Source organism: Nesterenkonia sp. CL21 (assembly GCF_031705515.1).
In the GTDB taxonomy this organism is placed as follows: Bacteria; Actinomycetota; Actinomycetes; order Actinomycetales; family Micrococcaceae; genus Nesterenkonia; species Nesterenkonia aethiopica.
Map to the genome: position 1 here is coordinate 225,841 of NZ_JAUTWR010000003.1, position 57,671 is coordinate 283,511.

48 protein-coding genes (2 of these 48 only partly in view) are annotated in these 57,671 nt (G+C 68.5%); 15 read left to right on the forward strand and 33 right to left on the reverse strand.

Going from position 1 to position 57,671, the window contains the following annotated elements; translation table 11 throughout:
* Positions 1-2,345 carry the 5' portion of a hypothetical protein gene (locus tag Q7C18_RS07665; protein WP_311024856.1) on the reverse strand. 61 nt of this gene lie to the left of the window's left edge, so 2,345 of the gene's 2,406 nt are visible here — the first part of the coding sequence; it begins with the start codon at positions 2,343-2,345; its stop codon lies beyond the left edge, outside the window.
* A gap of 256 nt (positions 2,346-2,601) precedes the next feature.
* Between Q7C18_RS07665 and Q7C18_RS07670 the strand changes: the two genes are divergently transcribed.
* Positions 2,602-4,056, forward strand: a complete 1,455-nt coding sequence (locus Q7C18_RS07670; RefSeq protein WP_311024857.1) for an AI-2E family transporter — start codon at positions 2,602-2,604, stop codon at positions 4,054-4,056.
* 28 nt (positions 4,057-4,084) lie between these two features.
* Here Q7C18_RS07670 and Q7C18_RS07675 read toward each other — a convergent pair whose 3' ends face one another.
* A complete protein-coding gene (locus Q7C18_RS07675; RefSeq protein ID WP_070162106.1) occupies positions 4,085-4,408 on the reverse strand; it encodes a hypothetical protein in 324 nt (107 codons plus the stop codon).
* 155 nt (positions 4,409-4,563) lie between these two features.
* On the opposite strand from Q7C18_RS07675, the gene nucS reads away from it, so the two are divergent.
* Positions 4,564-5,256: an endonuclease NucS gene (nucS, locus tag Q7C18_RS07680; protein ID WP_070162158.1), complete on the forward strand. Its 693-nt coding sequence runs from the start codon at positions 4,564-4,566 to the stop codon at positions 5,254-5,256.
* A 124-nt stretch (positions 5,257-5,380) separates the two neighbouring features.
* On the opposite strand, the gene Q7C18_RS07685 is transcribed toward nucS, so the two are convergent.
* From Q7C18_RS07685 to argS, 19 genes are all read right to left on the reverse strand, one after another.
* Entirely contained in the window at positions 5,381-5,647 is a 267-nt protein-coding gene (locus tag Q7C18_RS07685; protein ID WP_070162108.1) for a F0F1 ATP synthase subunit epsilon, read from the reverse strand.
* A gap of 32 nt (positions 5,648-5,679) precedes the next feature.
* Positions 5,680-7,137, reverse strand: coding sequence for a F0F1 ATP synthase subunit beta (gene atpD, locus Q7C18_RS07690; RefSeq protein WP_070162110.1), 1,458 nt, complete (start codon positions 7,135-7,137; stop codon positions 5,680-5,682).
* Positions 7,138-7,212: 75 nt separating this feature from the next.
* Positions 7,213-8,106: a F0F1 ATP synthase subunit gamma gene (locus Q7C18_RS07695; RefSeq protein WP_311024858.1), complete on the reverse strand. Its 894-nt coding sequence runs from the start codon at positions 8,104-8,106 to the stop codon at positions 7,213-7,215.
* Between the two features lie 112 nt (positions 8,107-8,218).
* Entirely contained in the window at positions 8,219-9,850 is a 1,632-nt protein-coding gene (gene atpA / locus Q7C18_RS07700; protein WP_070162112.1) for a F0F1 ATP synthase subunit alpha, read from the reverse strand.
* A 134-nt stretch (positions 9,851-9,984) separates the two neighbouring features.
* Complete coding sequence (locus Q7C18_RS07705) at positions 9,985-10,794, reverse strand: F0F1 ATP synthase subunit delta (RefSeq protein WP_070162115.1); 810 nt, start codon at positions 10,792-10,794, stop codon at positions 9,985-9,987.
* On the reverse strand, positions 10,794-11,354 hold the full coding sequence (locus tag Q7C18_RS07710) for a F0F1 ATP synthase subunit B (protein WP_085437205.1): 561 nt from the start codon (positions 11,352-11,354) through the stop codon (positions 10,794-10,796). Before Q7C18_RS07710 ends, Q7C18_RS07705 begins: the two co-directional genes overlap by 1 nt.
* Before the next feature lie 84 nt (positions 11,355-11,438).
* Entirely contained in the window at positions 11,439-11,642 is a 204-nt protein-coding gene (locus Q7C18_RS07715; RefSeq protein ID WP_070162116.1) for an ATP synthase F0 subunit C, read from the reverse strand.
* A gap of 191 nt (positions 11,643-11,833) precedes the next feature.
* Positions 11,834-12,643 (reverse strand): F0F1 ATP synthase subunit A, encoded by an 810-nt coding sequence (atpB, locus tag Q7C18_RS07720; protein ID WP_170922575.1) that lies wholly within the window; start codon positions 12,641-12,643, stop codon positions 11,834-11,836.
* A gap of 314 nt (positions 12,644-12,957) precedes the next feature.
* Positions 12,958-13,392 carry a hypothetical protein gene (locus Q7C18_RS07725; RefSeq protein ID WP_311024859.1) on the reverse strand — a complete coding sequence of 145 codons (435 nt, stop codon included), beginning with the start codon at positions 13,390-13,392 and terminating at the stop codon, positions 12,958-12,960.
* Positions 13,389-14,543, reverse strand: coding sequence for an MraY family glycosyltransferase (locus tag Q7C18_RS07730; protein ID WP_311024860.1), 1,155 nt, complete (start codon positions 14,541-14,543; stop codon positions 13,389-13,391). Before Q7C18_RS07730 ends, Q7C18_RS07725 begins: the two co-directional genes overlap by 4 nt.
* 19 nt (positions 14,544-14,562) lie before the next feature.
* Complete coding sequence (locus Q7C18_RS07735) at positions 14,563-15,255, reverse strand: L-threonylcarbamoyladenylate synthase (RefSeq protein WP_311024861.1); 693 nt, start codon at positions 15,253-15,255, stop codon at positions 14,563-14,565.
* Entirely contained in the window at positions 15,252-16,181 is a 930-nt protein-coding gene (gene prmC, locus Q7C18_RS07740; RefSeq protein WP_311024862.1) for a peptide chain release factor N(5)-glutamine methyltransferase, read from the reverse strand. Before prmC ends, Q7C18_RS07735 begins: the two co-directional genes overlap by 4 nt.
* Positions 16,178-17,263: a peptide chain release factor 1 gene (prfA, locus tag Q7C18_RS07745; RefSeq protein WP_070162123.1), complete on the reverse strand. Its 1,086-nt coding sequence runs from the start codon at positions 17,261-17,263 to the stop codon at positions 16,178-16,180. Before prfA ends, prmC begins: the two co-directional genes overlap by 4 nt.
* 144 nt (positions 17,264-17,407) lie before the next feature.
* Complete coding sequence (rho, locus tag Q7C18_RS07750) at positions 17,408-19,309, reverse strand: transcription termination factor Rho (RefSeq protein WP_237089957.1); 1,902 nt, start codon at positions 19,307-19,309, stop codon at positions 17,408-17,410.
* Between the two features lie 627 nt (positions 19,310-19,936).
* Positions 19,937-20,980: a homoserine kinase gene (thrB, locus tag Q7C18_RS07755; protein ID WP_311024863.1), complete on the reverse strand. Its 1,044-nt coding sequence runs from the start codon at positions 20,978-20,980 to the stop codon at positions 19,937-19,939.
* Positions 20,981-21,066: 86 nt separating this feature from the next.
* Complete coding sequence (gene thrC / locus Q7C18_RS07760; protein ID WP_070162125.1) at positions 21,067-22,176, reverse strand: threonine synthase; 1,110 nt, start codon at positions 22,174-22,176, stop codon at positions 21,067-21,069.
* A 68-nt stretch (positions 22,177-22,244) separates the two neighbouring features.
* On the reverse strand, positions 22,245-23,573 hold the full coding sequence (locus tag Q7C18_RS07765) for a homoserine dehydrogenase (RefSeq protein WP_085437193.1): 1,329 nt from the start codon (positions 23,571-23,573) through the stop codon (positions 22,245-22,247).
* 93 nt (positions 23,574-23,666) lie between these two features.
* On the reverse strand, positions 23,667-25,139 hold the full coding sequence (gene lysA / locus Q7C18_RS07770; protein WP_311024864.1) for a diaminopimelate decarboxylase: 1,473 nt from the start codon (positions 25,137-25,139) through the stop codon (positions 23,667-23,669).
* A 5-nt stretch (positions 25,140-25,144) separates the two neighbouring features.
* Complete coding sequence (gene argS, locus Q7C18_RS07775; protein WP_311024865.1) at positions 25,145-26,785, reverse strand: arginine--tRNA ligase; 1,641 nt, start codon at positions 26,783-26,785, stop codon at positions 25,145-25,147.
* A gap of 136 nt (positions 26,786-26,921) precedes the next feature.
* On the opposite strand from argS, the gene Q7C18_RS07780 reads away from it, so the two are divergent.
* The 7 genes from Q7C18_RS07780 to Q7C18_RS07810 all read left to right on the forward strand — a co-directional run bounded on the left by Q7C18_RS07780 (position 26,922) and on the right by Q7C18_RS07810 (position 35,836).
* A complete protein-coding gene (locus Q7C18_RS07780) occupies positions 26,922-27,281 on the forward strand; it encodes a helix-turn-helix transcriptional regulator (protein WP_070162130.1) in 360 nt (119 codons plus the stop codon).
* Between the two features lie 21 nt (positions 27,282-27,302).
* Positions 27,303-28,280 carry an SRPBCC family protein gene (locus Q7C18_RS07785; RefSeq protein WP_311024867.1) on the forward strand — a complete coding sequence of 326 codons (978 nt, stop codon included), beginning with the start codon at positions 27,303-27,305 and terminating at the stop codon, positions 28,278-28,280.
* A 245-nt stretch (positions 28,281-28,525) separates the two neighbouring features.
* Entirely contained in the window at positions 28,526-30,940 is a 2,415-nt protein-coding gene (locus Q7C18_RS07790) for a LamG-like jellyroll fold domain-containing protein (RefSeq protein ID WP_311024868.1), read from the forward strand.
* A gap of 334 nt (positions 30,941-31,274) precedes the next feature.
* Complete coding sequence (locus Q7C18_RS07795) at positions 31,275-32,519, forward strand: Gfo/Idh/MocA family oxidoreductase (RefSeq protein ID WP_311024869.1); 1,245 nt, start codon at positions 31,275-31,277, stop codon at positions 32,517-32,519.
* Positions 32,520-32,550: 31 nt separating this feature from the next.
* A complete protein-coding gene (locus tag Q7C18_RS07800; RefSeq protein ID WP_070162136.1) occupies positions 32,551-33,495 on the forward strand; it encodes a carbohydrate ABC transporter permease in 945 nt (314 codons plus the stop codon).
* Between the two features lie 14 nt (positions 33,496-33,509).
* Entirely contained in the window at positions 33,510-34,466 is a 957-nt protein-coding gene (locus tag Q7C18_RS07805) for a carbohydrate ABC transporter permease (protein WP_311024870.1), read from the forward strand.
* A gap of 11 nt (positions 34,467-34,477) precedes the next feature.
* Positions 34,478-35,836, forward strand: coding sequence for a sugar ABC transporter substrate-binding protein (locus tag Q7C18_RS07810; protein WP_311024871.1), 1,359 nt, complete (start codon positions 34,478-34,480; stop codon positions 35,834-35,836).
* Positions 35,837-35,955: 119 nt separating this feature from the next.
* On the opposite strand, the gene purU is transcribed toward Q7C18_RS07810, so the two are convergent.
* The 10 genes from purU to Q7C18_RS07860 form a co-directional block, all read right to left on the reverse strand.
* Positions 35,956-36,825 (reverse strand): formyltetrahydrofolate deformylase, encoded by an 870-nt coding sequence (purU, locus tag Q7C18_RS07815; RefSeq protein WP_070162140.1) that lies wholly within the window; start codon positions 36,823-36,825, stop codon positions 35,956-35,958.
* Positions 36,804-37,526, reverse strand: a complete 723-nt coding sequence (locus tag Q7C18_RS07820) for a sarcosine oxidase subunit gamma family protein (protein WP_311024872.1) — start codon at positions 37,524-37,526, stop codon at positions 36,804-36,806. Before Q7C18_RS07820 ends, purU begins: the two co-directional genes overlap by 22 nt.
* A complete protein-coding gene (locus Q7C18_RS07825; RefSeq protein ID WP_311024873.1) occupies positions 37,519-40,434 on the reverse strand; it encodes a sarcosine oxidase subunit alpha family protein in 2,916 nt (971 codons plus the stop codon). Before Q7C18_RS07825 ends, Q7C18_RS07820 begins: the two co-directional genes overlap by 8 nt.
* Positions 40,431-40,733, reverse strand: coding sequence for a sarcosine oxidase subunit delta (locus tag Q7C18_RS07830; protein ID WP_070162146.1), 303 nt, complete (start codon positions 40,731-40,733; stop codon positions 40,431-40,433). The genes Q7C18_RS07825 and Q7C18_RS07830 overlap by 4 nt, the downstream gene beginning before the upstream one ends.
* A 30-nt stretch (positions 40,734-40,763) precedes the next feature.
* Positions 40,764-41,981: a sarcosine oxidase subunit beta family protein gene (locus Q7C18_RS07835; protein WP_311024874.1), complete on the reverse strand. Its 1,218-nt coding sequence runs from the start codon at positions 41,979-41,981 to the stop codon at positions 40,764-40,766.
* Entirely contained in the window at positions 41,981-43,273 is a 1,293-nt protein-coding gene (gene glyA, locus Q7C18_RS07840; protein WP_085437197.1) for a serine hydroxymethyltransferase, read from the reverse strand. Before glyA ends, Q7C18_RS07835 begins: the two co-directional genes overlap by 1 nt.
* Positions 43,274-43,406: 133 nt before the next feature.
* Positions 43,407-44,825: an L-serine ammonia-lyase gene (locus tag Q7C18_RS07845; RefSeq protein WP_311024875.1), complete on the reverse strand. Its 1,419-nt coding sequence runs from the start codon at positions 44,823-44,825 to the stop codon at positions 43,407-43,409.
* Between the two features lie 2 nt (positions 44,826-44,827).
* On the reverse strand, positions 44,828-46,027 hold the full coding sequence (locus Q7C18_RS07850; RefSeq protein WP_311024876.1) for an aromatic ring-hydroxylating dioxygenase subunit alpha: 1,200 nt from the start codon (positions 46,025-46,027) through the stop codon (positions 44,828-44,830).
* Between the two features lie 45 nt (positions 46,028-46,072).
* The gene (locus tag Q7C18_RS07855) at positions 46,073-47,290 is read right to left on the reverse strand and encodes an FAD/NAD(P)-binding oxidoreductase (RefSeq protein WP_311024877.1); all 1,218 of its coding nucleotides are present in this window, start codon (positions 47,288-47,290) and stop codon (positions 46,073-46,075) included.
* Positions 47,290-47,634, reverse strand: coding sequence for a bifunctional 3-phenylpropionate/cinnamic acid dioxygenase ferredoxin subunit (locus Q7C18_RS07860; protein WP_311024878.1), 345 nt, complete (start codon positions 47,632-47,634; stop codon positions 47,290-47,292). The genes Q7C18_RS07855 and Q7C18_RS07860 overlap by 1 nt, the downstream gene beginning before the upstream one ends.
* A 137-nt stretch (positions 47,635-47,771) precedes the next feature.
* Here Q7C18_RS07860 and Q7C18_RS07865 point away from each other — a divergent pair, with 137 nt between their 5' ends.
* The 4 genes from Q7C18_RS07865 to Q7C18_RS07880 all read left to right on the forward strand — a co-directional run bounded on the left by Q7C18_RS07865 (position 47,772) and on the right by Q7C18_RS07880 (position 53,064).
* Positions 47,772-48,545 (forward strand): IclR family transcriptional regulator, encoded by a 774-nt coding sequence (locus tag Q7C18_RS07865; protein ID WP_311024879.1) that lies wholly within the window; start codon positions 47,772-47,774, stop codon positions 48,543-48,545.
* Positions 48,546-48,662: 117 nt separating this feature from the next.
* Entirely contained in the window at positions 48,663-51,203 is a 2,541-nt protein-coding gene (locus tag Q7C18_RS07870; protein ID WP_311024880.1) for an FAD-dependent oxidoreductase, read from the forward strand.
* Between the two features lie 89 nt (positions 51,204-51,292).
* Entirely contained in the window at positions 51,293-52,387 is a 1,095-nt protein-coding gene (locus Q7C18_RS07875; protein ID WP_070160580.1) for an S-(hydroxymethyl)mycothiol dehydrogenase, read from the forward strand.
* A 14-nt stretch (positions 52,388-52,401) separates the two neighbouring features.
* Positions 52,402-53,064, forward strand: a complete 663-nt coding sequence (locus Q7C18_RS07880; protein WP_070160578.1) for an MBL fold metallo-hydrolase — start codon at positions 52,402-52,404, stop codon at positions 53,062-53,064.
* 83 nt (positions 53,065-53,147) lie between these two features.
* Here Q7C18_RS07880 and Q7C18_RS07885 read toward each other — a convergent pair whose 3' ends face one another.
* Both Q7C18_RS07885 and Q7C18_RS07890 read right to left on the reverse strand, forming a co-directional pair.
* Entirely contained in the window at positions 53,148-54,524 is a 1,377-nt protein-coding gene (locus tag Q7C18_RS07885; RefSeq protein WP_070160576.1) for an APC family permease, read from the reverse strand.
* Entirely contained in the window at positions 54,521-56,152 is a 1,632-nt protein-coding gene (locus Q7C18_RS07890) for an amidohydrolase (RefSeq protein ID WP_311024881.1), read from the reverse strand. The genes Q7C18_RS07885 and Q7C18_RS07890 overlap by 4 nt, the downstream gene beginning before the upstream one ends.
* 112 nt (positions 56,153-56,264) lie before the next feature.
* On the opposite strand from Q7C18_RS07890, the gene Q7C18_RS07895 reads away from it, so the two are divergent.
* A complete protein-coding gene (locus tag Q7C18_RS07895) occupies positions 56,265-57,104 on the forward strand; it encodes a GntR family transcriptional regulator (RefSeq protein WP_311024882.1) in 840 nt (279 codons plus the stop codon).
* A gap of 63 nt (positions 57,105-57,167) precedes the next feature.
* Positions 57,168-57,671 carry the 5' end (the start) of an N-methyl-L-tryptophan oxidase gene (solA, locus tag Q7C18_RS07900; protein ID WP_311024938.1) on the forward strand. It continues 597 nt past the right edge of the window, so the window shows 504 of its 1,101 coding nt (coding positions 1-504); its start codon is at positions 57,168-57,170; the stop codon falls past the right edge of the window.

A 57,671-nucleotide genomic window follows, 5' to 3' on the forward strand; every position in this document is an offset into this window, starting at 1 on the left:
TCGTCCTCGGCGGGGATGTGGAGGATCATCGATTCCCGGCTGACGACGTCGGCGTCGGCGGTGGTGGAGCTCGTGCCAGCGAGCTCGGCGAGCGTCTCGTCCTCGAAGATGATCTGGTCCCCCGGCTCGTGCGGGCGCAGCTGCATCGTCGAGTCGAAGGACCCGACGGCCAGCACGGAACCGTCCGGGAGCCGGAGAGCCGTGGTGCCCTCCTCGGCCAGGGGCCGGGTGTAGGAGATGTCGATGTCTGCCGCGGACTCCTGCACCTCTTCCTGGTAGGACTGCAGGTCTTCGATGTAGGGGTTGTCCTCGACGTGCATGCCGAAGTAGTAGTCCCGGTTGTTCAGGAACACCGCCGTGCGCACCATGGCGAAGTCGGGGGCGAACCGCGCCACCTCCGCATCGGGGTCCACCGGCACCACACCGCCCTCCTCAGCGGAGATCGCCGGGAACTCCGTGCCGGGCATCATCATCACCGCCTGGGTCAGGCGGTAGTTGTCCCGCGCGGACTCCTGTTCGATGACCAGCACCTGCGGGATCTCCGAATCCTCGTGCCGGGTGATCACGACTGCCTGACGCGGGAACTCACCGGAGGAGGTCACGGCGGCGGCCAGCACCTCGGAGCCGACGGGCTCCGGCGCTGAGCCGTCAGCGATCTCCTGGTTCCGGTAGGTCAGCTCACGGACTTCGAAGGCATTGCCCGCCACGCGCTCCTGCAGGACGTCGACGTCCTGCTCCTCGTCGCCGGCCTCGACCACCTCCGCGATGTCGTCGACGATGCGCTGCAGCTGGCTCTCGAGCAGCACGGAGTGCTCCCGGGCCTCCGGCAGGTCGCCGGCCTCTCCGGTGCCGGAGGTGCCGCCCTCCTCGGCGCCCTCCTCGGCGTCCTCCTCGGCAGCCTCGCCGTCGTCAGCGCCGTCAGCGCCGTCAGCGTCCTCAGCGTCCTCAGCGTCCTCAGCGTCAGCGTCCTCAGCGTCAGCGGCCGCATCCTCTGCGGCCTCGTCCTCCGCCTGCTCCTCCTCCGGCGCGGCCTGCAGATCAGCGGCGATGTCGACCCCCGGCACCGCCGGGACGGCGACGGCGGCCAGCAGGGCGACCGACGAGCTGCGCCACCAGAAGGATCGCCGGCGGGGCTCCGGGGACTCAGCGGTGGGCTCGGTCACCTGGACCTCCTCGTCGTCCTCATCGCCCTCAGGGTGCGCGTCGGCTGGTTCGTCGGTCTCGGTCTCCGAAGGCTCGTCGGCAGACGTGGCGCCTTCAGCGTCGGCACCCTCGTCCGCTTCCCGGGGCGAAGGATCGACCTCGGCGTCCGCCAGGGCGGGATCGGTCTCTGCGGCGGTGTCTGCGGCGGTGTCTGCAGCCTCGTCGTCGGCGACGTCGGTGGAGGGCGTCTCCACGGCCGGCACCACGGTGGTGGGCTCCTCGACCCCGGGTTCACCAACGCCGGGTTCATCAACGCCGGGCTCATCGACCTCGGGTTCATCGACCTCGGTGGCTTCGCCCTCGGACGCGTTGCCCTCGGGTGCAGTGTCCTCGGGTGCAGTGTCCTCGGGTGCAGTGTCCTCGGGTGCGGTGTCCTCGAGCGCCGTGCCCTCGGGCGCCTCGTCATCGAGCGCCTCCGCAGAGGCCGTCGTCTCGGTCTCGGCGGCGGAGTCGGTGCCCCCTGCGAGAGGCACGTCGTCGTCGGCCACGACTTCCCCGTCATAGGCGGCGGCGAGCACATCCCGCTCCTTCCGCCGAGCCGACAACGCCCGGTAGAACAGCACCAGCGCCAGAAGGATCAGCAGTCCGCCGACGATGATCAGGGCGATCCCCCACGTGCTGTCCACGGGCTGCTCGACCTCCACGGCGACGGCCGACGGGGCGGGCTCCTCGCCGTCACGGAAGATCATCAGTGCCCAGTCGCCGCTGTCATCCGGGGCCACCCAGCGGTAGACCAGCGGCCCCTCAGCGGTCTCGGTGGCCACCCACAGGTCCGAATCGGAGGGGTCCGGCACCTCGGACTCGCCCGCGACGTGTTCCGCCACGACCTGCGCGTCCTGCTCGGCAGACGGCTCTTCGACGCCTGAGATCTGCACATGGGCGGCGTCGTCCACCCACGCCTCGATGTCGTCCAGACGTGCCAGGGCGATCGTGTACTCCCCCTCGGCTTCGAGGGTGAACTCCTCGCGGCCGTCGTCCAGGTCGACGACCCCGTCGGTGATCACGGTCAGCGGGGCGTCCTCGAGCTCAGGAGAGTGCGCCGTCACGGTCTCCTGAGGCGCCCAGACGGTCAGCTGGCCGATGCCGATCGCCAGAGCGGCCAGTCCGAGCAGGAAGGCGAGGAGCGAAGACAGGAAGCGCACAGGCGGAGTGTCCTTTGAGGCGGGGGCACGATGACGGGCAGGCCGACGACAGACGGCCCGACTCTCTAGATTAGCCCACGATAACGATACGGTCACGCCGCGAGGCGTCACGCACCGACCGGCATTCCGGATCGTCCCCCGCCTGCCCCGGGCGGCCCGGCGTACCCTGACTCACTCCCGATCCGGCCCCGCCAGCCTCATGTGGAGCGTCTCCAGCCTCACGCGCAGATCATCAGGTCGCCGCTAGGGTGGTCATGTGAGCTTCCTGCAGCGCCGCCTGAGACGGCTGGCCTCCCGTGGTCGAGGCCGTGGAGTGTCCGATCCGCGCCGCAGCATGCCGGGTCCCCAGGACGCGGGCCCCGCCGAGGGAGGAGCTCCGTCCGCGTCAGAGCCAGCGCCCCGTCGTCGACGGTTCTCCGGTCTGCGCCGGGCCCTGCAGCCCATCATCGTCGACCCCGACGAGCCGGTCCTCCGCTATGACGCCTACGGGCTTCCGCCCGAATCCGGCCCGGAGACGAGACCGCCCCAGGACCCACAGGAGCCCAGGACGGACGAGGCCGCGGCCGACGTCGGCGGGCCCGGGCCCACATCCGCCGCAGGGGACCAGGAGGGCGCGTCCCGCAAGACGGCACACTTCCAGGAGCCGACGCCGTCCCGTACGCTGCAGCAGGTGACCCAGATCACCCGACCGGTGTACACGGGCTTCATGTTCACCGTCGGCGTCGGCCTGGCGCTGCTGATCTTCTACATCGGCCAGACCAACACGCAGCTGCTGATCTGGATCGGTGCCGCGCTGTTCATCGCCCTCGGTCTCGACCCCGTCGTCCGGGCGCTCGAGCGGTTGGGCCTGCCCCGGCCCGCCGGCGTGCTGGCCACCATGCTGGCCTTCGTCACGACCGTGTCCACCTTCATCGCCTGGCTCGCCCCAGCCGTCACGCAGCAGATGTCGAACTTCGTGACGTCGATCCCGCAGATCGTCTACGACATCTCCCGTTCCCCCTGGTTCCGACGGCTCGACGAGGACTTCCAGGTCCAGGACATCATCGACAACGAGGTTGCCCGCTTCGTCGCCGATCCGTCGAACATCACCAACGCGCTGGGCGGCCTCTTCGGCGTCGGGGCCGCCGTGCTCACCACCGGCTTCGGGATGCTCGTGGTGGCGGTGCTCGCGCTCTACTTCCTCGCCTCCCTGCCCACGATGAAGGCCTGGGGCTACCGGCTGGTCCCCCGCTCCCGACGGCCCAGGATCCAGCATCTGGGCGATCGCATCCTCAACGGGGTCGGCTACTACGTCATCGGTCAGGCCTGTGTGGCCTTCCTCAACGGGGTGGTCGCCTACATCGCGATCACCATCGCCGGCGTGCCCTTCGGGGCGCTGTTCGCCGTCGTCGTCGGGGTGCTGGCCTTCATCCCGCTGGTCGGTCCGGTCACCGGCGGCTCTCTGGTGACGCTCATGGCGCTCACCGTCGACTGGCAGACCGCCGTGACGTTCGCGGCCATCTACTTCGTCTATCTGCAGATCGAGGCCTATCTGGTGTCCCCGCGCATCATGGCTCGCGCCGTGAGGATCCCCGCCGCGGTGGCCGTGATCTCTGTCATCGCGGGTGGCACGCTGCTGGGCGTCCTCGGAGCGCTCATGGCCATTCCGACGGCGGCCGCCCTCATGCTTCTCATCCGGGAAGTGCTCATCACGCACCAGGACAGTCGCTGAACCCTCGCGCCGGGTCCGACCGTCGACCTCAGCCGATGCGCCAGCAGTGGCTGTGCCAGTGGCGACGCTCCGCGGCGGCACGCTCGTCGCCGAAGATCGAGTCCGCCCGCCAGGCCACCACATGGGGAGTTCCCGGTTCGATGCGATGGTGGCATCCGGGGCAGACATAGGACTTCGTCGCTCCGGCCGCGGTGATGCGGCGGACGTGATATTCGCCGTCCCGCTTGGCGACTCGGCCTGCGGCGAAGCCTCCCGGCGAGAGCAGGCTCTCGTCCAGAGGGCGGGGCTCCTGCTGCCATTTGGAGGGTCCCCGCCGGCCGCCGCGCCGTGAACCCCGAGACCCCTTGCCCATAGCTCCCATTCTTCCAGAGGCTCAGCAGGTCTCGAGCATCGGGGACCTCATCGGACGGGCGGCCTGGCCGTTCCGGCCCCGGCGAGGCGACGGATCCGTGATCGCCGCATGGCGCAGTGCGCGACGCAGGCGGGGAGACGGTAGGATCGACCACCGTGCGATTGGTGATTGCGACCTGCTCCGTGACGTACTCCGGACGACTCAACGCCCACCTGGCCCAGGCGACGCGCCTGCTGATGGTCAAGGCCGACGGGGCGGTGCTGGTGCACTCCGACGGCGGCTCCTACAAGCCGCTGAACTGGATGTCCCCGCCGGCCACCCTGCGGGTCTCCGCGCCCGACGCCGAGGAGGCCGAGGCCGGCATCACCGAGATATGGACCGTGAAGGCGGACAAGAGCGACGACACCTTGCGCATCTCCCTCTCCGAGATCCACCACGACTCCAGTCATGACCTCGGTACGGACCCCGGCCTGGTGAAGGACGGCGTCGAGTCCGATCTGCAGCGCCTGCTCTCCGAACAGATCGATCGGCTCGGAGAAGGACACCGCCTCATCCGGCGGGAGTACCCCACACCGATCGGCCCGGTGGACATCCTGGCCAAGGGACCTGACGGCACGGTCGCCGTGGAGCTGAAGCGCCGCGGCGACATCGACGGCGTGGAGCAGCTCACCCGCTATCTGGACCTGCTGAACCGGGACCCGCTGCTCGCACCGGTCGAAGGCGTCTTCGCCGCGCAGCAGATCAAGCCCCAGGCCCGCACCCTGGCAGAGGACCGTGGTATCCGCTGCGTGGTGCTGGACTACGACGAGATGCGCGGCCTCGACGACGCGGAGTCCCGCCTCTTCTGACCACGCCGGCACCCGGACAGGACCCCGTGCCCCCGCGCTTCTCCAGACACGCCGAAGGCCGCCGTCGAGGTCCCCTGACGGGGACCTCGACGGCGGCCTCAGCTGTGTGAAGTGAGAGTGCCGGTCAGTCGGTGACCAGCTGGGCGTCGTCGGCGACGATCGTCACCCGGTCGGAGTCGACCGAGAAGAAGCCGCCGCTGACGTTCGCCCGGACCGGAGACCCGTCCACGGGCTCGATGAGCAGCTCACCGGAGGCCAGCAGTGCGAGCACCGGGGTGTGACCGGGCAGGATGCCCATGTCGCCCTCGATGGTGCGGCCCCGGACCGCCTTCGCGGGCCCGGACCACACCGCGTGGTCCTGAGAGACCACCTGGACGTCGAGTTCAGCCATGATCTGTTCCTTCCCTGCCTGAGTCGACAGACTCAGGAGTTCTTCTGGATCTCGGCGTACTTCTGCTCGACGTCGTCCAGGCCGCCGACGTTGTAGAACGCCTGCTCCGGGATGTGGTCGAGGTCGCCGTTGCAGATCGCGTTGAAGCCCTCGATGGTGTCCTTGATCGGCACCGTCGACCCCTCCACACCGGTGAACTGCACCGCGGTGTAGGTGTTCTGGGACAGGAACTGCTCGATGCGGCGGGCACGCGAGACGACGATCTTGTCCTCTTCGGAGAGCTCGTCGACACCGAGGATCGCGATGATGTCCTGCAGCTCCTTGTTCTTCTGCAGGATCTGCTTCACACGCGTCGCGGTGTCATAGTGCTCCCGGCCGATGTACTGCGGGTCCAGGATGCGGGAGGTCGACGTCAGCGGGTCCACCGCCGGGTACAGACCACGCGAGGCGATCGCACGCGAGAGCTCGGTGGTCGCGTCCAGGTGGGCGAACACGTTCGCCGGCGCCGGGTCGGTGTAGTCGTCGGCGGGGACGTAGACGGCCTGCATCGAGGTGATGGAGTGGCCGCGGGTCGAGGTGATGCGCTCCTGGAGCACACCCATCTCGTCGGCCAGGTTCGGCTGGTAGCCCACGGCGGAGGGCATGCGGCCCAGCAGGGTGGAGACCTCCATGCCGGCCTGGGAGAAGCGGAAGATGTTGTCGATGAAGAGCAGCACGTCCTGGTTCTTCACGTCACGGAAGTACTCCGCCATCGTCAGCGCCGACAGGGCCACGCGCAGACGCGTGCCCGGCGGCTCGTCCATCTGGCCGAACACCAGGGCGGTGTCCTTGAGCACTCCGGCCTCTTCCATCTCCACCCAGAGGTCGTTGCCCTCACGGGTGCGCTCGCCGACGCCGGCGAACACGGAGGTGCCGCCGAAGTTGCGGGCCACACGGGTGATCATCTCCTGGATGAGGACCGTCTTGCCCACGCCGGCACCGCCGAAGAGGCCGATCTTGCCGCCCTGGATGTAGGGGGTCAGCAGGTCGATCACCTTGATGCCGGTCTCCAGCATCTCGGTGGAGCCTTCCAGCGCCGCGAAGTTCGGGGCCTGGCGGTGGATCGGCCAGCGGTCCTCCACCTCGAGCTCGGAGGTCGGCATGTCCAGGGTCTCCCCCAGGACGTTGAAGATGTGGCCCTTGACGGAATCGCCGACCGGCACGGAGATCGCGGCGCCGGTGTCCTGCACCGGGAGGCCGCGGACCAGGCCGTCAGCACCCTGCATGGAGATGGCGCGCACGAGGTTGTCCCCGAGGTGCTGGGCGGTCTCGAAGGTGATCTTCTTCGTCTCGCCGCCGAGGGTCACCTCGGTGGTCAGCGCGTTGTAGATCTCCGGCATGCCGTCCGCCGGGAACTCGATGTCGACGACCGGGCCGATGACCCGGGCGATACGACCGATCGCACCCGACGGAACGGCCACGGCGGACTGTTCTGCAGTACTGGCAGTCATCTCTCTCACTTCACTTGATGTTGGATGATGTCAAAGCGGTCTGTTCAGGAGGCCGTCGCGGCCGTCCCGTGGCGGTCAGCTCGCGGACAGAGCGTCGGCACCGGCGATGAGCTCGGTGAGCTCCTGGGTGATCTCGGCCTGGCGGGCATTGTTGCGCAGCAGCGTGTACTTGCGGATCAGCTCGTCGGCGTTGTCCGCAGCGGACTTCATCGCCCGCTGACGGGCCGCCAGCTCGGAGGCCGCGGCCTCGAGCATGGCCGAGTAGATGCGCGATTCGACGTAACGCGGCAGCAGGGCGTCCAGCACCTCGGCCGGGTTCGGCTCGAACTCGTAGAGCGGCAGCATCTCGTCCTCGGACTCGACCTCCTTCTCCACGACGGCCAGCGGCAGCATGCGGTGGACCACCGGCTCCTGGCTGATCATCGACTTGAACTCGGTGTAGACCAGGTACAGCTCGTCGACCCCGCCGTCGGCGGAGTCCTGGACGAACCGTTCGATCAGCGCGTCGCCGATCTCCCGGGCCGTCTCCACGGACGGAGAGTCAGTTCCGCCGGTCCAGACCTGGTCGTACTCCCGCTCACGGAAGTCGTAGTACGCCTGAGCCTTGCGGCCGTAGAGGTACGGACGCACCTCCTTGCCCTCCTCACGGAGGTAAGCGACGAGCGACTCCGCGCGCTTGAGCACATTGGTGGAGTAGGCGCCGGCGAGGCCGCGGTCAGAGGTCATGATGAGCACGGCCGCGCGGGTCGGGTTCTCCGACTTCTGCGTGAGCACGTGCTCGATGTCGTCCTGCGAGGCCACGGCCGAGACTGCTCGGGTGATGGCCTCCGAATACGGCAGCGAGGCCTGCACACGCTGGCGGGCCTTGCCGATCCGCGAGGTCGCGATCAGCTCCATCGCCTTGAAGATCTTCTTCATCGACGACGTCGATGCGATCTTCTGACGGTAGACCCGGATCTGGGCTCCCATGCTTGTCCTTCCCTGAAGTGGTCGGCTCCAGCGCCGACGTCGCTGAGCGGTGGGTCGTTGTCGGGCCCGGAGGCTCGGCGACGTCGGCGGCTGGGGTCGGAGTCAGCTCGACTCAGCGGTCCTGAGCGACGATCTCTTCCTGAGCGATATCGTCCGCGGACAGCGCCTCGGCCTGCTCGTTGCCGACGATCGACTGCGGCCCCTCCGCGTGGAAAGAACGCTTGAAGTCGACGATCGCCTCTTCCAGCGCGGCGACGGTGTCGTCCTCGAGCTTGCCGGAGGCCGCGATGTTGGTCAGCACGGAGGTCTTGCGGCGCAGGTGCTCGATCCAGTCCTGCTCGAAGCGCCCGACGTCGTTGATCTCGACGTCGTCCAGGTGGCCCTTCGAACCGGCCCAGATGGAGACGACCTGCTCCTCGACCGGGTACGGGGTGTACTGCGGCTGCTTGAGCAGCTCCATCTGACGCTCACCGCGGACCAGCTGCTGACGCGTGGCCGGGTCCAGGTCCGAGGCGAACATCGCGAAGGCCTGCATGTCGCGGTACTGGGCCAGGTCCAGCTTCAGCGTGCCGGCCACCTTCTTCATCGCCTTGACCTGCGCGGCACCACCGACGCGGGACACCGAGATGCCGACGTCGACCGCGGGGCGCTGGTTGGCGTTGAAGAGGTCCGACTGCAGGAAGATCTGACCGTCGGTGATGGAGATGACGTTGGTCGGGATGTAGGCGGAGACGTCGTTCGCCTTGGTCTCGACGATCGGCAGGCCCGTCATGGAGCCCGCGCCCATCTCGTCGGAGAGCTTGGCGCAGCGCTCCAGCAGGCGGGAGTGCAGGTAGAACACGTCGCCCGGGAAAGCCTCGCGTCCCGGCGGGCGGCGCAGCAGCAGCGAGACAGCACGGTAGGCCTCGGCCTGCTTGGAGAGGTCGTCGAAGACGATGAGCACGTGCTTGCCGCCGTACATCCAGTGCTGGCCGATGGCCGAGCCGGCGAAGGGCGCCAGATACTTGAAGCCCGCCGGGTCCGAGGCCGGGGAGGCCACGATGGTGGTGTACTCCAGAGCGCCCTGCTCCTCAAGGGTCTGGCGCACCGCCGCAATGGTCGAGGCCTTCTGTCCGACGGCCACGTAGATGCAACGCACCTGCTTGTCGACGTCGCCGGACTCCCAGTTGGCCTTCTGGTTCAGGATCGCGTCGATCGCGATGGCCGTCTTGCCCGTCTGGCGGTCGCCGATGATCAGCTGACGCTGGCCGCGGCCGATCGGGATCATGGCGTCGATGCCCTTGATGCCGGTCTGCAGCGGCTCATGCACCGACTTGCGCTGCACCACCGACGGCGCCTGGAGCTCCAGGGCACGGCGGCCTTCGGGCTCGATGGCGCCGAGGTCGTCGATCGGCTGGCCCAGCGGGTCGACGACGCGACCCAGGAAGTTGTCGCCCACCGGCACCGAGAGGACCTCGCCGGTGCGGTGCACCTCCTGACCCTCCTCGATCCCGGAGAACTCGCCGAGGATGACGACACCGATCTCACGGGTGTCCAGGTTCTGGGCCAGGCCCAGGGTCCCGTCCTCGAAGCGGAGAAGTTCGTTCGCCATGGTCGAGGGAAGTCCCTCGACGCGGGCGATGCCGTCGGCCGCCGAGATCACCCGTCCGACCTCGACGCGCTCGGTGCGCCCCGGGTCGTAGGACGCTGCGAACTCGTTCAAAGCATTGCGGACGTCGTCGGCGTTGATGGTCAAGTCGGCCATCTGCAGTCCCTGCTCTCCTGTGTCGTGGCCGCAGCTGCGGCCGTCTGGTTCAAAGATTCACGTGTATGTCAGCGCCATCAGCGCTGGATGTCAACGGCGCTGCGAGACGCGTGCGCTGCTCCGGGTCGCCCGGATCAGCCGGCGAGCCTCCGGTGGAGGTCGTTGAGTCGGGTGGCGACCGTGGAGTCCACCACCTCGTCACCGACCTGCACCCGGATCCCACCGACAACGGAGGGGTCGACGACGACGTCGAGCCTGAGCTCTCGGCCGAAGTACCGGTCGAGGCTGGCGCTCAGACGCTGCCGGTGGGCGGCGTCGAGCTCCTTGGCGACGGTGACCTGGGCGATCCAACGCTGCTGACGTGCCGCGATGCGCTCGGCGAAACGCTCGACGAGCGCCTCCGGCCGGAGTCCGCGAGGAGTCGAGACCGCGCGGTCGATGAGCAGGCGGGCCTCGGCGCCGGCCTCCGGTGAGAGGCGCGCCGCCAGCTTCTGCTTCGACTCGGCCGGAGCCTGGCTGTCCGTCAGCGCCCGCTGGACCTCGTGGGAGGACAGCACCGCCCGGCGGAACGCCAGCAGCTCCGACTCCAGCGACTCGAGGCCCCGCAGCCCGTCCTTCTCGGCCTGCGCGGCCACGACGGCCACCGCCAGGCGCTCCACCGCGTCGCCGAGGTCACGCTCCCGGCTCCAGCGCTGCGAGGCGATCGCCTCGAGGACCGTCACTGTGGCCGGACGCGCCTTGGCTCCGAAGAGGCCGCGCACGACGCCTGCCCGCTCCTGCGCCTCACGGGCAGGGTCGGTCAGGCTGCGGCGCAGACCCGCCGAAGAGTCCAACACGTCGAGCGCGCCGAACAGCTCATCCGCCACGGGAAGTTCGCTGGCCGCGAGAGTCTCCGACAGCTGTTCCTGCAGGGTGGCGAGGGATTCACCGGTCACCGCAGCCATTACTGTGCCGCTCCTGTCCTGTTCGACTGCTCAGCGTCGAGGTCGGCCAGGAAGCGGTCGACCACGCGCTGCGAACGGGCGTCGTCCTCCAGCGCCTCGCCGACGATCCGGCTCGCGAGCTGTGTGGCCAGCGTGCCGACGTCCTGGCGCAGCGTCACCGCGGCCTGCTGGCGCTCGGCGGCGATCTGCTGCTGAGCCTGCTCGGTGATGCGTGCTGCCTCGGCGGCCGCCTTCTCCTTGTGCTCAGCGACGATCTGGGCACCCTCGGCGCGGGCCTCCTCGCGGATGCGACTGGCCTCGGCGCGGGAGTCCGCCAGGTTCTGCTCGTACTCGGCCTTCATCGCCTCGGCCTCGGCCTTGGCCTCCTCGGCCTGGCTCAGGCCGCCCTCGATCGCGTTGCGACGATCCTGGTAGGCCTTCTCGAAGGCCGGAGCGATGAACTTCACCACGACGAACAGCAGCACCAGGAAGCCCAGGATGACGACGAGCGTCTCCCACAGGTTGGGCACCAGAGGGTTGGCGTCCTCGGCGGCTGCCTGGATCAGTGAAGTGCTGATCATGTGTTCACCCATTTTCACTAGTCAGACGGTCTGGAGGGGGCCCAGCGCCGCTGCGCCCCGTTCACGGATTGCCTCTGACCCGCCTCAGAGCACGAAGGCGAAGACGATGGCGAGGACGAAGACCGCCTCTGCCAGGGCGAAGCCGAGGATGGCGATCGGCTGCAGCACGCGCTGCGCCTCGGGCTGGCGGGCCACACCGTTGATGTAGGCGGCGAAGACCAGACCGATGGCGATGGCAGCACCGAGGCCGGCGATGCCCATGCCGAGCATGTTCAGGGATCCATCCATGGAGTTTCTCTCTTTCTGTCTCGATCCCGGTGCGTCTCACCGGGACTGTCTCTGTGTGTCCGCCCGTCCGGCGCAGCCGGTCGGACGTTCGTTCTCTTCGGCGGACGCTCGCGGCGCCCGGTGTGTGAAGTTGTCTGTAGCCTTCCCGGTCGCCTCGGCGCAAGACCGGAGCGCTCGGGAAGGGCCTCCGCTCAGTGGGCGTCGGCCTCGATGGAGCCTTGGATGTAGATGGCGGTCAGCAGCGCGAAGACGAAGGCCTGCAGGACCATCATGATGATCTCGAGGAAGTAGAGCGGAATGGAGCCCAGCAGGATCAGGACGCCGAGGCTGGCATTGCCGATGCCCTCCTGCTGCGCGATGAGGAACTCCGCACCTGAACCGGCGAGCATCACGATGATGTGGCCGGCGAGCATGACGGCCATGATTCGCAGCGAATGCGTCAGCGGGCGGATGAGGAAGTTGGAGAGGAACTCGATCGGGATGAGCAGCGGAAGCAGCCACTTCGGCACGCCCGAGGGCACCGTCATCAGCTTGAGGAAGCGGCCTCCGTGGAGCTTGAAGCCCATGAAGATCCAGGTGACCCAGATGATCGCCGCGATCGCGTAGGCCGACCCCGCGTGGGAGAAGGTCGGCATCTGCAGGAACGGAATGGCTCCGAACAGGTTGTTGAACAGGACGAAGAAGAACACCGTGAACAGGAACGGGACCCAGGGCTTGAAGTGCTTCTCGCCGAGGATGTCCCGTCCGAGGGTGTTCCTCGCGAAGGCATAGCCGCCTTCGGCGACGAACTGCAGTCGTGACGGCACGAGCGCCTGCTTGCGGATGGCGAAGGAGAAGAACCACCAGATGGCCAGCACGGCCAGGACGACCATCAGCATGTTCTTGCCGAAGCCGCTCCCCCATTCCGCCATCCACGGGAAGATCTCGGGGAGGTGGGTCTCACTGATGGTGGGCGGGGCGAAACCACCCTCGTCGTCGGCTGCGAGCGCAAGCGAATGCAACGCTGGTCCTCTCTGCGGTGTCCGTCATCGGGCACAAGGGGCCAGAAGCCCCGGGCATGGATCGAGCCGGAGGGTCTCCGTCTCTACGTCGTTCTAGGCGCAATCGGCGGATTCTCTCCGGTGACAAGCACACAGAGACATCCCTCAACCTCAGAGCAAGGTCAAGCTGTGGAGCGGTGGATGGACAGAATCCATCACCGTGATGCGGCCCTTGGCAAGCTTATCAAAGACCGACGTGACTCACGGCATGCCTCTCACACCGGAGTCCACTGTACTACGCCGTGTAGAAAACTGCTCGTCGATGACGTCAGACGTCAGCCGGAGCCGTTCCTGCCACTCTCCGGGTCGATCGGCGTGCGCAGGCGCAGGAAGGCGGCGATCTCGCCGGACTGCCAGGCGATGACGACGGCGGCCGCCGCCCCCACGGTCCACCCCGGCAGCACCCACCCAGGGGCCGTCACCGAGGAGAGGACCACGGCGAGCACCGCCAGCTTCAGGGCGAAGCCGAGCATGAAGGCTGTGATGGCCTGGCTGGGCATGACCCGCTCGGCCACGTCGACCAGCACGAGGCTCACCGCCGAGAGGACCAGCACCATCGAACCGCCCAGTGCGGCGCTCATCCCGGCGTCGACGCCGGCCACCGCCAACGCCAGCAGGACGGCGGCCACCGTCATCGCCCCGCCGGTGGTCAGGGCGAGCCACAGCACGCGGCGCCAGCCGGTGGCACGGGGGAAGATCCGCCCGCTCATGCCGAGCCCTCGCGTCGGGCGCGCAGTGCGCGTTCGGCCGCCTGACGATTCAGCCGCCGGGCCCGGCGGCGCAGGGACGGCCACAGCGTCAACGCTGTGGCTCCCCCGAGGGAGACGAACATGCTCAGGCTCACGAACCACCAGGGCAGGAAGCTGAAGGAGACGGCGCCGAAGGCGAAGAGACCGGACCACAGGTACAGCAGCAGCACCGCCTGGGGATGGGAGTAGCCGCCGTCGACCAGCTTGTGGTGCAGATGGCCCCGGTCCGGGCTGAACGGCGAGGCTCCTCGGGCGGTGCGCCGGATCACCGCCAGGGCCAGATCCAGCAGCGGCAGCAGGGTCACCGCCAGAGGCAGCAGCACGGGCATGTAGGCGGGCACGTTCCGGAAGCGCCAGCCTTCGGTGAGCTGGCCGACGTCGGAGGTGACCGCGACCGCACCGGCGGCCATGACCAGCCCCAGCAGCATGGCCCCGGTGTCCCCCATGATGATGCGGGCCGGATGGAAGTTGTGCGGCAGGAAGCCCAGGCATGCGCCGACCATCACCGCCATGAGCAGGGTCACCAGGTTGGAGGCGTCGAAGGCGTTGATCGACAGCGTCAGCAGGTAGCTGTAGATGAAGAAGGCGCTGCCGCCGATCGCAGCCACGCCGGCGGCCAGCCCGTCCAGCCCGTCGATGAAGTTGAAGGCGTTGATGGTCAGCACCACGAGGAACACTGTGAGCGCCGACTGCACGGGGACGTCCCCCACGCCCAGCCAGCCCACGGGCATGACCTCGAGCCGCACGCCGTGCACGACGAGCAGCACGCCGGCACCGATCTGCCCGAGGAGCTTCAAGAACCAGTGGATGTCCCAGGCATCATCCGCCATGCCCACGATGAGGATCAGCACCATAGCGGCGAAGACTCCGCGCACCGGGGTCAGATCCGCGAAGATCCCGCTGAGGTACGGGACCGCTGCGGCCGTCGCCAGGCCCACCACCATGCCGACGAACATCCCTGCCCCGCCCCAGCGGGGCAGGGTCTGACGGTGCATGTCCCGCGCGCGGACAGGGGTGTACACCCCGAGGGTCAGCGCCACGTGGCGGACCAGGGGCGTGATCGCGTAGGTCACCACCGCTGAGATGGTGAGCACGATGAGGAAATAGATCATGGGGCGGTCAGTCGGCCGTTCAGCCCTCGTCCACGGCGTCGCCCGCAGCGTCGCCAGCCACGTCCGACGCCACATCCGGCACGACGGCCCGCAGCTCGGCGAGGCTGATCGCCCCGTCCCGGACCACTCGAGGCGGCTCCACGGTGCAGTCCACGATCGTGGACGGGCTGGTGGTGTCCCGGACGCCGTCGTCGAGATACACGCTGACGGCCTCACCGAGCATCTCGCGGGCCTGGGCGACCTCCGTGGCGGCGGGCAGTCCGGTGCGGTTGGCCGAGGAGACCGCCATCGGGCCGGTCTGGTTCAGCAGCTCCAGGGCGAGGTCGTCGGCAGGCATGCGCAGCGCCACAGTTCCCCGCGTCTCCCCCAGGTCCCAGGCGAGGGACGGCTGGGCCTGCAGGATCAGTGTCAGCGCGCCGGGCCAGAAGGCCTCTGCCAGGCTGCGGGCGGCCTCCGGCACCTCATCGGCGAGGGCGTCCATGACCGCCTGTCGCCCGATCAGCACCGGGGGCGGCATGGTCCTGTTGCGGCCCTTGGCCGCCAGCAGGATGCTCACCGCCTGCGGGGAGAAGGCGTCCACACCGATCCCATAGACCGTGTCGGTGGGGATGACCACGCACTCTCCGCGCCGCACGGCCTCCGTGGCCGCGGCGATCCCTGCGGAACGGGCATCGAGTTCATGACAGTCGACAATCTGGGTCACGCGCGTCATTCTCCCATGTCTATGGCGTCGAACGGACTCGGGCGAGCAGCTGTGTCCGTGCGCACAGCACTCGTGGCGCGGTCCCGTCCGGTCAGGTCCTGGTGGGTGCGCACCTGGGCGAACCGTGGATCCTCGGCCAACCGCGCCGCGATCGTCGCAGCCTGCACTTCGGCATGCTCCATGATCATCCAGCCGCCGGCGGACAGCAGAGCCGCGGCACTGTCCACCACCGCCCACGGCACCTGCAGGCCGTCGGGGCCCCCGCCGTAGAGGGCCAGCTCCGGATCATGCTCCCGCACCTCCACCTCCGTGGGCACCATCCCCGGCGGGATGTAGGGCGGGTTGGAGACCACGACGTCGAAGGTGGCCTCCCATTCTGCCGGCACCTCGCGCAGGTCCTGCCGATGCAGGGTGACCCCGTGCGGCTCGAGGTTCACCCGCGCCCAGGCCGCCGCCTGCTCGCTGAGCTCCACCGCGTGGACCTCTGCAGCGGGATGCTCGGCCGCGATGGCGGCCGCCAGCGCCCCCGAGCCGGTGCCCAGGTCGATGACCCGGGGCCGGGAGACCCTGACGCACTGCAGGTGGTCCAACGCCGCCTGGGCGACCTGTTCGGTCTCCGGACGGGGGATGAAGACGCCAGGGCCGATCCGCAGCTCCAGTCCGCGGAAGGGAGCGAGGCCGGTGAGATGCTGCAGAGGGACCCGCCGGGCGCGTTCGTCCACCAGGGACCGCAGCCGTTCTGCCGTCTCGGGATCCGCCCGACGCCCGGCCAGCGCCAGGGCGGCGGCGCGGCCACGGCTCTCGCCGAGCACATGGGCCAGCAGGATCTCGGCGTCCACTCGGGCAGACGGCACCCCAGCGTCGCGGAGCCGCCCCACGGCGTCCCGCAGGAGGTCCTCCAGGGACACCTGCGTCGGAGAGACCTCGGCGGTCATGCCCCGTGACCCTCCGCCAGTGCGGACAGGCGCTCCTGTTCATCGAGCTGGATGCAGGACTGGACGACGGCCTCGAGGTCGCCGTCCATGACCGCGTCGAGGTTGTACGCCTTATATCCGGTGCGGTGATCGGCGACGCGGTTCTCCGGGTAGTTGTAGGTCCGGATGCGTTCCGACCGGTCCATCGTCCTGACCTGGGACTTCCGCGCCTGCGCGTTCTCGGCGTCGATCTGCTCCTGCTGGTGGGCGAGCAGCCGCGACCGGAGGACCCGCATGGCGGCGTCCTTGTTCTGCAGCTGCGACTTCTCGTTCTGCATCGCCACGACGATTCCGGTGGGCAGATGGGTGATGCGGACCGCCGAGTCGGTGGTGTTGACGCTCTGTCCGCCGGGCCCCGACGACCGATAGACGTCGATCTTGAGATCGTTCTGGTGGATCTCGATCTCTTCGGGCTCGTCCACCTCGGGCAGCACCAGGACCCCGGCGGCCGAGGTGTGGATGCGACCCTGGGACTCGGTCTCGGGGACGCGCTGGACGCGGTGCACCCCGCCCTCGAACTTCAGGTGCGCATAGACCCCCTGGGCCGGGTCGGTCGCACCGGCACGGACGGACATCTGGACGTCCTTGTATCCGCCCAGGTCGGAGGGCGTCGAGGAGATGATCTCGGTCTTCCACCCCTTCGACTCGGCGTAGCGGGTGTACATCCGCAGCAGATCCCCTGCGAAGAGCGCCGCCTCGTCGCCGCCGGCGCCGCCCTTGACCTCGATGATCACGTCTCGGGCGTCGTTCTCGTCCCGTGGGATGAGCATGCGCAGCAGACGGTCCGCCGCGGCGTCGAGCTGGAGGCGCAGCTGCTCCGCCTCCTCCGCGAAGTCCGAGTCCTCCTCCGCCAGCTCCCGGGCGGCGTCGAGGTCCTCGGTGAGTCTGGACCAGCGTCGATGGGCCTCGACGACGCCGTTGAGCCGGGCGTAGCGACGGCCCAGCCGCCGCGCCAGCGCCTGATCGGCGTGCACGTCAGGGTCCGAGAGCCGCGTCTGCAGCTCGACATGCTCCGCCAACAGGGTGTCGACGGAGTCGAACATGCGCTTCTCGAGAGAGGGGTCTGGGGCTGCCATGGGGTGAAGGCCTTCTGCTGCGGGTCGACAGGAACGTGGGACATGATGCGACGACGGCGCCGGGAGAGGGCTGCGCGCCCTCTCCCGGCGCCGTCGTTCGACGTCGGGACGCTAGTCCTTCTTGTTCTTGTCCCCCAGCGTGGTCTTGTTGGCCAGCATGAGGAACTCGGCGTTCGAACCGGTCTCCTTGAGCTTGTTGATCAGCAGCTCCAGGCCCTGCTGCTGCTCCAGGCCCGAGAGGACACGGCGCAGCTTCCACATGATCTTGATCTCGTCGGGAGAGAGCAGGTTCTCCTCGCGGCGGGTCGAGGACGCGTTGACGTCCACGGCCGGGAAGATGCGGCGGTCGGCCAGGTACCGCGACAGGCGCAGCTCCATGTTGCCGGTGCCCTTGAACTCCTCGAAGATGACCTCGTCCATCTTGGATCCGGTCTCGACCAAGGCGGTCGCGAGGATCGTGAGGGATCCGCCGTTCTCGATGTTGCGCGCCGCACCGAAGAAGCGCTTCGGCGGGTAGAGGGCGTTGGCGTCCACACCGCCGGAGAGGATCCGGCCGGACGCCGGGGCCGCGGTGTTGTAGGCGCGGCCCAGACGGGTCATCGAATCCAGCAGCACGACGACGTCCTTGCCCAGCTCCACGAGCCGCTTGGCACGCTCGATGGCGAGCTCCGCGACGGTGGTGTGATCGTCGGCCGGACGGTCGAACGTCGAGGCGATGACCTCGCCGTCGACCGTGCGCTGCATATCGGTGACCTCCTCGGGGCGCTCGTCGACGAGCACCATCATGAGGTGGACCTCAGGGTTGTTCGTCTTGATCGCCTTGGCCAGGGACTGCAGGATCATCGTCTTGCCGGCCTTGGGCGGGGAGACGATGAGGCCGCGCTGGCCCTTGCCGATGGGGGCGATCAGGTCGATCACCCGGGGACCGACCAGCTTCGGGTCGCCCTCCAGGCGCAGCCGCTCCTGCGGGTACAGGGGCACCAGCTTGGTGAAGTCGACGCGGTCGGTGTTCGCCTCCGCGGGACGGCCGTTGACCGCCTCCAGCTTCACCAGCGCGTTGAACTTCTGACGCTTGTTCTGGTTCTCGCCCTCCCGCGGCGCCCGGATGCTGCCGTGCACGGCGTCACCCTTGCGCAGGTTGTACCGCTTGACCTGCGCCAGCGAGACATAGACGTCGTTCTGGCCCGGCAGGTAGCCGGAGGTCCGGATGAACGCGTAGTTGTCCAGGACGTCCAGGATGCCGGCGACCGGCACCAGGACGTCATCCTCGGTGACCTCGGTGTCATCGACCTCCGGGTTGCCCCGTCCGCGGCGACGGTTCCCGCGCTCGTTGCGGTTGCGGTTGCGACGGTTGCGCCGACCGCCGTCGCCATCGCGACCGTCTCGACCATCGCGGCCGTCACGACCGCCGTCGCGACCACCATCGCGGCCGCCGCGCCCTTCGTCCTGGGACTTCTGACCGCCGCGCTGACCGTCCTTCTGGTCGCGCTGACCGTCCTTCTGGCCGTCCCGGCCGCCCTTCTGGCGGTCACGTTGGCCGTCCTGACCGCCCTTCTGGGACTGGTCGTCGCCGCGTCGCCCGCGGCCCTTCTGCTGGTCCTGCTTCTGCTGGTCCTGCGCGTCGGTACCCTGGCCCTTCGCCTGAGCCTTGTCCTGGCCCTTGTCCTGGCCCTTGTCCTGGGACTTCGAGCTGCCGCGGGCATCCGAGTCGGCACGGCCGTTGCGTCCGCCGCGGCCACCCTGCTTCTCAGACTTCTCCGAGCCCTTCTCCGAGCCCTGGGCCGTGTCCTGGCCAGCGCCCTTCTCGGCAGGCTTCTCGGAGCCCTTGCCGGAGCTCTTGTCTGTGTCCTTGCCGGCGTCCTTCTTGGCGCGATCCTCCCGGTCGGCGACGGCGCCGCCGCGCTGATGGGCCGAGATCGCCTCGACCAGCGCGGATTTGCGCATCCGCGAGCTGCCCGTGATGCCGAGCTGCTGGGCCAGCGCCTGCAGCTGGGCGAGCTTCAGACCGGCCAGCCCGCCTCCCTTGCCGTCGTCGCCGGAGGCCGGAGCCTGGTCCGGAGCCTGGTCCGCCGTCTTGGGGGCCGCCTTAGGGGCCGTGGCCCGACGACGGGTCGTCTTCTTCTCCGCGGGCGCCGATCCCTCGGCCGCTGCGGCGGTGGTCTGTGTCGAGCCGCCGGTCACGGCGGTCTCGGCTCCCTGAGCCTGAGTGGTCTCAGCGGTGGTGTCTGTCACGAAGGATTCCTTCCCCCTCGTCAGGCAGGAGCGACGCGGAGCGAACCGGGGCAGATCAGCTCTGCTCGGGGCGCGTTCCGACGTCGTCGTCCTGCATCGTGTCTTCAACGGCTCGTCAGATGGCCGTCGGTCTGTTCGTCCTCTTCCGCACGTCCACAGTCGAGAGAGACCCTCTCTGGGATCTTCGGAACGTCATGATGACATCGCGAGACGCGTCCCACTCCGAGCCGAAACCCGGAGTCTGGACATGATGCGCACAGAGAAGAAGGCGACTCGCGCGGAAGAAGTGCGGTGATCGTCTCCAGGACCGGTGATGATGGCCTGGTGACGATGCGGGGCGCCGTGCACGGGAGAGCCGCATGCGACCGATCGTCGCATGGCCTGCTGCCGTGGGGCACACCGCGGTGATCACCGCGGGTACTCCTCCACTGTAGCACCTGCGCGGCTGATCGGCAGGATCGCCGGGGTCCACATGTCGTCCGTCCTGGCGGCATGGTCCGCGATGTGCGACCGGGCCGCGCGCGCCGCAGAGTCCCCGGCCGCCAGCACCAGCACCGAGGGCCCGGCTCCGGAGATCACGGCGGCGTGACCGGCCTCCCGGAGCGAGTCCACCAGGGCCATGGACGGTGCGAGGGCGGCACGCCGCTGCTCCTGGTGCAGACGGTCGCAGGTGGCCGCGAGCAGCAGCTCTGGAGCGGAGGTGAGCGCATGGACCAGCAGTCCGGTGCGGGCGGAGTTCGCCGCGGCATCGGCATGCAGCACGACCTCCGGCAGCACACCCCGGGCCTCGGCGGTCGACTGTTCGACGTCGGGCACGGCCAGGACGGTGCGCAGCTCCTCGTGCGGGATCAGAGGTACGGTGTGGAACCGGTCCCCCTCCTGCCAGGACAGGGCCACTCCTCCGCGCAGGGCGGGCACATAGTTGTCCGGGTGCCCCTCGACGCGGGAGCCGATCTGCAGCTTCTCCTCGTCAGTGAGCCCGTCCGGGAGCAGCTCGTCGGCGATGATGACGGCGGAGGCCACCGCCGCCGCCGAGGAGCCCAGGCCGCGACTGTGCGGAATGTGGTTGTGCGCACGCACCTCGAGGTCGGGCATCCCGACGCCGTGTCGGGCCATGATCCTCTCGATGAGCGAAACGACCAGGTGGGTGGCGTCGCGGGGCAGCGTCGCCGCGCCCTCACCCTCCACACTGACGGTGACCTGCGGGCGGTCCCCGTCCCGGCGCGGAGTCGCGACGACGTCGATGATGTCGTGCAGATCGAGCGCGAGCCCCATGCAGTCATAGCCGGGCCCCAGGTTGGCGGAGGTCGCGGGCACACGCAGGCGGAAGCTGCGCGGCGCCGTCAACGGCGCCGTCAACGGGGCCGCCGGCGACCCCGGGTGCTGTGCTGACCGTGACTCGCCGGTGAGCGCCTCCGCGGCGCCGAAGCCCTGGCCCAATGTGATGCCCATGTTCTCCTGCTCTGTCAGTCGCGCGTCAGGCCTGCCGCGGTCGTCGCCGGTCGGTTCCCGCGGATCCTGCATTCCGCCGACGCCGCTCACAGGCCCAGCTGGCGAGCCACGGTCTCCACGTCCTGCGGCAGCCTCGTCGGCTCCACGTCGCTGCCGTCGGCGTTCTTCAACGCCCAGTCAGGATCCTTCAGCCCATGCCCGGTCACCGTGATGACCACCGAGAGACCCGAGGGCACCTCACCGGCGGCATGCTTGCGGATCAGCCCGGCGACACCGGCCGCCGAGGCCGGCTCCACGAAGACGCCCTCCTTGGAGGAGAGCCACCGATGGGCGGCGAGGATCTCCTCGTCCGTGACCGACTCGATCACGCCGCCCGACTCCTCGCGGGCGGCTTCGGCCTTCTCCCAGGAGGCCGGGTTGCCGATGCGGATCGCGGTGGCCACAGTGTCCGGCTCGGTGATGGGGTGGCCCGCCACGATCGGCGCAGCGCCGGCCGCCTGGAACCCCCACATGGCGGGCGTGCGCGTGGCCCGAGGGCTCAGCGGCTGGGCGGCCTGGCCCTGATGCGGATTGGTCCAGGTGGCGGCGTACTCCTGATACCCCTTCCAGTACGCCGTGATGTTGCCGGCATTGCCCACGGGCAGAAGGTGCAGGTCAGGAGCGTCACCGAGAGCATCGACGACTTCGAAGGCCCCGGTCTTCTGCCCTTCGATGCGCGCGGGGTTCACGGAGTTCACCAGGAAGACCGGATAGGCCTCGGCAAGCTTGCGGGCGATGTCCAGGCAGCCGTCGAAGTTGCCGTCGATCTGGATCAGCTCGGCGCCGTGGGCCACGGCCTGGCTCAGCTTCCCCATGGCGATCTTGCCGGCGGGGACGAGCACGGCACAGGTCAGACCGGCCTGCGTGGCGTAGGCCGCGGCCGAGGCCGAGGTGTTGCCGGTCGACGCGCAGACCACCGCCTGTGCGCCCTGGGCGACGGCCGCGGTGATCGCCATCGTCATGCCCCGGTCCTTGAAGGACCCGGTGGGGTTCATGCCTTCGACCTTGAGGTGCACGTCGCCGTCGATCAGTTCGGAGAGCGCGGGCGCATGCACCAGCGGAGTGCCGCCCTCCCCCAGGGTGATGATGCGGGTGTCGTCGTCGACCGGAAGCCGGTCGGCGTATTCGCGGATCACTCCGCGCCACTGATGCGCCACAGCGTTGCTCTCCTGTTCCTGCGGTTCTATCGGGTGGGCAGGCGGCCCGCGGTGGGGCGGCCCAGGTGCTACTGCTCGATCTCGACGCGCAGCACCGAGGTGACGGCACGCACGACGTCGAGGGCCTTCAGCGTGGCCACGGTCTGAGCCAGGGACTTCTCCTGGGCGGGGTGCGTGACCACCTGCAGCACAGCGCCGTTGTCCTGCTCGGTGTCGACCTCCCCGTCGACGGAGACGATGCCCGGCTGGCGCATGGCCTCGATGGAGACGTGGTGGTCGGCGAAGACCCGCGCGATCTCCGCGATCACGCCCTCCTCGTCTGCCACCTCCATGTCGATGTAGTACTGGGTCCGGGCCTTCTCGATGGGCAGCGCCGACACGGTCTCGGTCGGCTCGGAGGGCTCCAGGGCCGTGGTGCCGTGACGCAGAAGCCGCGCGGCGGAGACGAGGTCCCCGAGCACGGCCGACGAGGTGGGCACACCGCCGGCGCCCTGGCCGTAGAACATGAGCTCCCCGGCGTTCTCGGCCACGACGAAGACCGCGTTGAACGCCCCCCGCACACTGGCCAGCGGATGGGTGCGTGGCAGCAGAGTCGGGTGGACCCGCAGCACGGCGCCCTCCCCGTCGAAGATCTCGGCGATCGCGAGCAGCTTGATGACGTAGCCGGAGGCGGCGGCGGCCTCGATGTCCGCCGCAGAGACGGCCGTGATGCCCTCACAGTGGACGTCATCGATGGTGAACGGGGCGTGGAAGGCCAGCGTGCCCAGGATCGCGGCCTTGGCGGCGGCGTCATGGCCTTCGACGTCAGCGGTCGGATCGGCTTCGGCGTAGCCCAGTCGCTGAGCCTCGGTGAGCGCATCGTCGAACGCCGCACCGGTGGTGTCCATCTGGTCCAGGATGTAGTTGGTGGTCCCGTTGACGATGCCCATCACCTTGGTGATGCGGTCGCCCGAGAGGGACTCCTGGATGGGACGCAGGATCGGGATGGCCCCGCCCACCGAGGCTTCGAAGTGCAGCGGAGCGCCGGTCTCGGCCGCCACGGCGGAGAGCTCCCCGCCGCGGGTGGCCAGCAGGGCCTTGTTCCCCGTGACGACGGCGGCGCCGCGGCGCAGCGCCCGCTCGATCAGGCTGCCGGCCGGTTCCAGCCCGCCCAGCAGTTCGATGACCAGGTCAGCCTGGTCCACCAGCGACTCAGCGTCGGTGGTGAGCAGCTCCCCGGGGATCCGCCAGTCACGGGGCGCCTCGACGTCGCGCACGGCGACCCCGATCAGCCGGACGGGGGTTCCCACGCGAGCGCTGATGAGCTCTCGCTCCTCCACCAGAGTCCGTGCCACCTGGGCACCGACGTTCCCTGCTCCGAGCAGGCCGATCGTCAGCGGTTCTGCAGCGCTGGCCATGGTCACCCCGTTCTGTGTGCGGTCGTGGTCAGGTCGTCTGGGGCTGCCGTCGCCTCGAGCGCCGAGTCGACCTGCCTGCTGGGCCGATCGGACTCAGTCCTGCGCGGCGAAGCCGGTGTCGCGGCGGAGCATCTGCTCCTCGGTCTCGCGGCGGATGAGCACCCGGGAGGCCCCGTCCTTCACCGCGACCACAGCGGGACGGGCCAGGAGGTTGTAGTTGCTCGAGAGCGAATGACAGTAGGCACCGGTCGCGGGGACCGCGAGGAGGTCGTCCCGCGCCGTCGTCGTCGGCAAGTATACGTCCCGCACGACGATGTCTCCGGATTCGCAGTGTTTGCCCACTATGCGAGACAGCACATGGTTCCCGGTCACCTTCCGACCCGCCAGCACGGCGGAATAGTCGGCGTCGTAGAGCACCCCACGGGCGTTGTCGCTCATCCCGCCGTCCACGGCCACATACCGACGGGACAGCGTCTGGCCGGAAGGCCCGTCCACTTGGACGTCCTTCTGCACGCCCACCCGGTACAGGGTCACCCCGGCAGGACCGACGATCGCCCGGCCCGGCTCGATGGAGATCCGTGGCACCTCGATCCCCTCGGCGTCGCAGGCGGTGCGTACCGCACCGGCCAGGGCCTGGGCGATCTGCCGGGGGTGCCGCGGGGAGTCGGCCTCGGTGTAGGCGATGCCATGGCCTCCGCCGAGATCGAGCTCCGGCAGCTCGACCCCGTGCCGGGCCCGCACCCGACCGAGCAGGCCGATGAGCTTGGCGGCTGCCACCTCGAAGCCCTCCGGCTCGAAGATCTGCGAGCCGATGTGGCAGTGCAGTCCGCGCAGCTCGATGTGCTCGGCCGCCAGGGCGTGCTCGACTGCGGACCAGGCCGGCGAGCCGGCGTAGGGGTTCTCCTGGTCGGTGTCGGCGTCGGAGGACGGGGTCAGCGAGAGTCCGAACTTCTGGTCCTCATGCGCGGTGGCGATGTACTCATGGGTCGAGGCGTGCACCCCGGGGGTGAGCCGCAGCATCACCGGGGCGGTGACGCCGGCGGACCTCGCCAGCTGATCGATCCTCGCCAGTTCGTCGAGCGAATCAGCGATGATCCGGCCGATGCCGGCCTTCAGTGCGCGGACGATCTCGGCATCGGACTTGTTGTTGCCGTGCAGGCCGATGCGGGCGGGCTCGACCTCGGCGGCCAGCGCCACGGCGAGCTCACCACCGGAGGCGGTGTCCACGCACAGGCCCTCCTCGGTAGCCCAGCGTGCCGCGTGCGTGCTCAGAAAGGCCTTGCCCGCATAGAACACGTCCACGTCGGTCTCCGGGGCGAACGCCTCGGAGAAGGCCTCGACGAAGGCCCGGGCGCGGCTCCGGAAATCGTCTTCGCTGATCACATACAGCGGCGTCCCGTGCTGTGCCGCCAGCGTCTCGACGTCGACTCCACCGAGGACGAGACGCCCCTGTTCGTCCCGATGAGCGTCAGCCGGGAACAGCTTGTCCTCCAGCGCAGCGCTGTCGGTGAGCGGCCGGAGCCACTCCGGGGCCAGCGGGTGGGGCCCGGCGACTGTCTCGGTCATGGGTCTCACATCCTCTCCGGCGCGGAGACTCCGAGCAGGGCGAGCCCGTTGCGCAGCACCTGCACGGTGGCGTCGTTGAGCCACAGCCTCGTGCGGTTGGTGTCTGTGATCTCCTCGCCAGCGCGGGGCACCATGCGGCATGTCGCGTACCAGGAGTGGTACGCCGCGGCCACCGTCTCCAGATGGCGGGCCACACGGTGCGGCTCCCGCATCTCGGCGGCCCGAGCCACCACGGAGGGGAACCGGCCCAAGTGCGCGAGCAGCTCCTCCTCGGTGGCATGGGTCAGCAGGGACGCGTCGAAGCCGTCGCGTCCCACTCCGGCCTCGACCGCGTTGCGGGCCGCCGCACACGCCCTGGCGTGCGCGTACTGGACGTAGAAGACGGGATTGTCATTGGACTTCGAGCGCAGCAGCTCCGGGTCGATGTCGATCGGCGAGTCGGCCGGGTACCGGGCCAGCGTATAGCGCAGGGCGTCAGCGCCGAGCCACGAGATGAGGTCGGCGAGCTCGATGATGTTGCCCGCGCGCTTGGACAGCTTCGCGCCCTTGACGCTCATCAGCTGACCGATCAGGATCTCGATGTTGCGCTCGGGGTCGTCTCCCGCACAGGCGGCGATGGCCTTCAGCCGGGCCACATACCCGTGGTGGTCTGCGCCGAGGAGGTAGATCTTCTCCTCGAAGCCGCGCTCCCGCTTGGAGAGGTAGTAGGCCGCGTCGGCGGCGAAGTAGGTGGGCTCGCCGTCGGCCTTGAAGAGGACCCGGTCCTTGTCGTCCCCGAAGTCGGTGGTGCGCAGCCAGACCGCGCCGTCACGGTCCTCGATGTGCCCCTGGGCCCTGAGGGTGTCCACCGCGGCCGCGATCCGACCCTCGTCGTGCAGCGACTGCTCGGAGTAGTAGACGTCGAAATGCACGCCGAACTCGGCGAGCGTGTCCTTGATCTGCCCGAGCTGCGCCTGATAGGCGAGCTCCCGGACGACGGGCAGCGCATCCTCCCGCGGCAGGTCGCGGAGGTCGGCGCGCGCGGCCAGCGCCTCCTCGGCGAGCTCCCAGGTGTACTCCCCGGGATAGCCACCCTCGGGCACGTCCTCGCCGTGGACTCGGGCGAGGACGGAGGAGGCGAAGACGTTCATCTGATTGCCGGCGTCGTTGATGTAGTACTCGCTGGTGACGTCGGCGCCGGAAGCCCGCAGCAGGCGGGCCAGGGCATCGCCCAGGGCGGCCCACCGGGTGTGGCCGAGGTGCAGCGGGCCCGTGGGGTTGGCGGAGACGAACTCCATGTTGATCACGTGCCCGGCCAGCGCCTCGTTGTGGCCGAAACCGTCTCCGGTCTCCACGATGGTGCGGGCCAGCTCTCCGGCCGCGGCGGCGTCGAGGGTGATGTTGATGAACCCGGGACCGGCGATGTCCACCGCCGCCACGCCGTCGGTCTCCCTCAGGCGGGCAGCCAGAAGCTCGGCGAGCCGCCTCGGCGCCATGCCGGCCTTCTTGGCCAGCTGCAGCGCCACCGTGGAGGCCCAGTCGCCGTGCTCCCTGTTCTTGGGTCGCTCGATGATGATCGTCTCAGGGATCTCGATGGCCAGCTCGCCGGCCTCAACGGCCTCGGAGAGCACACGGGTCACTGCTGCGGAGAGTTCTTCGGGAGTCACCCCGACAGTCTACGGCGACGGCGGCCGAGCCAGAAAGCGAGCGCCGGACGGCCACTCCCTCTCATCCCCCTTCTCATCGGATCCCGAGGCGAACACCTCTTGACGGACCCACCCCTACCGCCTAACGTGCAACCTGATGGTTGTATTTCACGACACGGTCGCCCTCGACGCCGAACCACCCTCGTCGGAGGTCGTCGATCGGATCTTCCGCGCCCTGGCGGATGCCACGCGGCGCGACATCATCCGCCGCACACTCATCGAGGAGGAATCCATCTCATCGCTGGCGGAGACCTATGACATGTCCTTCGCCGCCGTCCAGAAGCACGTCAGCACCCTGGTCTCTGCCGGTCTCGTGGACAAGACGGCCCACGGCCGGGAGCGCCGGGTCCGCGCCCGCCCCGACACCATCCGCCACGCCCAGTCCCTGCTGCGGCAGTACGAACAGCTCTGGCGAGACCGGATCGACCGGCTCGACCAGCTGCTCGCCGACGACTGAGCCCGCCTGAAAGGCAGCACCATGCCCATCACCGCAGTCGAGAAGGACCTCGACGCCCTGACGATGACCATCACCGCCGATTTCCCCGTACCGGTCCGCCGCCTCTGGGATGCCTACGCAGACCCCCGGCGGCTCGAGCGGTTCTGGGGGCCGCGCGAATGGCCCGCCACCTTCACCCGCCATGACATGTTCCCCGGCGGGCGCTCCCACTACGTGATGACCGGTCCCGACGGCGAGAGCGCCGGCGGATGGTGGGAGTTCCTCGACGTAGAGCCCCCGCACGCCTTCGAAGTCCTGGACGGATTCGCCGGCCCTGACGGCCAGCCGGCCCAGGACATGCCCACCACCCGCATGAGATTCACCTTCGAGGAGACGGCCCACGGATCCCGCCTGGTCGTCCGTGCGGTGTTCACCTCCGCCGAGGATCTGGACGAGCTGCTGAGGATGGGCATGGAGGAAGGCACCGTCTCCGCGATGAGCCAGATCGAGGAGGTCCTCGACGATGCGGGCGACCGCACGCCACCTCGGCCCGCCCGCTCCCAGCTGCTCAACGACACCCAGGTGCGCGTCAGCCGGGTGATCTCCGGGTCCCTGGAGGACGTCTCCGAGGCTCACCGTCGCCCGGACCTGCTGCAGCGCTGGCTGCTGGGCCCCGACGGGTGGACCATGCCGGTCTGCGAGGTCGCCGAGGAGCCCGGAGACACCTATCGCTACGAATGGGAGTCGGAGGACGGTCAGCAGCGCTTCGGCTTCACCGGGGAGCTGCTGGAGGCCCAGCCTCCCCATCGGGAGGTGACCTCCGAGCAGATGATCGGCATGGACGGCCCCGGCACGACCAACGAGCTCACCCTGACCCCGGTCGACGGCGGCACACTGCTGAGCCTGGTCATCACCTATCCGGACCGGGAGCTGCGGGACACGGTGCTGGGCACCGGCATGGTGGACGGCATGGAGACCAGCTATGCCCGACTCGAATCTGAGGTGCTCGCCGCCCGCTGACACCCTCCCTCGGTCGGCATCACCGCAGGGTTCACATGCGAGGGGTGCAGCTCGCTCCCGCCCGGGCTCCGGAGCGGACGGCGGGTGCACCCCTCACCCTTGACACAGATGTCCAACGTTGTAACCTCGATCACATTACAACGTTGCATCACCGCCTCGGCGATGCGGCGTCGACGCGATGGCGGCGTCACCGGCTGCGCCGTCGTCGCACCCTGCCCAACCGCTCGACCCCTGAGGAGAACCCCGTGACCATCCGGAGCATCCCCCGGGCCACCGCGGCGACCATGCTCGCCGCGGCCCTGACCCTGACTCTGACGCCCACCGCGTCCTCCGCACCCCACGCTCCGCCGGGCCCGCCGGGCCCGCCGGGACCAGACCTGCCCGAACCGCCGACGTTCACCGAGGTGGAGGTGCATGATCCCGCGCTGGTCACGGCTGGCGGCGAGCACTGGGTGTTCGGCTCACACTTGGCCGCGGCGAGCACCACCGACTTTGTCGACTGGGAGCAGCAGGCGAACCACGTCACCCCCGAGAACCCGCTGTTCGACGATGTGACCGAGGAGCTCGCTGACGCCCTCGCCTGGGCCGAGACGGACACGCTCTGGGCTCCGGATGTGATCGAGCTGCCGGACGGGCGGTTCGCGATGTACTACAACGCGTGCCGAGGAGATTCGCCACGATCCGCTATGGGGGTGGCGATCGCCGAGCAGGTGGAGGGCCCCTATGTGGATCAGGGCATCATCCTGCGCTCCGGGCACCGCGAGGACGAGGGGCCCAGCGAAGACGGCACCCCGTACGACCCGACCGTCCACCCGAACGTGGTGGACCCTGCCGTCTTCTACGACGAGGACGGCGAGCTCTGGATGGTCTACGGCTCCTATTCCGGCGGCATCTTCGTCCTGGAGCTCGACGAGAGCACCGGCCTGCCGGAGCCGGATCAGGGGTACGGCACGCACCTGATGGGCGGCCATCACAGCCGCATCGAGGCTCCCGACATGATGTACGACCCGGACTCGGGCCACTACTACCTGTTCACCACCTTCGGCGGCCTCGACTCCTTCGGCGGATACAACGTGCGGGTGGCACGCGCCGAGAGCCCCGCCGGCCCGTTCTACGACGCCGCGGGCCACGATATGCGGGAGGTGGCCGCCGACCCTGACCTGCCGATCTTCGACGACGAGAGCATCGAGCCCTACGGCACCAAACTGATGGGCAACTTCCTCTTCCAGCGGGAGCTGGGAGACCCCGGCGAGGGTGACGGGGTCGGCTACGTCTCCCCCGGCCACACCACGCACCATCTGGATCCGGAGACCGGGCGGATGCACTTGATCTTCCACTCCCGATTCCCAGGCCAGGGCGAGCGTCACCAGGTGCGCGTCCATGAGATGCACCTCACTGCCGACGGGTGGCCCGTGGTGGCACCCCATCGCTACGCCGGGGCTGAGGCGCAGAAGGTGCACCGACCCGACGTAGTCGGCGACTACCGACTCATCGACCACGGCCGAGCGATCAGCGACGAGATCACCGAGGCGGTGGACATCACCCTGGAACAGGACGGCCGGATCTCCGGGGAGATCTCGGGCCGCTGGAAGCTGACCGGACAGCATGGCGCCGAACTGACCGTCGACGGCCAGATCTTCACCGGCGTCTTCAGCCACCAATGGGACGCCACGGCCGAGGACTGGGCGCTGACCTTCAGCGTCGTCTCCTCGGAAGGCGTCTCCCTGTGGGGCAGCCAGCTGCAGCCGATGAGCGACGACGACGCCCTGGCCGCCGTCGTCGCGGATCTGCCGCTGCACGGCGTCGACGAGGCGCTGTCGGACCTGGATCTCCCGGAGCACGGCACCCGCGGGACGACGATCTCCTGGTCCAGCAGCGACGAGGCGGTCATCGGCGCCGACGGGCAGGTCACCCGCCCCGGCCCAGGAGAGGAGGACGCACACGTCACCGTGACCGCCGAGGTCAGCCTCGGCGAACGGCAGGAGTCGGCGAGCTTCGAGATCATGGTGCCGGCCCGTCCCGAACCGGGGCTCGTAGCTCACTACGCCTTCGACGGCGACCTCAGCCCCGCCAGCGCCTCTCCGAGCCTGGCCGACGGCGTGCTCACCGGTGAGCGGATCGACGACCTCCACGAGGACGGTTCGGCCGAGTTCACCGACGGCGTCGCGGGAGAGGCGCTCGCCTTGGACGGCACCTCCGGGGTCCGCCTGCCGGACGGGCTGATCGCTGACACGGACTACGCGGTCAGCTTCTGGGTGCGCCCTGACTCGGTGAGCACCTACACGACGACCTTCTTCGGCGCCCGCTCGGACACCGCCTGGGTCAGCCTGGTCCCCGACGCCGGTCCGGACGCCGGATCGAACACTGCGCTGTGGTCGGGCTCCCAAGCCCCTTACCTCGGTGATACAGGCACCCAGCTGCCTGTGCACGAGTGGACCCACATCGCCGTCTCGGTGTCCGAGGGCGAGGCACAGGTCCACCTCGACGGCAACCTCGTGCACTCGGGTGACGGCTTCCCCGAGGTGTTCACCACCTCTGACGGCGTCTTCGCCCTCGGCGTGAACTGGTGGGACACACCGTTCCACGGCGCGATCGACGAGCTGAAGGTCTTTCACGGAGGACTCGACGCGGAGGAGGTCGCCGAGCTGGCCGCGCGCTGAAGCGGTCACCGGCACCGCGACATCCTCACATCGTCGATCCCACACAACTCAACACTGATGCATCCCCCTCAGGGGCGGCCGATCCTACTGATCAGCCGCCCTGAGGCATTCCACCCCACTCGTCCGCTCTCTGGTCACCGCGGGCATCTGCGGAATTGTGACCTGTTCATGATGACATCGATGGATTTAATCGTTTCACCTGATCAGACGATATGTGAGCCTTGACACACCGTTCCTTTTCGTTGATAGTTGAGCGCAAATGTTGAGGCATGTTCGATCTCTCAGACATCCTGACAAATGCCCACCCACCTCGTCGCGACGGAAGGACCCCCTGATGAACCAGCTGCCCCTTGAGCCCACCTCTCCCCTCGCCCCCGAGGCCGGGAGCCTGAGCATCGGCGTCGTCGGCGCCGGCCAGTTCTCCAAGAGCTTCGCCACCCTCTGGGACCTCCACCCGAACGTCTCCCAGCTCTCCGTCACGGACCTGCAGCCCGAACGCGCCGAACAGCTCGCAGCCCACTACGACGGCGCCACCGTGGTGGGCAGCTTCGAGGAGATGCTGGCCTCCGACGTCGACGCCGTGGCCATCTTCACCCAGCGCTGGACCCACGGCCCGCTCGTCCTGGCCGCGCTGAAGGCCGGCAAGCACGTGTACTCCGCCGTCCCCATGGCCGTGGAGCTCACCGAGATCGAACAGATCATCGCCGCCGTGGAGCGCACCGGACTCACCTACATGATGGGCGAGACCAGCTACTACAACCCCGCCACCGTGTATATGAGGGAGAAGATCCGCTCCGGCGAGCTCGGCCAGGTCTTCTACTCCGAAGGAGACTACGTCCACGACATGGACCTCGGCTTCTACGCGGCCTATCAGTACAGCGGCGGCGAGAACTGGAAGGCCACCGCGAGCTACCCGCCCATGCTCTACCCCACCCACGCGCTCGGCGGGGTCCTCGGCGCGCTCCCCGCCCACGCCGTCAGCGTGAGCTGCCTGGGGGTGAAGGACCGCCGGAACGACGGGGTCTTCGACCGCGAGGTGAGCATGTTCGACAACGACGTCTCCAACGCCACGGCGCTCTTCGAGCTCTCGGACGGTGGCTGCCTGCGCACCAATGAGATGCGTCGGGTCGGCTACCCCTGCCACATCCGTGAATCCCGTTTCCGGTTCTTCGGCACCGAGGCCAGCTTCGAGCAGCTCGCCCACCAGACGGTGTGGAACGACAAGACCGAGTCCCGCGACATCTCCGCAGACTTCCTGCCGGTGCGGGACAGCAGCGGGGACACGGACCTGAGCGACGTCGACCCCGCGCTGCGTGCGGCCTTCACCTCCGGCACCGCGCCCGTCCATGACCGGTCGCGTCTGCCCCACACCTTCGAGGGCGCGCCGAACGGTCACGAGGGCGCGCACCACTTCCTCGCGGACGACTTCGTCCGCGCCGTGGTCACCGGAGAGCTCCCCCCGGTCAACGCCTGGCTGGCGGCGAAGTTCACCGCCCCCGGCATCGTGGCCCACGCCTCCGCCCGCGACGGCGGCACCCGGATGGACATCCCGCACTTCGGCGACGGACCCGGCCGCTGAACGGCGTCCGGAGACCTGAGGGAGACCCGTGATGAGTGCTGTCGAGAACCCTGCCCCGGCCCCGACGTCGTCCGGCGCCCACCGACTCCGACCGAAACGCGCCGTCGGCCGCCGGGATGACACCCGGCTCGCCCTGCTGTTCATCCTGCCCGCCCTGGTCGGCCTGCTGCTCTTCTACTTCTGGCCCCTGGTCCGCGGCATCTGGCTGAGCTTCACCTCCTGGGACATCCTGACCCCGGCCCGGTTCGTCGGACTGGCCAACTACCAAGAGATGATCTCCGACCCCGTCTTCTGGAACGCGGTGCGGGTGACCCTGCTGTACGTGGTCATCAACATTGGGATCCAGACCGTGGTCGCCCTGGTGCTCGCGGTGCTGATGCAGCGTCTGAGCCGCTCGATCGTGCTGCGCTCGCTGGTGCTGACGCCGTTCCTGGTCTCCAACGTGGTCGCCGCCCTGGTGTTCCTGTGGATCCTGGACTTCCAACTCGGCATCGGGAACCATTTCCTGGAATGGCTGGGCGTGGGCCGGGTCGGCTTCTTCACCACCGAGGCTTGGGTGATCCCCACGATCGCGCTGGTCAACGTGTGGCGCCACATGGGATACACCGCCCTGCTGCTGTTCGCCGGTCTGCAGGCCATCCCCGGCAACCTCTACGAGGCCGCGCGCGTGGACGGCGCCTCCGAGATCCGTCAGTTCTTCACCATCACCCTGCCGCTTCTGCGGCCCATCCTGGGGCTGGTGCTGATCATCTCGGTGATCGGCTCGTTCCAGGTCTTCGACACCGTGGCGGTCACCACCGGCGGCGGCCCCGTCGACGCCTCCCGCGTGCTGCAGCTCTACATCTATGACAACGCCTTCGGCCAGTTCAACTTCGGGTACGCCGCCGCGCTGAGCGTGGCGATGCTGGTGATCCTCATGGTGGTCACCGTCCTGCAGTACCGGGTGACCCGGGCCGGCCAGACGGACCTGAACTGAGGAAGGGGACGATCATGAGCACCGCAGCCACCGCCACCGCCCGCGGCGCCGAGGAGGCGCGCCCCGCCGCACGGCCGCCGTCAGGCACATCCCGACGCCGGCTCTCTCCAGGACGCGTCCTGGCTTGGACGGTGATGATCATCCTGCTGATCATCACACTGTTCCCCTTCTTCTGGATGCTGCGCACCGCACTGTCCAGCAACTCCGCGCTCTATGCCGAAGCCGTCTCCCTGATGCCGGCCGACGCCAACCTGGGAGGCTTCCAGCGGGTCTTCGGACTTCAGGAGACCGAGAAGGCCATCGCGGAGGGCGGCTCCGGCGCCTCGATCGACTTCTGGCGCTACCTGGTCAATACCGTCCTGGTCGCCACCGGGATCACCGTGTGCCAGGTCTTCTTCTCCGCCATGGCCGCCTACGCGTTCTCCCGGCTGCAGTGGAAGGGCCGGGACGTCGTCTTCGGGCTGTTCCTCCTCTCCCTGATGGTTCCGGTCATCTTCACCCTGCTGCCGAACTTCCTCCTGGTCCGCGAGCTGGGGCTGATCGACACCCTCCTGGGCATCATGCTCCCGAGCATGTTCATGACGCCGTTCGCGATCTTCTTCCTCCGACAGTTCTTCATGAACGTCCCCACCGAGGTGGAGGAGGCGGCGCTGATCGACGGCGCCGGGAGGGTCCGGGTGTTCTTCACCCTGATCATCCCGATGACGGCGGGGCCCATCGCGACCGTGTCGATCCTGACCTACATCACCGCCTGGAACGACTACCTGTGGCCGCTGATGGTCTCCTACACGGACGCCTCCCGCGTGCTCACCGTCGCACTGGGCAACTTCACGGAGCAGAGCCCGCAGACCGGGCCGGACTGGGCCGGACTGATGGCCGCGACGCTGGTCGCCGCTCTGCCCATGCTGCTGCTGTTCATGCTCTTCGCCCGACGGATCGTCAGCTCCATCGGCTTCAGCGGGATCAAATGAGGAGACCACAGATGAGACGCGCACATTCGTCACGTGCCGCACGCCGCGGCGTCGGACTGGGGCTGGCCGCGTTGGCGGCGACCTCCGCCACCGGATGCGGGATCGCCCTGGGTGAGGACACCGTCGCCCTGGACTACTGGCTCTGGGACGCGAACCAGCTGCTGCCGTATCAGCACTGCGTCGACGCCTTCGAGGAGGAGAACCCGGACATCGAGGTGAGGATCAGCCAGTACGGCTTCGACGACTACTGGATGAAGCTCACCGCCGGCTTCGTCGCCGGCACCGCCCCGGACGTGTTCACCGATCATCTCTCCCGGTACCCGGAGTACGTGCAGCGGGAGCTGCTGCTGGACCTCGACGCGCTGGAGGCCACCGCGGCGGTGGACGCCGAGGAGTTCCACGACGGTCTGGCGGACCTCTGGGTCGGCGAGGACGGCGGCTGGTACGGCATGCCGAAGGACTTCGACACGGTGGCGATCTTCTACAACGAGCAGATGCTCGCCGACGCCGGGCTCACGCCCGCCGACCTCGAGGACCTGGACTGGAACCCCGATGACGGCGGCTCCTTCGAAGAGATCGTCGCCCGCCTCACCGTCGACTCCGACGGCAACCGCGGAGACGAGGAGGACTTCGACCCGGACGACGTCGCCGTCTACGGGCTGGCCTCGCAGGGCTCCGGCGGCACCTCCGGGCAGACCATGTGGTCCTGGACTGCGGGGTCCACCGGATGGCGCTTCACCGACGCCGATGTGTGGGGCCAGGAGTACAACTTCGACGATCCTCGACTCCATGACTCTCTGGAGTGGCTGTTCGGCTTCGTGGACAAGGGGTACCTGGCCTCCTACGAGGAGGTGGGCGGCGATGCCAACGCCCAGCAGCAGCTCGGCTCCGAACAGGCCGCCATGTCCACCGACGGCTCCTGGATGCTGAACTCCTACACCCGGCTCGACGGCGTCGACGTCGGCATCGCTCGGCTTCCGGCGGGGCCCGCGGGTCACCCGGTGTCGATGTACAACGGGCTGGCCGACTCCATCAGCGCCGACACGGATCACCCGGAGGAGGCGGCGCGGTTCGTGGCCTTCCTGGGCTCGGAGACCTGTCAGAACATCGTCGGCGACGCCGCCGTCGTGCTCCCGGCTCGACCCGAGTCCACCGAGCGGGCCATCGAGGCCTTCGGTGAGCGCGGCATCGACGTCGCCCCCTTCACGGACCTGGTGGAGGCCGGGCACACCATGTTCTACCCGGTCACCGACCAGTTCGGCTCGATCGATGCGCTGATGACACCGGCCATGGACGAGATCTACATCGGTGGTCGGGACGCCGAGACGCTGGCCGACCTCAACGAGCGGGTCAACGCCATGCTCGAGTGACCGCTCCAGCCGCGTCCGCGGGGGCCACGCGGCCCTGTTCAGACAGGGCGGGCCCCTGAACCTGAGCGGTTCAGGGGCCCGCCCTCACCGGCGCGGATGCTCTGCGGCTGATCCGCAGCTCAGCGGAGCACGACGGTCTTGCCGCCGTGGAGGATGACCCGGCCTTCGGCGTGCCAGCGCACCGCATCGGAGAGCGCCTTGCATTCGGTGTCCCGTCCGGCGGCCACCAGGTCCTCAGGTCCGTGGGTGTGGTCCACATCCAGCACCTGCTGGGCGATGATGGGACCCTCATCGAGCTCGCTGTTCACGTAGTGCGCCGTGGCGCCGACGGTCTTCACACCGCGCTCGAAGGCCTGGTGGTAGGGCTTGGCTCCCTTGAAGCTGGGCAGGAACGAATGGTGGATGTTGATCACCCGTCCCTCCATGCGAGTGGCCAAGGAGTCGCTGAGGATCTGCATGTACCGGGCCAGCACCACCAGGTCGATCTCCAGGCGATCCACCAGGTCCAGCAGCTGCTGCTCGGCCTGCGGCTTCGTCTCCGGGGTCACCGGGATATGGACGAACGGCACATCATGCCATTCGACCAGCCGCTGATGATCCGGATGGTTGGACACCACCGCGACGATCTCGATGGGCAGATCACCCTTCCGTGTGCGGAAGAGCAGGTCGTTGAGGCAGTGTTCGAACTTCGAGACCATCACCAGCACACGGGGCTTGGCATCAGCGGCCCGCAGCGACCAGTTCATGCCGAAGCGCTCCGCCACCGGGGCCAGATCCGCCTCCACAGCGGCCAGGGCGGCGGCAGCGTCGTCTGGGTCCCCACTCTCGGCCCGTGCCCGCAGGAAGAAGCGTCCCGCCCGCGGGTCGTTGAACTGGGCCAGCTCCATGATGTTGCACCCGTGGGCCAGAAGCACCTCGCTCACGGCATGGACGATCCCCAAGGTGGAAGGGCAGTCCAGGGTCAGGATCATCCCACGGTCGCTGGGCATGAGGCCTCCTCAGGCTGGTCGGTCGGGGTCGAGGCCGGCCGGTGCTCACGTGAGGCGTCGAGCAGCCAGCGGGCCACATGGTCGGCGAAGGAGATCCGCGGCATCACGCGGAACGTATCCGAGTCGGGGCCCTCGTCATGCCCGTTCCCGGTGCCGGTTCCAGTGCCGGTTCCGGTGCCGGTTCCAGTGCGCCACAGCAGCACCGGCACCAGGCTCAGCGTGGTCACCACCGCGGAGCCGGGCGGCAGCCCCCGAGGGTGCAGGTCCACCGGCACGCCCTTCTCCAGCACGTCGCGGGCACGATCCCCGGAGATCTCCAGGATCGTCCGGTTGGCGGAGAGGTCCACCACCTGGCCGGGGTGCTCCCCCAACGCGTCGGTCAGCGCGACCAGCAGGTCGTGACGATCGGTCTCGGCGACGACGAGGAACTCGTCGGGCGCCAGCCACAGGGCCGCCGTCGTGGCGGGGTCTCCGCACACTTCGCCGACGCCGGAGGGAAGCCCGGCGTCCAGGGCCTCGGAGATCGCCTGGTGCGCCGCACCTCCCGGAGTCGCCCGGACTCCGATCTGTGTGGTGAACGCGATCTCCCGGACGCTGAAGCGCTCCGGGGCCGCGGCGGAGCCTGCGGCGAGGCTCTGGTGCAGATGCGCCAGTGGGGACCGTCTGAGCGCGGCGGGTCCTGACGTGTGGATCTCAGCCATCGCGGCGACTCCCTTCCGGGTCGTAGAGGACGGTGGGTTGGATGAGGACGTCGACGAGTCGGCCGTCCACCGGGGTGCGCAGCGTCTCACCGATGCGCTCTCGGCCCCGGGAGATCAGCGCCAACCCGAAGGTCCGGCCCAGGGCGGCCGACCGGTACGACGAGGTCACCCAACCCTCCATGGGCACCGGAATCTGGGCGACGTCGGTGTCGGCGGCGATCAGCTGCGCCCCTTCGAGGAGTCGGTGCTCCGGGTCCGCCGGCAGCACGGAGACCAGCTGCTTGCGGTCTTCGCGCTGGTTGTCCGGACGCGCGTAGGAACGCTTGCCGATGAAGTCCTTGCGGGTCGAGACGACCCACTCCATGCCGGCGTCCTGGGGCGTGACGGTGCCGTCGGTGTCCTGTCCGACGATGATGTACCCCTTCTCGGCGCGCAGCACGTGCATGGTCTCGGTGCCATAGGGTGTGATGCCGTAGGGAGCCCCCGCCGCGGCGATGTCCTCCCAGACCTGTGCCCCGTACCAGGAGGCCACATTGACCTCGAAGGCCAGCTCCCCGGAGAAGGAGATCCGGCAGACCCTGGCGGGGATGCCGGAGGCCAGAGTCGTCTCCCGGAAGGCCATGAACTCGAAGGCCTCCGCAGAGACGTCCAGGTCGGGGGCCAGCTCAGCGATGACGTCGCGGGACCTCGGCCCGGCCACAGCCACGGTGGCGTACTGCTCCGTGACCGAGGTGCACGTGACGTCCAGGTCCGTCCACTCGGTCTGCAGCCACTCCTCCAGCCAATCCAGGACACCGGCCGCCCCACCGGTCGTGGTGGTCATCAGATACCGGTCCTCGTCCAGACGCAGGGTCACACCGTCGTCGAAGATCATCCCGTCAGCGCCACACATCACCCCGTAGCGGGCCTTGCCCGGAGCGAGCTTCTTGAACGCGTTCGTGTAGATGCGGTTGAGGAACTCTCCGGAGTCGGTCCCGCGGATCTCGATCTTGCCTAGGGTGGTGGCGTCCATGAACCCCACTGACTCCCGCACCGCGGCGCACTCACGAAGCACCGCCTCGTCCATCGACTCACCCTCCTGGGGGAAGTACCAGGGGCGCTTCCACTGGCCGACGTCCTCGAAGACAGCCCCGTGGGCCACGTGCCAGGAATGCATCGGCGTGATCCGGGCCGGGTCGAAGAGATCTCCACGACGCCGTCCGGCCAGCGCGGCGAAGGACACCGGTGTGTACGGGGGCCGGAAGGCAGTGATCCCGATTCCCTGCGGGTTCTCCTTGCCCAGCAGCACCGCCAACGCGCCGATCAGCGCCGCACTGCTCGTCTTGCCCTGGTCATGGGCGGTGGAGATCGAGGTGTACCGCTTGACGTGCTCCACCGAGCGCATCCCGGCCCCAGCGGCGCGCATCACATCGGCCACCGTCTGATCCCGCTGAAAGTCCACGAAATGGTTCCGGTACGCCTCGGCGTCGGCGAGATCATCATGGCCCGGCGCCGGCACAAGCCATACCGGACGGGCGGGTGCCAGAGCCTCCGGATCCGCCTGAGGAACCTGCGGGGTGCGGGCGAAGCCTGTGTCACCGGCTGCCGCGGCCCCAGCGTCGGCACCTTCCTGCAGCGCCCCAGCAAGGTCGAGGCAGCCGTTGATCATGCCCGCGGTCCGCTGGCCGGCCACCGGCCTCTCCGGCACGAAGGCCGCCAGGGAGTCTTCCCAGCGGATCGCGCCCTGCCGCTGAGTGTGCAGGTGGATGGTCGGGGTGAATCCCCCGGAGAGGGCGAGCACATCGGTCTCGACCACCGTGACCGCACCGGTGAGCGTGCCGTCCTCGGCCAACCCGCTGATGCGCACGGCCGACAGGTCTCCCTGATCGTCAGCATCAGTGCCCGCCACCACGGAACCGGCGTGCACGGGCACGCCCGCGGCCTGAGCACTCAGGGCGCGCTCCGAGAGCTCCGGCCGGGAATCGACCACCGCGGCAACCTCGCCTCCAGCCTGCTGAAGATCCTCCACCAGGTCATAGACCCAGTCCCCGGTGGTCGCGATGACGGTCCGCTCACCGGCCAACACGCCGTAGCGGTTGAGGTAGCTGCGCACCGCACTCGCCAGCATGATGCCCGGGCGGTCGTTGTCCGCGAAGACCAGGTGCCTCTCATGGGCGCCGGTGGCCAGCACGACCTGAGAGGCCCGGATGTGCCATACCCGCTCGCGCGACACCCCATCGGCCCCGGCTCCCGAGAGATGGGCGCGCCGGCGTTCTACGGCGACCAGGTAGTTCGCGTCATAGCTGCCGATGGCCGTGGTGCGCTGCAGGTGCACGGTCTCCGGGCTGTCCGCCAGTTCTCCGACCACACCGGTGATCCAGGCCCGCGCGGGCTGTCCGTCGATGCGCGCGCTGCGGCGGTCCAACAGCTCGCCGCCGGCCTCGGCCTGCTCGTCCACCAGCATCACCCGCGCACCCGAGCGGGCGGCCTCACGGGCGGCGGCCAGACCGGCGGCCCCGGCACCGACCACCAGCACGTCGGTGTGGACGTGCTTGTGGTCGTAGTAGGCCTCGTCAGCGGCAGGGTCCAGGGTCCCCAGCCCGGACAGCAATCGGACGTCCAGTCCGTCGGTGAGCTCCACCGCAGGCGCGGAGAGCATCGATTCGGTCACGGCCCCCGGCTGGTCGCCGCGCACGGAGATCAACGCATTGGGCTCCTCCACGCCGGCCGCGAAGATGCCCCGAGGGCGCCGCAGGTAGATGGAGTCACCCACCCGCAGCCTCCCGGAGGCGAGCATCGCGCTGGCCACGGTGTCACCCTGCACCCCGCTGATCGTCTCACCGTCGAGGGTGAAGCGGCGGGGCCGGGTGGTCTCCACACGGGCATGGGGTGCCGCCGCAGCAGGCAGGCGGCGCGAGGTCACGGTCATGGGTGGGCTCCTTCCTGCGGACCCTGGGGAAGGTCGGTCATCCGCCCGACGGGACGGGTCTCGTGGAACTCATAGGTGACGGTGTCCCGCACGGCGTCGAACCATTTCCGGCACCCCAGGGCGTGGACCCACCGTTCGGCGAATCGTCCCTTGGTGTTGTCCCGGTAGAACAGGAAACGCGCCCATGCGGCGTCGTCGAGGGCGTGCGGGTCCTCCGGGTAGGAGACCTCCGCCTGGCCCCCATAGGTGAACTCGTTCTCATTGCGGGGTCCGCAGTGCGGACAAGGGATGAGCATCATGTCAGGACCTCTTCGGGGAAGACGTGGGGGTCAGTGGGCGACGGCGGCGGCACCGTGTTCGTCGATGAGGTGCCCGGTCTCGAACCGGTCCAGGGCGAACGGCGCGTTGAGCGGATGGGGTTCGTCGTGGGCGATCGTGTGGGCGAAGGTGTACCCGGACGCCGGGGTCCCCTTGAAGCCGCCGGTCCCCCAGCCGCAGTTCACGTAGAGCTGGTCGACCGGCGTCTTGGAGATGATCGGCGAGGCGTCCAACGTGGTGTCCACGATCCCGCCCCAGGTGCGCAGCACGTGCGCCCGAGCGAAGATCGGGAACAGCTCCACTGCGGCAGCCATCTGCTCCTCGATGACGTGGAACGCCCCGCGCTGCCCGTAGCCCACGTACTGGTCGATCCCAGCCCCCATGACCAGCTCGCCCTTGTGCGCCTGAGAGACGTAGACGTGGACATGGTTCGACATCACCACCGTGGGGTGTACCGGCTCGAACAGCTCCGAGACCAGCGCCTGCAGCGGATGGGACTGGATCGGCAGCTCCAGGCCGGCCAGCCCGGCGACCACCGAAGAATGCCCGGCCGCTGCGAGGGCGACCTTCCCCGCGTGGATCCGGCCTCTACTGGTCTCCACCCCGGTGACCCGGTCCCCCTCGAAGAGGAACCCGGTGACCTCGCAGTTCTGGATCAGATCCACTCCGAGCTCGGAGGCGCGCCGCGCCAAGGCCCAGGCCACATGGTCATGCTTGGCGATCCCTGCCCGCGGCTGGAAGGTCGCCCCCATCACCGGGTACCGGATGTCGTCACCGATGTTGAGGATCGGGCAGACCTCTTTGACCTCCTGCGGGCTCAGCCACTCGGCGTCGACCCCGTTGAGCTTATTGGCCTCCACCCGCCGCACCGACTCCCGGACGTCCTCCAGGGTGTGCGCCAGATTCAGCACTCCGCGCTGGGAGAAGAGGAAGTCATAGTCCAGCTCATCGGGCAGCTGCTCCCAGAGCTTCAGGGACTGCTCATAGATCGCCGCGCTCTCATCCCAGAGGTAGTTCGAGCGGATGATCGCCGTATTGCGGGCCATGTTCCCACCGGCCAGCCACCCTCGCTCCACCACCGCGACATTGGTGATCCCGTGGTGAGCTGCCAGATAGTACGCGGTGGCCAGCCCATGGCCCCCTCCACCGACGATCACCACGTCATAGGACCGCTTCGGCTCCGGGTTGCTCCAGAGGAAATCCGGGTGCTCCGGCAGCATCTCAGCCATCAGACGACCTCCTGCATCGTGGTCTCGAGGTGGGGGTAGAGCGGGAACCGGGCCGTCAGGGCGGCCACTCTCGCACTGAGCTCGACGCGATCCCCTGCGGTGAGGGTCGGCGCCAGGGCATAGGCGATGATGTCGGCCACCTCGCGGAACTCCTCGGCACCGAAGCCGCGAGTCGCCAGTGCGGGGGTACCGATGCGCAGCCCGGAGGACACCATCGGCGGGCGCGGATCGAAGGGCACGGCGTTCCGATTGACCGTGATGCCGATCTCGTGCAGCCGATCCTCCGCCTGCCGGCCGTCCAGCTCCGAGTGGCGCAGGTCCACCAGCACCAGATGCACGTCGGTGCCTCCGCTGACCAGTGTGATGCCTGAGGCCGCCACGTCCGGCTGCAGAAAGCGGTCCGCAAGGATCTGGGCGCCTTCCACGGTGCGCCGCTGGCGGTCCTGGAACGCCTCCCCGGCGGCGGCCTTGAACGCCACGGCTTTGGCGGCGATGACGTGCTCCAGAGGACCGCCCTGCTGACCAGGGAACACTGAAGAGTTGATCTTCTTGGCCAGCTCCGCCCGGGAGAGGATCACCCCACCACGCGGTCCACCCAAGGTCTTGTGGGTCGTGGTGGTCACCACATCCGCGTATGGCACGGGGTTGGGGTGGAGCCCTGCGGCCACAAGGCCCGCGAAGTGGGCCATGTCCACCATCAGGTAGGCCCCCACCTCGTCGGCGATGCGACGGAACGCCTCGAAGTCCAGCTGTCGCGGGTAGGCGGACCATCCGGCGATGATGAGCTTCGGCCGGTGCTCGCGGGCCAGCCGAGCGACCTCCTCCATGTCGATGAGGTGGTCGGTCTCGCTGACCTGATACGCCACTGCGTCATAGAGACGACCGGAGAAGTTGAGCCGCATGCCATGGGTGAGGTGACCACCATGAGCCAGGTCGAGGCCGAGGATCGTGTCTCCGGGCTGCAGCAGGGCGGCCAACACCGCGGCATTGGCTTGGGCTCCCGAGTGCGGCTGCACGTTCGCCGCCTCGGCGCCGAAGAGCTGCCGCACGCGGTCCAGAGCGATCTGCTCGACCACGTCCACGTGCTCACAGCCGCCGTAGTAGCGGGCTCCCGGGTATCCCTCGGCGTACTTGTTGGTCAGGACCGAGCCCTGAGCCTCCATGACCGCTGGTGAGGTGAAGTTCTCCGACGCGATCATCTCCAGCGTGTCGGACTGCCGCTGCCGCTCCGCGTCGATCGCCGCAGCGATGTCTGGGTCGTCTCGACGGAGCGAGGCGAGGGTGTCGTTCATGTCTCCGGCTCCTTCTGTGGTCGGTCCGTCCCGACCTGTCGTCGTCTCCCGGCGGCGTCTTCTCTGCCGCGTCACCGGGAAGATGTCACTGTCACGTCGGGGATGTCACTGCGTGGGTCTCACTGCGTGGGTCTCAACATTCGATGACGTTGACCGCCAACCCGCCCTGAGCGGTCTCTTTGTACTTCGAGGACATATCCGCCCCCGTCTCGCGCATCGTCACGATCACCTCGTCCAACGAGACCCGATGCTGGCCATCACCCATCAACGCCATCCGCGCCGCATTGACCGCCTTGGTCGCCGCAAGCGCATTGCGCTCGATGCAGGGCACCTGAACCAACCCCGCGATCGGATCGCAGGTCAGCCCGAGATTGTGCTCCATCGCGATCTCCGCGGCATTCTCCACCTGCTCCGGACTGCCCCCGAGCACCTCGCACAGCCCCGCAGCCGCCATCGAAGACGCCGAACCGACCTCCCCCTGACACCCCACCTCAGCACCAGAGATCGACGCCTGTTCCTTGTACAGCACCCCGATCGCCGCCGCAGCCAGCAGGTAACGCACCACCGCTTCCTGGCGATCCTGCGCCGCGATGAACGAACCGCCCGGCCCATAGTGGGTCGCGTAGAACCCCACCGCCGGAATGATGCCGGCGGCCCCGTTGGTCGGTGCCGTCACCACCCGGCCGCCCGAGGCGTTCTCCTCATTGACCGCCAGAGCCACCAGATTCACCCACTCCTGCCAATAGGCATACGACCGATCCGGATCCTGCTCGGCCAGACGGGCATGCCAGCCCGGGGCACGACGCCGCACCTTCAACCCACCCGGCAGCTCCCCCGACCGACCCAGCGCAGAGTTCTTGCAGTCCTCCATGACGGCCCAGATATGCAGGACCCCTGCCCGGACCTCCTGTTCGGAACGCACCACCGTCTCATTGGCCATCATCACCTCCGAGACCGAGAGCCCAGCATCCCGGCAGTGGCCCATCAACTCCGCAGCCGTGGTGAACGGATACGGCACCGCCGCCTCCGTGGACTCCACCACCTCACCCAGAGAGGCCGCCTCCGCCTCGGCGGCGGTGACCACGAACCCGCCCCCGATGGAGAAATACGTCTGCTCCGCCAGCTGAGCCCCCGCAGCATCGACCGCGGTGAGCACCATCCCATTGGAATGCTGCGGCAGAAACGTCAACGGCCGCTGCACGAAATCCTCCACCCGCAGGGCCACATCCACCCGGCGCTCCACCTGGGCGCCGACCTGGACCGTCCCCGTGGCCCGCATATCGGCCAGCCGCTCCTCTACCTGTTCGGGCAGGATCGCTTCTGCGTCCCAGCCCTCCAGGCCCAACAGCACCGCATCGAAGGTCCCATGACCCTGCCCGGTGGCGGCCAGGGAGCCGTAGAGGTCCACCCGGACCTCAGCCAAGCCGCCCAGGTCGTCACCGGCAGGCAGCTCCTCGACCACGAACCGGCGCGCTGCCCGCATCGGCCCCACCGTATGCGAGGACGACGGACCGATCCCCACACTGAACAGGTCAAACACACTGATGGGCATGCTCAGGCCTGTGCCGCCGTCGTCTGCTCGTCGCGGACCTGCTCGGGGGCGCGCCATCCCAGCGCCGCGTACCACCAGTCGTGGAACTCGCTGATGTGATGCTCGCTGGGAACGAGTGCTCCCCCGGAGGTGTAGGCGCTGGAGGACATCGAGGGCTGGGTGTACTCACAGGCCTCGAAGTCCTGTTCATTGACCCGGTGGAACAGCTCCACCGACTTGGAGACGTCGAGGGTTCCGGCGTTGATCTTCTCCACCACCTCCGGAAGGAAGAGCCAGTCGCAGACGACGATCGTCCGGCTTTCCGAGACCGGGAACATCCGGTGGATGATCACATGGTCCGGCACCGTGTTGATGAAGACCTGCGGACGGACGGTGATCGCGTAGTACTTGCGCTCCTGATCGGGCGCGATCGCAGGAATCTCGGCCACGCCCGAGGAACCGTCGACGGTGAAGCCCGTGATCTCGTCGCCGAACGAGGCGCCGTGGACCACGCCGTCCTTCCGCTGGGACGCCAGGCCGTCCGCGAACTCCGGGATGACCTCGGTGAGCTCCGGGTGGATGGTCGCGCAGTGATAGCACTCCATGAAGTTCTCGATGATGAGCTTCCAGTTGGCCTGGACGTCGTAGGTCTTCGTCTCGCCACAGGTGAGGTTCTCGATGCCGTAGTTGTCGATGGACTCCACCTCGCCGAAGCTGGTGCGGACCTCACCGAGGACGGCCTCATCGAAGTTCGGCGGCTCCTCCGCCAGACACACCCACACGTAGCCGAGCCACTCCCGGACGTGGACCGGGCGGAGCCCGTAGGCCTCCTGGTCCACATCGGGCATCGAGGTGAGGTTCGGTGCGGCGACCAGCTCCCCCTCGAGGGCGTAGGTCCACGCGTGGTACCCGCACTTCAGGGTCTTGCTGCGTCCTTCACCCGTGGTGCAGATGCGCATGCCGCGGTGGCGACAGACGTTGTAGTAGGCGGCGATGCCGGCCTTCCGGGTGCGGACGACGATGATCTCCTCGCGGCCGACGGTGACCGTCTTCCACGTGCCGGCCTGCGGCAGCGAGTCCGCGCGGAGCACACAGTTCCACTGCTTCTCGAAGATCTCCGCCTGCTCCTGGGTGAAGATCTCGGGATCGGTGTAGGCCACGCCCGGCGGGGTAGGCCGCAATGAGGATCCGGGAAGGGGCTCGTCCAAGTGATCGATGATCATGGGTGCGTGTTCTCTCTTTCCTGGGTGTCGGGACCGGGTCGGAGGTCAGGCCACCAGCACGTCCGCCGCGCGGACCTGGCGCTGCTTGCGCCAGCGCTTGACCTCGCGAAGGCGGTTGAAGCCGAGAATCCCCACCTCGGCGCCCTCACGGAGATAGCTGACCAGCAGATCGGCAGTTTCGATGCTGCCGTCGATCACCCGTACCTCGTCGGCCTGGCTGATCCGACCGGCTCCCTGAATCTTCACGTCGTACTGCTCGGACCAGAAGTACGGCTCCTGGAACGGCGCAGGGGCGGCGCCGGTGAGCGAGGCGGAGAGGATGCCTGCCTGCTCGACCGCCTCCTGCCACTGGCCCACGGGGCGCAGGCCCGAGGCCTGGGAGGCCCACTGCGCGCAGTCCCCCGCAGCCCAGATGCCGGGCATCCCGGTGAATCCTGTGTCGTCGCAGAGGACTGCTCCGCTGGTGGGGTCGAGGCTGAGGACCCCGTCCCGCAGCCAGGCGGTCGCGGGGGTCGCCCCGATGGCGCAGATGACGATGTCTGCCTCCACGGTGTGGCCGTCCGCCAGGACGAGCTCCTGACCGCCCGGGACGTCGCGGACCGAGGCCGCACGGCTCGGCGGCGCGAAGTGCACGCCGCGGCGCTCGTGCAGCAGCCGGACGGCCTCGCCCACGGGCGCTCCCAGACGCGCGGCCCCCGGGTGGTGCTCACCTGCCGCGACGGTGACCGACGCAGCCCCGCGCTCCGCGCAGGTGGCTCCGGCCTCCAGCGCCAGGAACCCGCCGCCCACGATGGCGATGCGCTGGTCCTCGACGACCCTGCTGCGCAGTGCGAGGGCGTCATCGATGTTGCGCAGCACGAAGGTGGCCTGACCCGAGAGGGGCAGCCGGCAGGCCTGCGCGCCGGTGGCGATCACCACCGCGTCCGCGTCATGGAAGCGACCGTCGGAGGTCTCGACTCCCAGGGGCTCCGCGGAGAGGCGCTCGGCGGCGGCTCCGCCGAACCAAGTGACATCGAGCGGATTCTCCGGGTCGTCGAGCACCAGGTGCTCGATGCCCGCCGCTCCGCTGAGGAACGCCTTGCTCAGCGCAGGACGGTCGTAGGCCGGGTGGAGCTCGTCCCCGAGCACCGTGATGGGGCCCTGGTGCCCGTTGGCCCGGGCTCCGCGCGCCACGTGATAACCGGCCAGGCCGGCTCCCACGATCAGCAGGTGCCCGTCGACGGGCAGTCCCGCTCCGTACATGGTCATCGATGAGTCCAGCATCAGACAGTCACCCCCGGGGGAAGATTCGGTGCATCTTGGGACAGCTCGACGAGCACGTCGTCGCCGCGGACCTGGACCTGGTGGACCCGCACACCGCGCTTGGCGGGCGGCTGGTCGACGTCTCCGGTCAGCAGGGAGAACGTGCTCTCGTGCAGAGGGCACTCCACTCGGCAGTCCTCCAACCATCCGGCGGCCAAGGAGGCCTCCTGATGGGTGCAGGTGTCGTCGATCGCATGCACCTGGCCGTCCTCGGTCAGGAACACCGCGATCGGCGGAGTCACAGAATCGATGCGCAGACCTTCTCCTGGAGTCAGGTCCTGCAGGGAACAGACGCGGACACTCATTTGCCATCACCACCGGTTTCACCTAGTGTTGCTAATAGCGCAACATGATTTATAGTGCGCAACACGTTGTGTGACCTATGCTTCACTGCCCACGAGGGGTGCGTCAAGAGGCCATCCGAAGAATCTGGAGTTTTTTCATGACGTCCGAGAACCTGACTCGCATCCAGTCCGTCGACCGCGCCGCTCAGATCCTCCGACTCCTGAGCGAGTCGCCGCTTCTGACGATCGCGGAGATCGCCCGGGAGCTCGACGTGCACCGCTCCACGGCGTTCCGACTGCTCGGCACGCTGGAGGCCCACGGGCTCGTCGAACAGGAGCGCGAACGGGGCGCCTTCAGGCTCGGCATCACCCTGCTGCACATGGCCAACTCAGTGGCGGCGCAGATGGATTTCTCCAAGGACGCCCAGGCCTGCTGCGACGCCCTGGCCCTGGAGCTTCAGGAGACGGTCAACGTGGCCATCCTGGACGACGGCTACGCCGTGACGATCATCCAGGCCGCGGACGACCAGATGCTCAGCGTGAGCCATCAGTACGTCGGACAGCGCGGCCCCCTGCATGCCACATCCACTGGAAAGATCCTGCTCGCCCACGCCGACCAGGACGAGTTCGACCGACTCGTGGAGCGCGGACTGGACAGCTTCACCGGCATGACCATGACCGACCCGGAAGTCCTGCGCAGCGAGCTGGAGACGATCCGGCATCGCAGCTGGGCCTCCGCCGTGGCGGAGTGGGAACAGGGCATCAACGCCCTGGCGGTCCCCGTCCGCGGCAAGGACGGCCAGGTGGCCGCCGCCCTGTCGATCACCGGCCCGTCCTTCCGGCTGCCGGAATCACGTTTCGCCGAGCTTGCCGAGACGCTCAAGAGGGAGGCTCGCACCCTGGAGGTCAGGATGGGGTACTTCGGAGGCTGAGCTGGCCACGATTCAGGAAACACCCAGGGTGAACCCCTTGTGCCATAAAACACACGGCCTCTAGGCTGGTTGCGCACAGAACATCTCGTTTCTTAATATGCAACGCCTGGAGGATGCATGTCGCACCACACTGCTCCGCACGATTCCCGTGTGGTCATCATCGGCCTGGGAGTGGTCGGCGCCGCCGTCGCCGACGAACTGGTCCTGCGGGGCTGGACGGACGTCACCGTCGTCGAGCAGGGTCCGCTGTTCGAGACCGGCGGCTCAAGCTCCCACGCCCCAGGTTTCGTGTTCCAGACCTCGCCCAACAAGGCCATGTGTGAGCTGGCCCAGCGCACCTTGGACAAGCTGGACGGCGCGGAGGTCGACGGACAGTGGGTGATGAAACGCGTGGGCGGCCTGGAGCTGGCCACCACCGCCGAACGTGTCGAGGAGCTGCACCGCCGGCATGACTTTGCGAAGTCCTGGGGTGTGCCCGCACAGCTGCTGACCCCCGAGGAGGTCGCCGCCCTGTGGCCCGACATCGACACCTCGACAGTGCTCAGTGCCCTCCACACACCGACCGACGCCGTGGTCAAGGGTGTTCGCGCCGTCGAGTTCCAGGCACGACGCGCCCAGGCCGGCGGGGCGCGACTGGTCAGCGAGACGCAGGTGACCGGAATCCGTCGCTCCGGCACCCGCGTCACCGGCGTCGAGACGGTGCCGGTCGGCTCCGACGCCGAACCAGAGGTGATCGAGGCCGACATCGTCATCTCCTGCGCCGGACTCTGGGGGCCGAAGCTGGCCCGCGAGCTGCTGGGCATGGACATTCCGATGCTCCCGGTCGAGCACGGATTCGGCTTCAGCCAGCCGATCGAATCCCTCGCGGGGCTCGACGACGCCACCGAGGTCGCCCGGCCGATGATCCGGCACCAGGATCACGGCATGTACCTGCGCGAATGGGGCTCGAGGATCGCGATCGGCGCCTACGAGCACCGCCCCCTTCCGGTGGCGGACCATGAGATCGCAAGCCCCGAGCAGATCCTCCGGCACGGCGGGCAGGCCTCCATCCACCCGTTCACGCGACAGGACTTCGAGGCCTCATGGGTGGAGGCCCAGCGTCTGCTCCCCGAGCTGCGCGAGACCACGCTGGACGACTCGCTCAGCTTCAACGGCATCTTCTCCTTCACCCCCGACGGCGGCCCACTGCTGGGACCGGTGCCCGGGATCGAGGGCCTCTGGATGGCCCAGTCCGTGTGGGTGACCCAGTCCGCCGGCGTCGGCGAGGTGGTGGCCCAATGGCTCACCACCGGTGATCCCGGCATCGACACCCACGGCCTCGACGTCGCCCGGTTCGACCCGCTTCTGACATCCCAGCGCTGGGCCCGCGAGCAGGGCGAGGAGTCCTATGACGAGGTCTACGACATCGTCCACCCCCGCGCGACGACTCTGCGTCTGCGGGGTCTGCGCACGTCCCCCTTCTACGAGCGGCAGCGGGGGCGCGGGGCGTCGTTCAGCTCGGCCAACGGCTGGGAAAGGCCGCTGTGGTACGAGTCCAATGCGACCCTTCCGGACATGCGTCCCGCGGTCCCCATGCTCGGCGACGCCCCCCTGCCCACCCGCGACCAGTGGTCGGCGCAGTACTGGAGCCCGCTCGTCGCGGTCGAGGCCAGGCGCCTGCGCGAGTCTGTGGGCCTGGTGGACATGTCCTCTCTTCCCCGCTGGGAGCTCTCCGGCACCGGGGCCACGGAGTTCCTCGACGGCCTGGCCGACGACGGTCTGCTCAGCCGCCGTGTCGGACGCACGGTGGGAAGCATCGTCTACGCGCTCATCCTGGACGAACGGGGCGGCATCCTCTCGGACATCACGATCGCCCGCACGGCCGAGGAGACCTACCACCTCGGAGTCAACGGCAACCTCGACGCCGCCTGGTTCCAGATGATGATGAGGCAACGCTCCTATGCGCTGCACCTGAGGGACGCCTCCTCCGGGTCATGCGGGCTGGGGCTCTGGGGACCTCAGGCCCGCGAGGTGCTCCAGGGCCTCGTCGACGAGGACCTCTCCCATGAGGCGTTCCGCTTCTACCGCAGCCGCGAGCTCCACGTAGCCGGCGTTCCAGTGCTGGCCATGCGCCTGAGCTACGTCGGGGAGCTGGGCTGGGAGCTCTATGCACCGGCCGAGTTCGGCCGCCACCTGTGGGATGTCCTGATCGGCGCCGGGCGCCGCCATGACATCCTCCCGGTGGGGCGTCGCGCCTTCGAAAGCCTGCGCCTGGAGAAGGGCATGCGCCTGTGGGGCACCGACATGACCCGCGAGCACACTCCCCACGAGGCCGGCATCGAGTTCGCGGTCCGCGGCGCGGCGGCGGAGAAGCTCACCGCGATCGGCGCCGACCAGCCCAGCCGCAAGCTGGTGTGCCTGCTGCTGGAGGACCCGTCGAAGGTGCTCATGGGTCATGAGCCCGTCTATGCGGCGGGCGACGACGGCCGACCGATCGGCTATGTCACCAGCGCGGACCAGGGGTATGTCACCGGACAGTCGATCGCCTACGCCTGGGTGCCCGCGGAGCACTCTGCCGCGGGCACCGAGGTCGAGGCGTCCTACTTCGGCCGCCGCCTCAGGGCGCGCGTGGCCGAGGAGCCCCTCTTCGACCCCAGCGCCTCGCGCATGAGGTCTTGAACCCTCTCCCCTCGGCGGGCCTACCATGGCTCATCCGCCGCCCACACCTGCCACCAACGATGTCACCTGCCTGAAGAGGAGCCCCTGAAATGCCCTATACCGTCAACGCCGTGGTCGTCACCGCTCAGGACGCGCCGGCCACGGTCGAGCAGATCGTCGTCCCCGATCCGGGCCCCGGGGAGGCCGTGGTCGATGTGCTCACCTGCGGCGTCTGCCAGACCGACCAGCACTACCAGAAGGGCATGATCGGTCAGAACTACCCCTACCTGCTGGGGCACGAGGCCACCGGCCGCGTCGCCGCCGTCGGCGAGGGGGTGACGTCGGTCAGCCCCGGGGACACAGTGATCCTGAACTGGCGCGCCGTCTGCGGCGAGTGCCGTGCCTGCCGCCGCGGCAAGCTCCAGTACTGCTTCAACACCCACAACGCCACGCAGAAGATGACGCTGGCCGACGGCACTCCCCTGGAGCCGGCCCTGGGCATCGGAGCGTTCGCGGAGAAGACGCTGGTCGCTGCCGGGCAGTGCACCGTCGTCGAGGACACCGAGGACGAGCACAACGCCGCCATAGGGCTGCTCGGCTGCGGGGTGATGGCCGGCATCGGGGCGGCCATCAACACCGGTGAGGTGGCCCGCGGGGAGTCGGTCGCCGTCATCGGCTGCGGAGGCGTGGGAACCGCAGCCATCGCCGGGGCGCGACTGGCCGGAGCCACCACCATCATCGCCGTGGACCTCGACCCGCGGAAGCTGGAGCAGGCCCGGCAGCTCGGCGCCACCCACACCGTGGAGGCAGGTGGCACCGATCCGGTGGAAGCCATCCGTGAGCTCACCGGAGGCCATGGCGCCGACGTCGTCATCGACGCCGTCGCCCGGCCCGAGACCTATACGCAGGCCTTCTACTCACGTGACCTGGCCGGCCGGGTGGTCCTGGTCGGCGTCCCTGATCCCTCGTGGAGCGTGGAGCTGCCGATGATCGACCTCTTCGGCCGGGGCGGCTCCCTGAAGTCCTCCTGGTATGGAGACTGTCTGCCCAGTCGGGACTTCCCCTACCTGGTGGATCTGTACCGCCAGGGGCGCCTGGACCTCGATGCGTTCGTCACCGAGCGGGTCCGCCTTGACCAGGTCCAGGAGGCCTTCGAGACCATGAACCAGGGCGACGTGCTGCGCAGCGTCGTCGAGATCGGCTGAGAGGAGCCCACCCGATGGCCACCACGGCACGCATCGAACACCTGATCACCGCAGGCACCTTCTCCCTGGACGGAGGGACATGGGAGGTGGAGAACAACGTCTACCTCGTCGGTGACGACGACGAGGTGCTGATCATCGATCCTGCCCATGACGCCGAGGCTGTGGCGGAGCAGGTCGGAGACCGCCAGGTCCTGGGCATCCTGCTCACCCACGGCCATGACGACCACATCCGTGAGGTCTTCGACGTCCAGCGCAAGGTCGGCGGACGTATCCACCTGAATCCGGCCGACCACGTCCTGTGGGAGCAGGTCCATGCCCATGCCCGTCCTGATGTGGAGATCTCCGACGGCGATGTCTTCACCGTCTCCGACACTCGCCTGACAGCAGTCCACACGCCCGGCCACTCGCCCGGCTCCACCTGCTTCTATGCGGAGGACCTCCCCCACACCGACGGGTCCCGCGGGTCGGTGCTCTTCGCCGGCGACACGCTCTTCCAGGGCGGTCCCGGGGCCACCGGTCGGTCCCACAGCAGCTTCGAGACGATCATCGAGTCGATCAGCGACCGGATCTTCGCGGAGCTGCCGGAGCAGACGCAGGTGCTCCCCGGACACGGCGAGTCCACCCGCATCGACAAGGAGAAGCCCTTCCTCCAGGAGTGGGTCGACCGCGGATACTGACAGCCACCCTCACACAGAGACGTCCCCTGCGGGCCAGCGCGTGAACGGCTGGCCCGCAGGGGACGTCTCTGTGCGGGGCGGCACTAGCTGCTGGGGACGACCGAGTCCTCCACCTCCTGCAGGTCCATCGTGGGCGCCGGCCGGCGTAGGCCCCGTGTGATCACCAGCAACCAGACCAGGCCGACGCCGACCCATCCGAGACCGACCATGAAGGCGTCCGGGGACAGCGAGGTCCACAGCCACAGGCACAGCGTCACACCGATCGCAGGCAGGACCACGAACCGGATGAGGTCACCGCCGTGGCGGCGCCCCCTGTCGACCGCGTGGTACTTGATCACGGAGAGGTTGACGAAGGTGAAGGCGATGAGCGCTCCGAAGCTGATCATGGCGGCGGCCAGCTCCAACGGCAGCACGAGAGCCAGCAGTGAGACGGCCCCGACGGCCAGCGCCGCCAGGTACGGCGTGCGGAACTTCGGGTGCAGCACGGCAAAGATTCGGCCGGGCATCGCGCCATCGCGGCCCATCGTGTAGAGGATGCGGGTCACGGAGACATGGGAGGCCGTCGCGGAGGCCGCCCCGCCGGAGATGAACGCGGCGGTGAAGAACGCCACCAGGAACGCCCCGCCGGCGCGCGCCATCACATCGGTGGCCGCGGTGTCCACGGAGCTGTAGGCCGTCCAGTCGGGGAAGACCAGGTGCCCCAGCCAGGAGAGGAAGATGAAGATCAGACCGGCGCTGAACGTGCAGATCAGGATGGCGCGCGGGATGGTGCGGGTGGGGTCTTTGGTCTCCTCGGACAGCGTGGAGACCGCATCGAACCCGAGGAACGAGAGGCACAGCACCGCGGCGCCGGCGATGAGCGCGGCGAACTGGAACTCCTCGTTGGCGAAGGGCGCCAGCGGGTCGATGGGCGCGTCCTGGGCGGTGAGGGTCACGACGCTCATGATCACGAAGACCACGATGAACACCACCTGGATCCCCACGAGCATGCTGTTGAAGCCGGCGGCCACCTTGATGCCGAGCACGTTCATCGCCGTGACGATCACGATGGTGGCCACGATGATCAGCCAGGCCGGCAGTGCGGGGATCGCCGCGTTGAGGTAGAGCCCGATGATCATGAAGTTGATCATCGGCAGGAAGAGGTAGTCGAGCAGCAGCGACCAGCCCACGAGGAATCCGAGGTTGGGCCCGAAGGAGCGCTGGGTGTAGGTGTAGGCCGATCCCGCCACCGGCAGCGCCTTCACCATCCGGGCGTAGCTGAGTGCGGTGACCAGCATGGCGGTCAAGGTGATGATGTAGGCCAGTGCGAGGTGCCCGGAGGTGATGGTGCTGACGATGCCGTAGGTGGTGAAGACCGTCAGCGGCACCATGTAGGCCAGACCGAACAGGACGGCGTAAGGCAGTCCGAGACTGCGTCTCAGCGCGGGACTCTCGCTGACCGTCGAAGATGCTGTGCTCATGATGTGACCTCCTGGGTCTGGTGGATGATCTCCCCTGCCACAGTGGTCAGGAGCACCGGGGTGGCGATGAGTTCGTCGGGGTCGGTCTCGACCGGGTCGGCGGCCCAGAGCGCGAGGTCCGCCTGAGACCCGGGGGTGATCGTGCCGAGGTCGTCGCGTCCGAGGGCTTCGGCGGCCCACCGGGTGTACCCCAGCAGCGCCTCGACACCGGTGAGCCGCTGAGCAGGCTCGAAGACCGGACTCTCGGGGTGGCCGGGACGGCGACGGAGGCGCGCCCAGGCAAGTCCGATGCGGGCGTCGCTCTCGGCCACCGGCCAGTCGGAGCCCAGCGCGATCCGCCCGCCGGCGGTGAGGACGTCTTTGACCCGCCAGGCACGGGATGCTCGTTCCTCCCCCAGCCGGGCCGCCCACGGGTCTGTGCCCTGCGCCTCCCGCCACTGCATGTGCAGCGGCTGCATGGAGGCGACGACGTCGGCCTCCACAAGGGAATCGACGTCATGGTCCGTCATCGTCTCCAGGTGCTCGATCCGATGCGGTGCCCCGGAGCCGGCTGACGGGTCGAGTCGGGAGTAGACCTCGGTGACGTGGGCGACGCCGGCATCGCCGCAGGAGTGCGTGGCCAGCTGGAATCCGGCCCGGTGGTAGGCCTCGGCGACCTCGGCGTAGCGGTCGACGCTGGGCCAGAACGGCTCGGCGGACTCCCCGTGGGTGTCGGGCTGGTGGAGCCAGGCGGTGCCGCCGTCGATGACCCCGTCGATGAACATCTTGATCATGCTCACGCGGAAGCGGCGGCCGGAGCTGCTCAGCAGCGCGATCCGCTGCGCGACGGCGGAGTCATCGTCACCGGGGTGATGCCACAGAGCGACCTGCAGGCGGACGGGCAGGCCACCGGGAAGCTCCTCCAACGCCTGCAACGTGGTCAGGGTCTTCCGATCGCCGTCCATGATGGTGGCGCCGGTGACCCCGCTGGCCGCCATCTCCAGCAGCTTGGTCTGGACCGTGCCGGCCAGCTCCTCAGCTGGCCCCTGGGGCACCGCGTCGAAGACGAGAGAGTACGCCGGAATCTCCCGGAGTTCACCGGTGGGCGTACCGTCCTCGTCCACCACGACCTCGCTGGCGTCGGCGAACGTCTCGGTTCCGTCGACGCCGGAACGTTCCATCGCCACGCTGTTGGCCAGTCCGGTGTGCATGTCGAAGAAGCGCACGGCCAACGGGCGCCCGCCGGTGACGCCGTCGAAGTGATCCCCGCGGATGCCTGCTGTCTCGAAGGCCTTGTAGTCGAGATTCCAGCCGAGGATCCACTCTCCGGCCCCGAGCCGGGAAGCCTCCTCGGCGATGGCCGCCCGAACGGACTCCAGATCCACCATGCCCCCGAAGTCGATGCCGACCGTCGCGGAGCACCCCAGGACGGGATGGCAGTGGGAGTCGATGAGGCCGGGAGTCAGCGTCGCCCCGGCCGCATCGACGATCCGGGTCTCGTCACGGGCGTGCGAGAGGATCTCCGCATCGCCTCCCACGGCGTGGATCATGCCGCCGGCCACGGCCACGGCGGTGTCGGCGACGATCGCCGCATCGCTAGCCGCCGTCATCGTGCGGATGCGGGCGTTGTGGATGATCAGCTCGACCATACGGGGCGCTGCCTTCCTGAGAACGGGGGCACTCCCCGATAAATGAACTACATTCGTTATCTGTTGTAGCTCATGTCACACTCCGCCGTCAAGGGGCACCGCATGAGTGCTGGTGAGCGCCATCCCTGACCGGCAGGCTCTCCAGGAAACACATGGGCCTCAACTATGGACTAGTCATTATTTTTATGACTACTCTCCGTGCATGGGATCACAGTCGAAGTATGCGAAGATCCGCGGCGACCTTGAGAAGGCCATCCGGTCTGGAGAGTTCCGACCCGGGGACACCATCCCTACAGAGCGGGAACTCTGCGCCACGTACGAGGTGAGCCGTGCGACAGTCCAGCGGGCGATCACCAGCATGGCCGAAGCGGGCCTCGTGACCAGGAATCGGCGTGCCGGCACCACGGTCACTCGAAGCGCCACAGATCTGCTGCGCTGGACGAACCTGCTGGCATCGGGCCCCGAAGAGGAGGGCGCTCACACAGTGCTGCTCGCGGAGACCATCCCTGCCAGTGATCTCGACATCGATCTTCCCGGCCATGGCGCCGACGACGCGATCCACCACCTCCGCCGGGTCAAGACCGACCCAGCAGGCGACCCCGTGGCGATCGAGGAACACATGATCCCCTTCTCGGTGGCTCCGCGCGTCATGCGTGAAGACTTGACGACGTTTACCTCTATGGCCCACTTCCGCGCTTCAGGCGTGCCAGTCGTGAGATCTCGGCTGTACCTGCAGCCCTCCGTAGCCACCCACGAGGCTGCACAGCTACTGAACCTGCCCGAGGGGACGCCTGTCTTCACGGGGCGACGTGAGACCTATCTGCAAGGCGGCGCTATCGCCGAGATCTACCTCTCAGTCCTGGCACCGCACGCATTCCAGCTGTTCGTCGAGCAGACGCTCGAGGAGCCCGAAGGTGAGCCGCCGGACCCTGGCGACTCCACCCATCCCTGAGGAGGAACTATGGAGAGGACATCTCCACGCATTGCCGTTGTCGGAGTCGGCGCCGTGGGCTCGATGGCCCTATGGTCATTGAGCCGACGGACGGATGCCGACATCCATGGCTTCGACGCCTACGCCCCTGGACACGATCGCGGTGGATACGGAGGACAGTCACGGATCTTCCGTGTGGCGTACAGAGAAGGTCGGCAGTACGTTCCACTGCTGCAACGGGCAGCGGCACTCTGGGATGAACTCGAGGAGGAGAGCGGCGCGGATCTTCTCACCACGGCCGGAGGGCTGACCATCGGTCCTGAGGATCACCCGGATGTACAGACCGTCCGGTCCTGCATCGAACATTTCGGCCTCCCGCACGAAACACTCACTGCCACCGAAGCACGCCTCAGGTTTCCGCACCTGCCCCTCGAGGATTCCGAGATTGCGATCCTGGACCACAGTGCAGGAGTGCTTCGTCCGGAGCACGCGGTCCAGGCCGCCGCCCAGCAAGCTGAGACCCGAGGCGCCACCCTCCACCGCTACTCCCCCGTCCTCTCTCTGGCCTCATCGGCCACGGGCGCAGTG

Excerpts from the sequence above, each read along its gene's own strand:
- Q7C18_RS07675 (WP_070162106.1), bottom strand. The coding sequence starts at position 4,408 with ATGGGCAAGGGGTCTCGGGGTTCACGGCGCGGCGGCCGGCGGGGACCC.
- Q7C18_RS07685 (WP_070162108.1), bottom strand. The coding sequence starts at position 5,647 with ATGGCTGAACTCGACGTCCAGGTGGTCTCTCAGGACCACGCGGTGTGG.
- atpD (WP_070162110.1), bottom strand. The coding sequence starts at position 7,137 with ATGACTGCCAGTACTGCAGAACAGTCCGCCGTGGCCGTTCCGTCGGGT.
- Q7C18_RS07695 (WP_311024858.1), bottom strand. The coding sequence starts at position 8,106 with ATGGGAGCCCAGATCCGGGTCTACCGTCAGAAGATCGCATCGACGTCG.
- atpA (WP_070162112.1), bottom strand. The coding sequence starts at position 9,850 with ATGGCCGACTTGACCATCAACGCCGACGACGTCCGCAATGCTTTGAAC.
- Q7C18_RS07705 (WP_070162115.1), bottom strand. The coding sequence starts at position 10,794 with ATGGCTGCGGTGACCGGTGAATCCCTCGCCACCCTGCAGGAACAGCTG.
- Q7C18_RS07710 (WP_085437205.1), bottom strand. The coding sequence starts at position 11,354 with ATGATCAGCACTTCACTGATCCAGGCAGCCGCCGAGGACGCCAACCCT.
- Q7C18_RS07715 (WP_070162116.1), bottom strand. The coding sequence starts at position 11,642 with ATGGATGGATCCCTGAACATGCTCGGCATGGGCATCGCCGGCCTCGGT.
- Q7C18_RS07725 (WP_311024859.1), bottom strand. The coding sequence starts at position 13,392 with ATGAGCGGGCGGATCTTCCCCCGTGCCACCGGCTGGCGCCGCGTGCTG.
- Q7C18_RS07730 (WP_311024860.1), bottom strand. The coding sequence starts at position 14,543 with ATGATCTATTTCCTCATCGTGCTCACCATCTCAGCGGTGGTGACCTAC.
- Q7C18_RS07735 (WP_311024861.1), bottom strand. The coding sequence starts at position 15,255 with ATGACGCGCGTGACCCAGATTGTCGACTGTCATGAACTCGATGCCCGT.
- prmC (WP_311024862.1), bottom strand. The coding sequence starts at position 16,181 with ATGACCGCCGAGGTCTCTCCGACGCAGGTGTCCCTGGAGGACCTCCTG.
- prfA (WP_070162123.1), bottom strand. The coding sequence starts at position 17,263 with ATGTTCGACTCCGTCGACACCCTGTTGGCGGAGCATGTCGAGCTGCAG.
- thrB (WP_311024863.1), bottom strand. The coding sequence starts at position 20,980 with ATGGGCATCACATTGGGCCAGGGCTTCGGCGCCGCGGAGGCGCTCACC.
- Q7C18_RS07765 (WP_085437193.1), bottom strand. The coding sequence starts at position 23,573 with ATGGCCAGCGCTGCAGAACCGCTGACGATCGGCCTGCTCGGAGCAGGG.
- lysA (WP_311024864.1), bottom strand. The coding sequence starts at position 25,139 with ATGACCGAGACAGTCGCCGGGCCCCACCCGCTGGCCCCGGAGTGGCTC.
- Q7C18_RS07780 (WP_070162130.1), top strand. The coding sequence starts at position 26,922 with ATGGTTGTATTTCACGACACGGTCGCCCTCGACGCCGAACCACCCTCG.
- Q7C18_RS07785 (WP_311024867.1), top strand. The coding sequence starts at position 27,303 with ATGCCCATCACCGCAGTCGAGAAGGACCTCGACGCCCTGACGATGACC.
- Q7C18_RS07795 (WP_311024869.1), top strand. The coding sequence starts at position 31,275 with ATGAACCAGCTGCCCCTTGAGCCCACCTCTCCCCTCGCCCCCGAGGCC.
- Q7C18_RS07800 (WP_070162136.1), top strand. The coding sequence starts at position 32,551 with ATGAGTGCTGTCGAGAACCCTGCCCCGGCCCCGACGTCGTCCGGCGCC.
- Q7C18_RS07805 (WP_311024870.1), top strand. The coding sequence starts at position 33,510 with ATGAGCACCGCAGCCACCGCCACCGCCCGCGGCGCCGAGGAGGCGCGC.
- Q7C18_RS07810 (WP_311024871.1), top strand. The coding sequence starts at position 34,478 with ATGAGACGCGCACATTCGTCACGTGCCGCACGCCGCGGCGTCGGACTG.
- purU (WP_070162140.1), bottom strand. The coding sequence starts at position 36,825 with ATGCCCAGCGACCGTGGGATGATCCTGACCCTGGACTGCCCTTCCACC.
- Q7C18_RS07820 (WP_311024872.1), bottom strand. The coding sequence starts at position 37,526 with ATGGCTGAGATCCACACGTCAGGACCCGCCGCGCTCAGACGGTCCCCA.
- Q7C18_RS07825 (WP_311024873.1), bottom strand. The coding sequence starts at position 40,434 with ATGACCGTGACCTCGCGCCGCCTGCCTGCTGCGGCGGCACCCCATGCC.
- Q7C18_RS07830 (WP_070162146.1), bottom strand. The coding sequence starts at position 40,733 with ATGATGCTCATCCCTTGTCCGCACTGCGGACCCCGCAATGAGAACGAG.
- Q7C18_RS07835 (WP_311024874.1), bottom strand. The coding sequence starts at position 41,981 with ATGGCTGAGATGCTGCCGGAGCACCCGGATTTCCTCTGGAGCAACCCG.
- glyA (WP_085437197.1), bottom strand. The coding sequence starts at position 43,273 with ATGAACGACACCCTCGCCTCGCTCCGTCGAGACGACCCAGACATCGCT.
- Q7C18_RS07845 (WP_311024875.1), bottom strand. The coding sequence starts at position 44,825 with ATGCCCATCAGTGTGTTTGACCTGTTCAGTGTGGGGATCGGTCCGTCG.
- Q7C18_RS07850 (WP_311024876.1), bottom strand. The coding sequence starts at position 46,027 with ATGATCATCGATCACTTGGACGAGCCCCTTCCCGGATCCTCATTGCGG.
- Q7C18_RS07855 (WP_311024877.1), bottom strand. The coding sequence starts at position 47,290 with ATGCTGGACTCATCGATGACCATGTACGGAGCGGGACTGCCCGTCGAC.
- Q7C18_RS07860 (WP_311024878.1), bottom strand. The coding sequence starts at position 47,634 with ATGAGTGTCCGCGTCTGTTCCCTGCAGGACCTGACTCCAGGAGAAGGT.
- Q7C18_RS07865 (WP_311024879.1), top strand. The coding sequence starts at position 47,772 with ATGACGTCCGAGAACCTGACTCGCATCCAGTCCGTCGACCGCGCCGCT.
- Q7C18_RS07870 (WP_311024880.1), top strand. The coding sequence starts at position 48,663 with ATGTCGCACCACACTGCTCCGCACGATTCCCGTGTGGTCATCATCGGC.
- Q7C18_RS07875 (WP_070160580.1), top strand. The coding sequence starts at position 51,293 with ATGCCCTATACCGTCAACGCCGTGGTCGTCACCGCTCAGGACGCGCCG.
- Q7C18_RS07880 (WP_070160578.1), top strand. The coding sequence starts at position 52,402 with ATGGCCACCACGGCACGCATCGAACACCTGATCACCGCAGGCACCTTC.
- Q7C18_RS07885 (WP_070160576.1), bottom strand. The coding sequence starts at position 54,524 with ATGAGCACAGCATCTTCGACGGTCAGCGAGAGTCCCGCGCTGAGACGC.
- Q7C18_RS07890 (WP_311024881.1), bottom strand. The coding sequence starts at position 56,152 with ATGGTCGAGCTGATCATCCACAACGCCCGCATCCGCACGATGACGGCG.